Origin of the sequence: Micromonospora sp. NPDC048170 (assembly GCF_040652795.1) — a bacterium.
In the GTDB taxonomy this organism is placed as follows: Bacteria; Actinomycetota; Actinomycetes; order Mycobacteriales; family Micromonosporaceae; genus Micromonospora.
In genome coordinates this window covers 56,835-113,926 of sequence record NZ_JBEZMR010000015.1, presented here as the reverse complement: position 1 = coordinate 113,926, position 57,092 = coordinate 56,835, and the positions used below count along the sequence as shown (strand labels likewise).

Here is a 57,092-nt window from a genome sequence, read left to right as displayed (position 1 = left end):
GTCGACATCGACATACCGGGCGTCCAGCGGGCGGCCGTCGGCGCTCACGCTGACCGGTGGCACACCCAGCAGGTACTGGCTGGCCGTGTGGAAGGTGCCGGTGGTGGCCTTCGCGGTGGGCAACGACCACAGCCGACCGCCGTAGGGCAGCGTTGCGGTGATGGTGCCCATCGCCCGCCCGTCGACCGAGGTCCGTTGCTGCCCGCCCCGCACCTGGTATGCGTCGGTCGGCTTCGGGGTGCGCACCGCCAGTGCGGTGGCCGGGCGCAGGTCGAGGGTGACGGTGGTGTCACCGTCGACGGCCACCTCGGGCGCGCTGACCGGCAGCGCGTTCCAGTTGCCGTCCGGGGTGTACCAGCCGACGGTGCCCTGCACGCTGAACCGGCCGGACATCACGTCCAGGGTGACCTCGGGCGCCCCGTTGAACTGGTATGCCCGGTCGAGGTCGGCGCGATCGTCGACGCGCAGTGCGCCGAAGACACCGAAGGTCAGGTTGGTCATCTGCGGGGCGGCGATCGTCCGGATGGTCAGCTTGCCCCGCTTCGGCTCCTTGAAGGCGCCCACCGCCGTGCGCACGCTGATGCCGTCGGCCCCGGTCGCGGTGATGATCCCGCTGTACCAGGTGTCCGGCCCGTTCCGGAAGTCCAACGTGATGCCCACCGTGGCCGAGCCGCGAGCGGGCACTCGCACGCTGGAGCGGTCCAGCCGCAGCACGCCGGCCGGGGCCGGCCCGACGCGGGAGTCGAACGAGGCGGCCAGGTCCAGGGTGACCGGGGCGTCGCCGTCATTGGTGTAGGTCAGCGTGCGGCTCACCGCCGTGCCGTGCGGGTAGGCGACCCGGCCGAAGTCGATGTTGCCGCTGCCGGACACGCGCTGGCTGACCGCGCGGGCGACGTCCACCCGCCCGGCGCCCTCCTCCAGCACGGCGGCCGGGGTGTCCACGGTGGTTCCGGTGAGCACGGCCTTCAGCCGTGCGCCGGTCCAGTCCGGGTGCTGTTGCGCCAGGATCGCCGCCGCGCCGGCCACCTGCGGTGCCGCCATCGAGGTGCCGCTGGCCGAGGTGTACCGGTCGTTGACCGGGGTGCCCAGCGCCGTACCGGCCGCCCGGCCGGCGACGATGTCCACGCCCGGCGCGGCGATGTCCGGCTTGAATCCGTAGTCCACGGTCGGGCCGCGTGAGGAGAAGGAAGCCATCTTGTCCCGCTTGTCCACTGCGGCGACGGTCAGCGCCTCGGGCGCCGTACCGGGGGTGCCGATGGTCCGGTCGGGGCCCCCGAGGTTGCCGGCGGAGATGACGAAGAGCGTGCCGTAGCGGGCGGACAGGTCGGCCACCGCCTGCTCCAGCGGGTCCAGCCCCGGGGTGTCTCTGTCGCCGAGGCTCATGTTGACGATGTCCGCCCCGCCGGCCGCGGCCCACTCCATCCCGGCCAGCACCCAGGAGGTGGCACCCGAGCCGTTGGCACCCAGCACCTTGCCGATCATCAACTCGGCGCCTGGGGCGACCCCCTTGTATTTGCCGCCGGAGGCGACGCCGGTGCCGGCAATCGTGGTCGCCACGTGCGTGCCATGACCGTGGCGGTCCTGCGCGTCCGGCTCCCAGGGCGAGAAGCTCTGCGCCGCGACGATCTTGCCGGCCAGGTCGGGGTGGTCGAGGTCGGCGCCGCTGTCCAGCACCGCGACCTTCACGCCGGTGCCGTCGAGTCCGGCCTGCCAGGCCGCCGGCGCCCCGATCTGCGGCACACTCACATCCAGGTCGCCTGACACCTTGGCGTCCAGCCACACCCGGGACATGCCCCTGTCGATCGCCCGGCCCCCGGTCGAGCCAACCAGAGCGTTCCAGAACTCGCCGGCCTTCTTCCGTTCCACCTTGGTGGCCGCGGCGTTGATGCTGCGCAACGCCCGCGGGCGTGCCGTGCCCGGCAACGCGTCCACCTCGGCGGCCACGTCCCGCACCGTCCGCCTGGCGTCGCGGGTCGCCTCGTTCGGCTCACGGTACTGGAGAATCAGTGGCACGTCGGAGCTCGTCGGGTCGTCGTATCCGTTGGACGCCAGATAGTTGACGTCGAACAGCCTCGCATCCAACTTTCCGGCCTTGACCAGCCCGATCGCATCCGACGGATACACGTGGAACGCGTCACCGTCGGACACCTGGAGGAACGACGGCGGCGGCTGACCCGGCCGGTAAGCCGCCTCGGAGACGCTCGCGGTCACCTTCCGGTCGGCACCGATCCCGACGGTGACCACGTCACCGGTGATCAGCGTGACCTGCGTGCGGGCGATCGGCAGGCCGGTGCCGCTGCCAGGCGCCCCGGCCTGGCTGGACGAGGGGGCGGGCGGACTCGTGGCCGGCGCCGCCGCGCCGGGCACACTGACCGAAGCCACCATGCCCAGCGACAGCAGGCCCGCCGCGGAGGCGCGCAGGCGCCATCGGCGAGAGAACATCTCGTTCCTTCCCAAAAAGGGTGATTGGCGGGGCACCCTGCCCACGGATGGTGGCGGGGCACCCCTCCCAGGGGGTGATGGGAAGGCGCCGATCCCGGGGGTGATGAGGTGGGCGCCCGCTGGGACGGTCTCAGGCAGACACGTCTCGAGGGAATATCCGCGCCTCGCCCTAAACTCGCCATGACGCGTTTAGGGCGGGATCCACCAGGGCCACGTTGAGTCAGGCGACCTCGGTCAGCTCACGCGGGTGGGACAGCCAATACCCGACGGGCAGGTCACCGACCCACAGGCGCGTGTCCACGGATCCGACAAAATGCGACAGCGCCCGCTCCGGCAATACGGACATTGCCGCCAGTCGAACCGCAAGACGACACGACACGCCGAAAGGCGAGTGGCCCTCGTACCGGCGGGTCCGTGGCACCATGCCCCTGTCGTCTGTCGCATCGACGCCGCTCGTCGGGCGGCTGGTGGCCGACTTGGACGCCGTCAGCCGACACCTGGAGGGATCAGATGGGTTCAGGTCGATCGACTGCCGGGCCGTGGCTGCCGTACACCGTGGCCATCGTGGCCGGATTCGCGGTCATAGCGGCGGCCTACCTGATCGTACGGCCGGCGACCGACGTCGGGTGTACGCCACTGGAGGTCAGCTCGTCGATCGAGAAGGACGTGCTGCTCGGCGATTTGGCAGAACGCTACAACAAGAGCGATCGGCGGTTCGGCGACCGGTGCGCCGTGGTGACCGTACACGGCCTCAGCTCCGGTGCGTCGACGGAAGCGCTGGCCGGCGACTGGGCGGCCAAGCAGCCCAGCCTGCCACGGCCGCAGGTGTGGTTGCCGACGTCGACCCTGTGGACCGGACAACTGAAGTTGCTGGACGAGGCCGCCGGGCGCCCGGCGCAGACCCCCGGCCGGTACCCCTCGATCGCGAACAGCCCGCTGGTCATCGCCATGCCGCAACCGAAGGGAAAGCTGCTCCAACAGCATGCTCCACTCGGCTGGGGTGAGATCCTGGGCTCCTCCGGGCGCACGGGCTGGTCCACCTTCGGTCGCCCCGAGTGGGGGCGGTTCACCTTCGGCAAGGTCAACCCGAACCTGTCCACCTCTGGGCTGGCGGCCACGATCGCGAGCTACTACGCGGCCATCAACCGGGCCAGCGACCTGACCGAGAGCGACGTCGCGAATCCGAGGGTGACCCAGTTCGTCCGCCGCATCGAGGCCAACGTGTCCCATTACAGCGACGACATCGTGGATCTGCTGAAGGACCGCGCCGAGGCGGACCTGTCCGGCGCTGGCACGGCGGCCCCGACAGACATGAGCGCCGTGGTGACGCAGGAGGAGTTGGTCTACCAGTACAACGAGGGAGAGCTGAGTCCGAACCGGGGCGAGAAGCCGAGGGTCCCGCTGGTCGCCATATATCCGAAGGAGGGCACGTTCAACCTCGACCACCCGTACGTGGTGCTTCCCTCGGCCAGCCCGGAGCAACGTGACGCCGCCGACGACTTCCTGAAGTTCCTCCAGGAGCCGCCGCAACAGCAGAGCTTCGGTCGACACGGGTTTCGCGACCACCAGCGGAAGGCGTCCGGCCCACTGACCGCCTCCGTCGGCGGGGGCGGGGACGGGGAACTCACCTACTTCGACCCGCCGGATCCCGCCGTGGTCAAGGCGATCCTCACCGGCTGGGGCACGCTGCGCAAGAAGGCGAACATCCTCGTGGCCGTCGACACGTCCGGTTCGATGAACGCGAAGATCGGTGACCGGACCAGGTTCCAGGTGGCGACCAGGGCTGCCATCAAGGGCTTCGGCCTCCTGAACTTCGAGGACCAGGTGGCACTCTGGTCGTTCTCGTCCGAGACCGGACAGCGGCCGAAGTCGCCGTACAGCGAGGAGGTCCGGCTGTCGGCGTTCAAGCCGAAGGTGCTTACCGATGAGATCAACAATCTCCACGTCGAGGGCGGCACCGCGCTGTACGCCACCGTGCGAGCGGCACACCGTCACATGCTCGATCGCTACGACCCCTCGCGGATCAACGCGGTGGTCGTCCTGACCGACGGCACGAACGAGTACAACAAGGACAACAACCTCGCACGGCTGCTCCAAGATGTCGCGTTGGATCCGGAACGACCGATCAAGATCTTCTGCATCGCCTTTGATGAGAAGTCTGATTTCGGGACGCTGGACCGGATCGCCAAGGCGTCCGCGGGCAAGGCGTTCGACGCCCGCGACCCGGCGAAGATCGACGACGCCTTCGTCAAGCTGGTCAGTAGCTTCTAACTTGATCTTCAACCTGCTGGGCTTCGATGGAGAGAGGTGCGGGGTAGCCAGCGGAGTGCTGTGAGGCCGAGTACGAGGTGCAACAGACTGGCTGCGACTGCGGCCACGTGCATGCTGGTGAGGAAGGCTGACTTGGCGTCGGTGATCAACGCGTCCGTCAGGCCGGTGAGTTGAAGCGTTTCGTCCAGGGTCGGCGCGAGGTCGGGCCCTTGGAGCCGGAACAGCAGTGCTGCCAGAGAGCCGAGCAGTGCGATGCCCAGGGCGTTACCGATCTCGTTGCTGGTCTCGGCGATCGCGCCTGCTGAGCCTGCCCGCTCGGACGGGACGGCGCCGACGGCGGTGTCAGCGACGACTGCGAAGGAGATGCCGTAGCCGATGCCAGCGATCGCAGTGGAAGCGACGTACCAGCCGATCCCGCCAGTGATGGTGGTGGGCAGGAGCAGGAGCAGCCCGGTGGCGATGGAGAAGTGGCAGACAAGCAGCGCGGAGCGTTTCCCGACGCGATCGACCACCACAGGGGTGACGATGCAGGTCGTGATGAGCACAACGGCTCCCGGTAGCGCCAGCAGGGCAGCCTGCAGGACCGGAATGTCAAGGACGGACTGCAAGTAGATGCCAGCCAGGTAGGCGGCTGCTGACCATGCGGCCAGCGGTAGGAGCCCGGTGATCACCGCGATGGTGAAGACTCGATCCCGGAAGAGAGAGAAGTCGATGAGTGGATGGTCCAGGCGTCGTTGACGGACGCCGAACCATGCCAGCACGGCGACCCCCATGAGCCCGGCGAGCGCCGCCGACACGGAGAGGCCCTCGGCGGCAGCGTGCTTGAGCCCATAGATCGCTAGCAGCAGACCGACCGCCGAGGTCACGACACTCGTCGGATCGACCCGTCCGGGGCGGGTGGTTCTTACCTCGCTGAGCAACATGGGTGCGAAACACAGGAACAGCGCGATCAAGGGAAGGTTGATCAAGAACACCGATCCCCACCAGAAGCGTTCCAGCAGCACGCCACCGATGACCGGTCCGATTGCGAATCCCGCGGCGAAGGCCGCAGCGAAGATGCCGATGGCCTGGGCCCGACGCTTCGGGTCGGTGAACAGCTCACTGAGCACCGCCAGGGCGGACGGAAGCAGGGTGGCGCCGGCGATCCCCATCACGGCACGGGCGGCGATGAGTAGCGCCGGTGTGGGCGCGAACGCGGCGGCGGCCGACCCGATGCCGAAGAAGATCGCGCCGATCATGAGCAGCTTGAGTCGCCCGTAGCGGTCGCCGATATTTCCGAATGCGATAAGCAGGGAGCCGACCGAGAAGCCGTAGACGTCCAGGATCCACAGCGCTTGGTCAGCGCTGGGATTGAGAGACTGGCTGACTCGTGGCATTGCGAGGAACAAGATGGACCCGTCCATCGAGACCAGGAGCACCGGGCCGAGGACGACCAGCAGCCCGAGCCACGCTCGGACGTTGGTCGTGCGTGAGGTGTGTTGCGTCATGCCGGCAACGCTCCAGCGCAGAGCCGGGAGCATCCAGACACCTGGTGTGGGTACACCCAGCAGGTACACCCAGCCACGCGCGACGAGCGCATAGTCTCGATGTCGTGGAAAGCCTCGGAGCATTCTTGAAGAGCCGCCGCGACCGGGTCACCCCAGACGAGATCGGGCTACGAACCTACGGGAGCGCCCGCCGGGTTCCGGGGCTGCGCCGCGAGGAGCTCGCCCACTTGGCAGGGGTCAGCGCCGGCTACTACACACGGCTGGAGCAGGGCCAGGCCGAGACTGCCTCCGGACAGGTTCTCGACGCCCTCGCACGAGTTCTGGAACTGGACGACGTGGAGGTCGTACACCTGCACAATCTCGCCCGCCAGTCCTCCCGGTCCGGCCTCGCCGAACCACCAGTCGAGCAGCCCCACCGGCGCGTCCTCACGCTGCTCGAATCACTGGCCGAGGCGACGCCAGCGATCGTGCTGGGCCGACGCGGCGACGTCCTCGCCTGGAACCGCACCGGACACGCGCTGTTCGCCGAGCACGTCGACTTCGAGGCGCCCCGTGACCCGGGCTGTCGTCCCTCGATCCCGCGGATGTTCTTCCTCGACGCTCTCACCAGGGATCTGCACCGCAATTGGGACGAGCTCGCCCGGGTCCACGTCGCCTACCTGCGTCTCACCGCCGGACGGTTCCCGACCGACGCGCGCCTGGCGAACCTCATCGGTGAACTCACCATGCGCAGCGACCGGTTCGCCTCCCTGTGGGCAACCGGCGAAGTCGCCGACTGCACTACCGGTGACATGCATCTCCAACACCCCACGGTCGGCGCGGCGAGCATCGCCTACCAAGTCTGGCTACAGCCCGACAGCCCCGATCACCGCCTCGAGATCTACACCCCAAACGATGCCTCCTCGGCAGACGCACTACGGATCCTCACCCAACGCGCTCCCCGAGAAGACGATCCGAGCGTCAGGGCGCCCGATGGGCCTGCGGCTGGCCGCGATCGATCCGTCAACAACCTCCTGCCCCGCAACAACTAGGTGGCGGATCCTGACATGCCCGTGGCGTGCCCGACGTAGGCGGTCAACAAGGGTCTAGGGCGGCGAGGCATGGCCCCGGCAAAGTCGTGAGGTCTCCGGCTCGGGGTGGTTGGTGGAGAGATGCCCGGACCACCCGGCGTGTGGGACGGCCACGACCAGAAGCGCCAGCTCCGACGCCACGACTGGCCGCACGGAAGATCTTGGTACGGAAATGCCCCTCCAGGGGCCGATTCGTACCAAGATCTTCCACTATCCTAAGGGGCGGAACAGAGTTCCCGGAAGGTGGGCGAAAGTCAGGCGGGGTGAAGGTTCAGGGGCGACCAGCGCGGCGGGGCGGGGGCGGGGAGGGGCTTCCGTGGGCGGAGCGGTTGGCTGGCTGGTTACGCGGTGACCGTGTGTCGCAGGTTCGACTCTGCCGGCGGCACCATGTCAGGCCCCTTGATCAAAGATCATTTCCTTCCTCTCGACAATCCCGTGCCCGTTGCGTACTCCGACCGAGGTTGTCGAGGCGAACGGCCGCCTCGGCGTCGCGAGCGTCGAGAGGGCGCGGGCGTGGTGTCTGGTGGTGACGCTGGCGCTGGCACGCCCGAACCGCCGGGCATCGACGAGCACGCCGTCAGAGTCAGCCACCCAGCTTGCGTGGGTGGCGCGTAGGTCGTGCGGAGTCATGTCGACGAGCCCGGCGGCTGCAAGAGATGCGTGGTGAACGTGATCGCCCGCCACGTGTCCGCGTCGCTTTCCGGGGTTCAGATGCCGTCCCAGAAGGTCAGCCGGTGCGCGGCGCTCCGGTCGAAGTAGCCCACCCTGTCGAGGTCCAGGCCCTGAACGTACGGGTGCTGCCGCCACGCCGGTAGGCCGTGGCCGTTCGGGTTACCCGTGGCGGCGAACCGCGCCCAGTAGCCGATCATCAGGTCGCCGAGTCGACGCTGCTTGTCGGTGAGCGGGGCGGAATCCCACGACGGGTCGAAGAGGAACGGCAGTTCCGAGCCGTGCGATGCCATGGGCTCCACCTGGTCGTCGGGGAACGGGAACAGCTGCGGTGCCGTCCGGTCGAGGAACTCGTAGGAATAGACCGGGACGTGCCTGGCCAGCAACCGATCGGTGTCCCGCGCCGACCTCGCCCAGTCGAGGTCGCTCAACACGGCGGCAGCGCTCTGGGTGGGCACGTCGCCGGGCGGATAGGCGGCCAGGACAGCCGGTGCCCGCTCCCCGAAGATCTGGGTGAGGCCATCGACGTACTGTGCGGCGGTGAGCTTGGGAAACACCATCGATGCGAACATGGTGCCCTCGTCCCGGGTGATGCCGGACAGGATCGGCACCCGGTGGAAGCGTCCCTCGGCGAACACCTCCGCCGGGTCCTCCGGCAGCACGGCGTTGCCGTATCCGGGGAGAGGCAGTGCGGGCTGCGCGAGAAGTTCCAGAGTCGACTTACCCCTCAGGCAGGCGACGTCGGGGCAGGAGACCTGCTCGGCGATGAACTGCCCGTGTCCCTCATGAGCCGAGGTGGGAACCCAGAGTGGCACGCCCAGGACCGCCGGCAGGTCGTCCTGGCTCCAACATGGGGAACTCTGCGTGATCGCGCGGTGGAACAGGCCGGCCGAGGCCGGAGCGGCGAGTTGGGCGCATACCGAGTGCGAGCCCGCTGACTCACCGGCGAGCGTGACGTTGCCGGGATCACCGCCGAACGCGGTCGCGTTGCGCCGCACCCACCCCAGCGCCGCCTGCTGGTCCTGCACGCCGAACGCACCGCTGTCGGGCAGCCCGGGGTGGCCGAAGAAGCCGAAGATTCCCAGCCGGTAGTTGACGGTCACCACGACGATGTCGCCGCGCGTAGCGAGGCGGACGGCGTCGTAGTCGCTGCCGGCGCCTTTCGTCAGGCTGCCGCCGTGCAGCCAGACCAGCACCGGTTTGAGATTGCGGGGTGAGGCGCCACGCGGCGCGGTCACGTTGAGGTAGAGGCAGTCCTCGCTGTCGCTGGCGGGCAGGCCCCAACTGTCAGCTGTCTGAGCGCACCGGTTGCCGGGTCGCCTCGCGTCGCGGATGCCTGCCCACGGCTCGACAGGTTGCGGGGAGCGCCAGCGCAGCTCGCTGACGGGTGCGGCGGCGTAGGGAATGCCCTGGAAGAGCCGGTGGTCACCGCGCACGGTGCCGGCCACCCAGCCGGCGTCGGTGCGCACCTTGCCGGGAGCGGCGGCCGCAGGCGCAGGCAGCACCAGCAACGCGGCGGCGATCAAGATGGTCGTCAGGATTCGCATGCGACCACGCTGTCATCCGGCAGCCGTGATCGGGATGAGGTTCTCCGCCCAACGGGGGTGGAGCTACCTACACCTGGCGGGCAGCCACGGTTTCGTGCTCGAGGCCACCCCGCCCCTGGTCACAATGGGGAGTCAGGGCGTGGGCATGAGACCGAAGGCGGCCAGCAGAGCTGGGATGGCCAGCAGGATCACGCCCAGCACCACGGGTGCCCCGAGCACGCCGAGGACGGCGACGCCTTTCCGAAGCCCGAAGCGCCGCGAGTAAGAGATCGTCAGGGCGCCGTAACCAGTTGCAAGCACCAGGAAGAAGAGCACGTAACCGACTCCGGTGATGTCGATCTGGTCGGCGGTACCCGCCAGGCCCGAGACCATGCCGACCGCTTGCGCCACGCTGCCGACGGCGTACACGCCCAGCATCGCAAACGCTCCCCACAACAACACGCCCAGAAGTGCCGGAGAAAGAACCCTCGGGCGTTCGGCGACCGACAACAGTGCCACAGCCGCTCCCACCGTCTTCAGCCCGACGACAAGCCAGTTCATCACGGTGATCGCGGAAGCGTACTCGGCATAGGGGCCGTCGGCGAAGCGGTCGGTCATCTCGAAGGCGACGTTGAACACCGCAAACCCGATGCAGCAAAGGGCCATCAGCCGAGCTGTGACGACGACACCGGTGCCGGGCCGTGCAGGGGTTAGAGGACGATCGCTGGCGAACGCCGTGGAAGTCATGCCGCCACTCAACACGAATCCTGCAACCGACTCCTCCCTCCCGCGAGGGAGATCGACATCGCGGGTTAGCGCTGGAGAGGGAGTCTCGGGAACGGGCGAAACGTGAGCGCGCTCCGCCTTCGCCGCACGCTTCACCGAACTGGTCGGCGAACCCGAGATCAGCTGGCTACCGCTCCGAGGCCGCGTTCGCCCGAGCGGCCAAGCTCGTGGTGGGCTCTCCACCCGGAGCGGTACGACGGACACTCCCCGCCCCCAGCCAGCAGACGGGGAGTATCTCGACCACCTACTCGTCGACGAGTGCGGCGACTGGTTGACGTCACCATTTTGCCCATCTCCCACAATGGGGGCTGGGCACAGTTTTTTGAGGAATTTCCGCCGCACCGGAGGGGATCGACGCTGCCGAGCACGGAACCGAAACCTGAAGCAATCGAGGTGTACGCCCAAGCGTCGAGGGTTGACTGCCTCTCACACTCGGCCGGCATTATCAACAAACGATCTCCGACAGTTTGGGATGCCCATCACCCCCGCCGAGCCGCCAATATCCGGCCCGTGATACGGGCGGGCACGTGATCAGATTTCGGTTGCAGCAGATTCAGGTCCGTGCGGTCGTGCCGCCATTGCCGCTGATGGTCCGTCACGGACTAATCTCTACCGCCGGCCCGAGGCGCGATTGAACCGCCACCGGGTCGCGGTCATCCCGTCCGCGCCATAGCCGAAGGCCTGGACCGGGCAGATCTGGTAGAAGGCGTACTGGGGCGATCCGGGCAGGATCCCGTCGTAGGCTCGGCCGTCCCGGATGTCGAACGACCAGCGGTACTTCGTCTCGAAGGCGGCGGCCACCCGGCGCAGCATGGTGTCGCCGGAAACCTGGTGAGCTTCGCCCTTCACCACCAGGTCGAGCTCCTCGTTGCCGACCATGATGACACTGTGCGGGTTCCGGGCCAGGTTTCGGCCCTTGCGGGTGTTCGGACGGCTCGCCACGCACGGCACCCCGTCCACCAGCACCAGCATCACTGGCGCGGCGTGCGGATGGCCGTCGGGTCGTACCGTCGACAGCCAACATCTGGGGGCCGACTGTAGGCACGCCAGTGCCTGACTCCAGGGCTTCAAGGTCGCCACGTCGGTGCTGAACGGCGTCGCATCCTCCGGCTGGAAGAGCAGCTCGGCGATCGGCGTGTCGGCTGCGATGACGGATCCCTGGGCATGTCGTACGCGTCGCGTGGGCGCCACCACTGGTAGGGCTGGGCCTGCGGCCAGCCCTCTGGCGAGTTCTTCCAGGTCTCCTGCCACGCGCAAGGTGTTCAGCGCGGCTTGCCAGTCCTCGGTCGGCACGATCAACGGATGGTTCACGCCGTCCTCCTTTTCGGCTTTGCGGCTGGAGTGGGGAGGGAGCAACAGCCATGTTCCTTAATGACATTGGCCAATGTGAAGCTAACACGCACCCACGCTGCTCGCATGGCGAGCGGAACCTTCAGCCGCTTCTTGACCATGATGCGGAGCCGGGATTCGCAGGCATTGGAGAACTGGTTCGCGCTACTGCCGGACATGATTCAACAGATGTCGAGTTGCTTGACGAGTGCGGTCAGGAGATCGACTACTCTGCGCGGTTCCTGCTCTTGGAGCCCGTCGGAGAGGACCGGTCCGCGCAGGCATTCAAGGTCTATCCGCGGAACTGCTGAACGACGACGAGGTGTTCGACGCAAGGGCGGAACGTACGTCATCGAGGTGGCCCGGCACAGGTCGACCCGTGGTCAGCGGCAAGGCCAGTCCCCGACATCGGCCTCGCCAGACGCGCGCACCGGTCGCGTCAGGTGCCGCCGCAGGAGCGGCCCTCCGAGAATACGGCTGGGAGGCACCCAACCAGCGGCGGTGGTAGGTCCCGGCAGGGCGGTCGCGTGCGGCATCCCGACCTGATCCAGGTAGGCGTACGCGATCGCACTGGCCAGCACCCCCACCGGCACACCCCCCAACCGGCACAGCCCCCGACCGGGACAGCCCCGTGACAGCGGCGTTCTGTGCGTCTTCAAGGCAGCCCTGAACGGGCCGCACGCGCCGCCTCCGGCGGGGCGCTCCGGCTTCGGATGGCCGGGCTCCGTCGGCGGGACCCGGTCCGTGGGTGGTCGGGGAAGGCAGCCATCCCATCCGGCTTATGCTGACCGCGTCATGGACTGCTTCGCGTCTGATCAGTTCGCGAGATATACGGATCTCGCAAGGTCCGCCGTGGCGCTGGCCAACGAACAAGCGCGGCTGTCACCTGCCGGCCAAGTGGATACGCGGCACCTGCTTTTGGGGCTCATCGGAGTGCGCGGCGTAGCCGCAGGACTGCTGGAGAGCCTTGGTGTGTCGTTCACGATGCTGCGTCGACAGCTTGCAGACCTTGGCCCCGTGACACCAGCATCAGATCCCGGTCCACACAGCACAGGGTTACGTGAGGTGTTCACCCTGTCGTGGCAAGAGGCGGTCGCAGTCGGCGACAACTCCGTCGCTACCCAGCACCTGCTGTTGGGCCTGCTGCGCCAGAACGGTGCGGTCGCCGATATCCTGACCATGCTCGGTGCGGACTACGAGTGCATCTTCAACAACGCCTACCGCCACTGCACCGTCTTCGCCCATCATGGGCGACCGCAGGCCGGACGGGAGCCGACGGTGGAGGAGCTGGTTCGTCCTCCTGTGCAGCAGGGCCGGCTCGCGCTGCCTTCCCAGACCGAGGACTTTCGCCAGCGCCTCGCCGCCGTGCGCGCACGTAAGGAGGCGGCAATCGACGCGCAGGACTACGAAGCCGCTGCCGCCATCCGGGACGACGAGAAGCGCCTGCTGAAGCAGCGGCAAGAGTTGTTCACCGCATGGGCAGCCGACATCGAGGTGAGCAGGCTGGTCGAGGAGATCGAGCAACTGTACCAGCAGGTCGACCGGCTGGAGGCCGAGCGTCGCCATCACCGTGATCAGGAATGAACACGACTATCAGACAGTCGTGCTGCAAGATGGCCGTGTGGACCCTTGGCAGCTGATCGACGACCTGATGTGCAACGGCGGATCATCCTGGCGATGCAGGCAATCCGCGGGTCCGAGGAGTGCAGCCTCGAGCAAGCGATTGACATCTTTGTGAAGCGGTACGAGCTTCTGCGACGGACCAGGCCCGGTGACTTCGAAGCCTCCCGCGATGAGTACTGGCGCGGTGTCTACACCTGAATGGGTGGGTGACGAACTGGCGACAATCGCGGCGGTGCCGTGCCGGCCGATGCCTCGACGCCGCTAATCCCCGGCGAGTTGTTTTCGGTCCGGAAACTACGGGTCGGTCTGATGTTGGTCTTCCGCTTTAGTCCTTGCTCAAGTTGACGATCACACCCTGGTCGGCGCACGCCGTCTGCAACCCCGACATGTGCGTGCCCAGCGGCCCCATGAACGCCAGCGCACCTATCTCCTCGCCCTTCGGCAGTTGGTTGACCTGCCAAGCGATGTCCATGAGCGCGGTGCCGTGTTCGCGGATCTTCTCGTGCCGGGAGTCCTCGAACACTTCCCGCGCTTCCCGATACTCAGCCTCGGTGATCTTCGCGTCGTCGCCCTTGTCCTCGCCACCGCTGGGCGTCTTCCCGTCCCGCATCGCCTTGCAGGCGGCCACCCCCGAGTCTTCCTTGATGTATCCGTCGTACACGGCGTAGGCGGCGGTGAGCATCATCAGCGTGCCGACCGCGGCAGCAGCGGCGACGATGAGCGTCCTACGGTTCTTGCCGGCCGGGGCGGTAGCGAATCCGACGGGCTGTTGTGGCGGCTGCTGGCCGAACCCGTCGCCGGGCTGGTACTGGTGCGGCGGCCCGTCGGGCTGCTGGGGGCTGCTGTAGGCGTCGCCGGGCTGCGGCTGCTGGTAGGGCGGCTGAGGCTGGTACGGCTCGGTCATGGTTCTCCCCCACGTGGCTGCTGGCTTGTCGATGCTGGTCGGTGTTGTTGGCCGATGGCACGAAGTGTCGGGTAGGTGACTGCGGTTGCGTCTGGTCGGTTGGTGCGCGGATGCCGAGTCGGTGGATCGGGCGACCGTCAGCCGTGGTTGCGGTAGGTGATGTCGTCGGCGGCGCGGCGGGTGGCCGGGGGCTCGCCGTCGCTGCCGCCTGCCCAGGCACGACGAAGCCCGCCACCACCAGGCGACAGGCTTCCCCAGCAGGTCACGGCGGCCGGCCCGGTGATGAGTTGTCGCGCCCGCGCCCGTCACATCTACGACGGGACACGACAGAGGCGGAAGGATGACGTGATGAGTGCGGACACGCGGCTGGAGGAGCAGGGCGTGAGCGGTCTTGGCGAGGTCGACGAGCCGGCGTTCTCGGGGTTGGCGCAGCGGCACCGGCGGGAGCTGCACGTGCACTGCTACCGGATGCTCGGGTCGTTCGAGGATGCCGAGGACACGGTACAGGAGACGTTCCTGCGTGCCTGGCGACGGCGGGAGACCTTCGAGGGGCGGTCGACGTTCCGGGCCTGGCTGTACCGGATCGCCACCAACGCCTGCCTGGACCTGCTCGCCAAGTGCCGCCCGGAGCCCGCGACCGGCGGCGAGGTGCGGTGGCTTCAGCCCTACCCGGACCGGCTGCTCGACGAGCTGCCCGCGGGCGACGCGGACGAGCCGGAGGCCGTCGCCGTCGCGCGGGAGACGATCGAGCTGGCGTACCTGGTCGCGGTCCAGCACCTCGCGCCGCGCCCGCGGGCCGTGCTGATCCTGCGGGACGTGCTCGGCTGGCCGGCGAAGGACGTCGCGGAACTCCTCGGGGACTCCGTCAACTCCGTCAACAGCGCGCTACAGCGGGCCCGCGCCGGCATGCGGGAGCACCTGCCCGCCGAGCGGCAGGACTGGACCGGCGGCGAGGAGGACGCCGGGACGCGCGAGCTGGTACGCCGCTTCACCGACGCCAGCGTGGCCACGGACATCGACCGGCTCACCGCGATGCTGCGCGAGGACGTCCGCTGCTCGATGCCACCGACGCCGGGCCTGTACGTCGGCCGCGACTCGGTCGTGAACAACTGGATCGACGACGGCTTCGCGGGCATGACGGGTCTGCGGGGCGTCCCCACCTTCGTGAACCGGCAGCCCGCCGTCGCCTTCTACCACTGGCGGAAGCGGGAGGGCGCGTACCTGCCGCTGACGATCGACGTCCTGCGCGTCACCGGCGGGGCGATCACCGAAATCACCACCTTCCACGACGACCAGTTTCCACGGCTCGGGCTGCCCGAGCGCCTGCCGGCAGACGGCACGGAGTAGCCCCGGTGCAAACGCTCGCGCTGCGCGGCGGCGCGCGCGTCGCGGTGGTCGCGGCCGAGTGGCGCGACGCGTTCGGCGTCGTCACCCGCGGGCGGGTGCAACTGGAGCTACGCGACGGCGTGCCCGGGCCGGTCCTCGGACGCGACGCCGGGTTCTGGCTCCGCGGCACCGGCGTCCGCGCCCTGCGCAACCCTGGCCGCCGCACCGCGCGGGTACGCATCGTCACGCCCGGGGCCAGGACCGCCACATGCCAGGCAACACACCCCTACGCCAGTTGCCGAAGGAACGAGATGAACAGCATGAATGACACCGGGGCCGTCGCAGGCCCCGCATCGGGCCGGACCAGCCGCGCCCACCGGTTCCGCCGGCTCGCCGGCACCGGCTTCATCGCCACGCTCGCAGCGATGGTGACCACCGCCCTCGCCGCTGCCCTTGCCCGGGCCGTCGGCGTCGACTTCCGGGTCGATGGTGGCGAGTCGATCCCGTTGCCCGGGTTCGCCGTGGTGACGGGCTTCTTCTCGGTCGTCGGCATCGTCATTGCCGGCGCTCTTCTTCGTTGGAGCGCTCGCCCCGCCGACCGATTCGTGTGGACGGCAGTGTCGCTGACCACGATCTCGATGATTCCCCCCGTCCTCTTCGCGGCAAACACCGCCACCACCATCGCCCTCATCGGACTTCACCTCATCCCTGCCACGGTGATGATCCCCACCCTGACACGAAGCCTCCCCACCCGGACCGACTGACCATCCGGCAACGGAACAACGCGCGGCGAAGGCGCGCGAGCGCACGGAGGCCCCCCTGTGCTGCCACCCTCCCCAGCGACGCAACGGTGATCAGGACGCGATGGACGTTACCCGGACCGTTTCAGGTCCATGGCGTCCTGATCACCGTCGCTGGAGCGGTGACGGTGTTCTTCGTGGCTCGGTGGATGGCCGGGGGCCGGGGGTCGAGAAGGGCAGAGCTTCTGCTCGTACAAGGCACCAGCCACTTGACGTTGACACTGTGGCAAGGTGCTCACTTGGGAGCAGGAGGTGATCCCCGGCTCCATCAACCCGGCTAAGACGAATCGCGCCCGGGTGAGCACCGCCTGCGCGGGTCGCGCAGGATCGCTTGCTCCGCTACTAGGGCGTCAAGCAGTTCGTCGACTCGTTCCCGTCTCGTGATCGATCGGGGATGCGGCACCACTCTCGGTCAGTAGCGGGGTGTGGAGTGTGCTCACAGGGCGTGCCCGCCGGCGACCTGCAACACCTGACCTGTGATCCAGCGAGCCTGGTGGGACGCCAGGTAGACCACCGCGTCCGCGATGTCGTCGGGCTCACCGACCCTTCCCATCGGCACGATCGCCGTCACCTGGTCGATGAGGTCCGCCCCGATCCAGCCGATCTGGACGGGCCCTGGAGCGACGGCGTTCACCCGGATGCCGCCGGCCGCCAGGTCCAACGCTGTGGCGCGGGTGAGCGCCTCGAGCGCGGCCTTCGACGTTGACCCGCAAGACGTTTATCGATCATCATGCCTCCGCGTCCACTCAGCCAGCGACATGGCGTACGAGACCAATAACAGCACGAACGACAGATACGTGAATCGCCCAGCTCGCCAACTGCTGCACCACATGACAATCCCGTCGCCGCCCGATGCGGGGACACAGGAATACCCGTCGGGTCGTAACAGATAGTGACCATTGCGCTTCAGAAAACGCGGAGATACTCTACGCATCCGATTGCACACTCCGGGTGAAACTCCCGGACGTCCACCGACGGGAGCCATTACGTGCTCAGACGTACTGCGATTGCCGGAATCGCCCTGCTGGCCTCACTCGCCGGCACCGGCGCGGTCGCCACGCCGGCGCACGCCTGGGATGTCATCTGCCCTATCGGCGATGAGTGCGGTGGTGGTGGCGACCCGGGCACCGGGCCCGTCACGCCTCCGCCCGCCCCCGCGTACACCCTCCAGGGGGTCATCCAGCACGAGGGCGAGGAGCACCAGGGCTCCTGGCCGCTCCGACAGGGCCGTATCAAGATCCGCGGATACTCCCGGTTCGCCAACTCGAACAACGACCGGGTCGACGCCAACTACATCAACGTCCGGTGCTCGGCCACGGTACTCGGCTACACCAACAACGACTACGACGCCGAGAACAACGGGGCGCTCGTCGACGTGCACTTCAAGTCTCCGATGGTCCCGGTCACTGGCGTTCCCGTCCCGTCCCGGACCGTCACGGTGACCTGCGTCCACTATGCCGAGAAGAACGGCGTCTCCTACGACGCCACCAGCACCGCCCAGTTCGTCATTTCCGAGTGATCCCCGGCGGGGCGGTCCGGACCGGACCGCCCCGCCGAGCCCCGTCCCACATCAGCGAACCGTGAGCCCCGTCGGTCGCCCGGGAACCGCTGGCGGGGCCCGGACGTCCAATGGCCGATCGGCCCACCGTAGGCGCCACAGACGAGAGAGGGCCCACACCACAGCCCGACTACAGACAGCAACCGACCCTTGACGGAGAGATACTGCCTCAATAAGGTATCGGCATGTATCGATCAAACTTGATCAGAGCATTGGCCGCCACCTTCGCGGCCACCCTAGTCGCTGCCGCTGGGTCAATCAGCGCCTCACCCGCCTCTGCCTCCAACTTCGGGTCCACTGGGACAACGGGCATCACCGGAACCACCAACGGCGTGTGGCTGACGACTAACGCGAGTTTCGTCGTCGGCAGGATTTCGCTGACGAGCGCCTACAGCAACGCGGTGACCACTGTCATGAACGGCCAGTACGACCCGACCGACCTGACCGTCTCCATTGCGTCTCCGACCTTCTGCGACTCCAGCATCGACACCTGCATCTATGATTCCGACTACGGAGACAACGGCCTGAACGGTTGGAACGCCTGCGATGGACCGACGAGCGGCAGCCACCCGAACATGCGCTGCACGACCCAGTGGGTCCGGATCAACCAGCAGTACAACCCGCCAGCGAACCGGATCGTCTGCCACGAGGTCGCCCACAGCGTCGGCCTGCGCCACACGTCGGAACAGGCTTCATGCGTAAAACGCACCGCTGATGGCGGAAACTCATCAACCCTGAGCGCCCACGACCAAGGACACCTCAATGCGACCTACTGAGAAGGCCAACGAACCACGCCGGGCACGAGGAGCAGCCACTGTCGCGGCGCTGCTCCTCGGTGTGTCGATATCTCTGTCAGCGTGCGCCGAGCCGCGTTCGGAGAGCGACCCGACGGCGGGATCGGCCGAGGCGCAGAATTCTGACGAGCGCTTCTGGCAGACGTTCCGGATCTCCGGTGACGAGGTGGAGCCGTACGTCTCCCTGGACTCCATGGCACAGACCGCTGACGCAACCGTGCTGGCCCGCTTCGGCAAGGTAGGAAAGGTTCGCACGATCACCGCCGAGGGTAACGACACGGTCCACTACGTCTCCGTCGAGCTGACCGTCACCCGTGAACTCGCCGGCAAGGGCGGCCTTCCCTCGGTGGTCCCGCTCGAATTCATGGTCATTCCCGGACGAGGACAATCGATCGACGAGGTCACCGGGAAACTGTCTGCGTCGCTCCCGAAGGACGACATGATCCTCTTCCTGCGCGCGAAGAAGGGAACCGGTGAGACCGGGCTGTACCGCGTGGTCAACTCTCGCGGACTCTGGGCATCCACCTCGCGTGACACCCTCGACACACCTCTGGCCGAGGAGCCGGTGAAGGACGAGGCGCAGTACAAGAGCGACCTCGCCAAGGTGTCGACGATTCCAGAGCTCGCCAACCTCGTCGACAACCTGCGGTAACGCCCACTTCCTGAGCGTGGTGGCGGCCTCGGCGCAGGAGACGTGCAGGTCGCTGGCCGCGTACGGCGAGGGGCTCACGCGCGTACCGATGGGTCGAGGCCACCGCGGTCCTGAGCTGACACCATTCCCATCCCCCGTCTGGCGGTATCCATTACCGGTTCATGACACGTCGTCCTGTGGCACGTCGTCGTCAGGGACTACCTGCGGATCGACTGGCACATCGGCGTACCCGTGCCGGGCCTGCGGGGGGGGCGATGGGCGAGCAGCTCCTCCCGCTGCGGATGCGGCTGTTCTTCACCATCTCCGGCGACCGCAGATCGAGCGATGGTCGGCCACCGCCACCCGCTGTGAGCCTGGCGATCCACCGCGGGCTGCTGGCGGTCGGCGCACGCTGGCTGTTCGCTCTCGCCGGGCCGTCGCCTGCTAGCCGCCGGAACCCGCCACATCCAGGTACGACTTCGACGCGGCGCCGTGAGCGGGGCGGCGGGTCAGGACCTGGGGGCCGGAAGCCGTGATGGCGACCGTGTGTTCGGAGTGGGCCGTGCGGGAGCCGTCGGCGGAGCGGATCGTCCAGCCGTCCCTGTCGAACTTGATCTTGTCAGTGGAGCGGCAGAACCAGGGCTCGATGGCGATGGTGAGACCGGGGTCGAGCTTCACGCCGCGGCGGGCGCGGCCGCTGTTGGCGACGTGTGGGGCCTCATGCATCGTACGACCGATGCCGTGGCCGCCGAACTCGGCGTTGACGCGGTAGCCGTAGGAGTGTGCGACCTCGCCGATCGCGGCGGAGATGTCGCCGAGACGCCCGCCGGGCTGGGCGGCAGCGATGCCGGCCTCCAATGCGACCTCGGTGGCCTCGATCAGCTTCACGTCGGCCGGGTCGGGGGTGCCGACGATGACGGAGAGCGCGGAGTCGGCGACCCAGCCGTCGATGCCGGCCGCCATGTCGATGCTGAGCAGGTCACCGTCGCGCAGCGCGTAGTCGTGCGGCAGGCCGTGCAGCACCGCGTCGTTGACCGACAGGCACAGCACGTTACGGAATGGGCCCTGGCCGAACGAGGGGGCGTAGTCCCAGTAGCAGGATTCGGCGCCCCGCTCCTTGATCCGGCGGCGGGCGTGGTGTTCGAGGTCCATCAGGTTTACGCCGACTGCGGCGACACCTCTAAGCTCGGCGAGCAGCTCGCCGACGAACTGGCCGGCCACCGCCATCAGGCCGATCTTCTCGGCGGACTTGAGCTCGATCACGACAGTCTCCCCTCCCCGGAAGCGGTATTCTTATACCGGCGGTATTTTTATACCACACAGGTCGGGACTCGCCGGAGGGATATCCTGCTGCAATGGTTCGCCAACCACTCACCGCCGAACAGATCGCCGCGGGCCAGCGCCTCGGAGCAGCCCTGCGGGCCGCGCGGGCCAGCCGCAGCCTCGTCGAGGTGGCCCTGACCGCCGGCATCTCCCCCGAGACGCTGCGCAAGATCGAGGCGGGCCGCCTTCCCGCACCGGCGTTCGGCACCGTGGTCCGCCTCAGCCAGGCCCTCGGCGTCCCTCTCAGCGACCTGGCCGACGTCTGGCTGGCCGATATGCCCGTCCGCCAGGCGTCCTAGAGACCGGCCGGAGATCCTTTTCGGGGCTCGTGAGGGCTTGCCGGAGGTGACGGCTGGTCCCGGCTGCGGCGCAGGAACGTGAAGATCGCCCCCGTAGCGGCCAGGGGCTGCGGCGCGCCTTCGAACCGGTGAACGCCGACAGCGAATCGCAGGTCGTCCGGAGCATGGAACGCCACCTCCACGAAACCGGCGTCCCGAAGCCACCCCGCACGGCCGGCGTCAGGTCCGGCGCCCGTCGCGTCCTGGTCCAGATCACCGTGGCGCCCGCCGCGCACAACTGGGGCAGGGCAGCAATCGTCCGCTGCACGTCGGCGTCCGAGATGTGGGCCTGGATCACCACCGCCACCACCCTGGGTGAGCATCGGTGGCTGCTCATCCGTCGCAACCGGACCACCGGCGAGTTGGCCTTCTACCTGTGCTGGTCACCCCGACCGGTGCCGCTACACACCCTCGTGACCGTCGCCGGCTCCCGCTGGAGCATCGAAGAACTGTTCCAGACCGGGAAAGGGCAGGTCGGCCTGGACCACTACCAAATCCGCAGTTGGACCGGCTGGCACCGGTTCATCACCCTGGCCATGCTCGCCCTGGCCGTCCTGACCATCCTCGCCGCCAAAGCGCAGCAGCCCGACGCCGACCCGGAGATCATCGCGCTGACCGTCGCCGAGATCCGCCGACTTCTCAACGCCTTCGTCCTCGCCGTGGGACCGCCAGCGCACACCCTGCACTGGTCGATCTGGCGACGAACATCCCAAGCCAGAGCCCGACGATCCCACTACCAGCGCAGACAGGCGAAGTGACGTTGGAGTATTAAATCGCGCGTTTCATCAGCACGGTCGGGTCTTACCGAGCGTAGCGGCCAGGAAGGCCGCTCCGACCAGGCTACGAAGCATGACGGCGAGGTGTTCCAGCACACCCAACAGGGGTATCAACCTACGCTGACCTCCACGTTTACGCTTCGCAAAGAATTCTTAATGTTGGATTTAATGGCACGACCTGTCATCAGGCAGACAGCTAAACAAGTAGAGTAAGGCGCCACTTCGTCACTCAAAGTAGTCAGATCTTGGGCAGTTGGATGCCGGTAGCCAGAGATACGATGTCCGGCGATCCGGCCACCGCCGGACCGGGCGACAACGAAGCGTCGACCAGGGCCGAGACGGAGGCCCTGGTCGACACAGTGGAGTCAGATGCAGATCGACAGATCTACTTGTTGTAGTTCACCGGACTGCTGCACGACTGACCAGCGGAATCGGTGAAGCACACCGTGATTTTAATCCTGTTGATACCACCGACCAGGTCGGTGTCCCCGATGGTGAAATTGAATCCCCGAGGACTCCCTAGGCTCGTTTCGTCGTCTGCAGTCCGCGTTTGACTGTCGATCTTCGTGCTTCCAGCAAACGCCTCAAAAAATGCGGTGGTGGAACCCGGTCCCACGTCGACGACCGACCCAGTAACGCCGGCCGTCCGGTTGTGCCATGTGATAGCGCCCTGGGTGTACGACCAGCTGCAGTAGCCCGGCACGCACACGTCGAAGCTCTGCGCTGCCTGTGCGGGCGCGGCAGCAATACCGACCGATCCCGCCGTCGCCAAGGCGGCAGCGGAAAGCACCCTGGCGATCTTTTTGTAACTCTTCAAACCGGCCTCCCCAGGAAACGGTTCGATGTCAAATCGACACCGAGCGGGGCCAGGAATCCGTCTCAATCGAGGGAAAATCGAGTCACGCCAAAGCATGCACTCGATCCACTGCCCCCGCAATCCAAGCCCTCGCAGAACCCAACGTAGCCGAGGGGTGACGAGGCGTCAAGCGATCATCGATGTGACGCGCTTAAATAAGTCAATGTGGTTAGGTTCCGGTCAGGAGTGCCGCCATGGAAAAATAGCCAGGCTTGACAACGAGCCATTCCGCGCAACGGCTTGATTACCAATGATGATCATGTGGTGCGGTCGTGTTCAGTGCGGGGCTGGCAGTGCGGGTGAGTCACCGCGGACGAGGCATACGGGCAGGACTCCAAGTTTCGGACCTGGCTGCAGCAACAGCGCATCGCCTACGTCCTTGCCGTGCCCCGCAACCAGCGGATTCCCACCATGGTCGGCAACTCCCGTCCCGACGTCCTCGCCGCAACGCGCCGGCCCTGGTGTGGAAGCCGCAGCTGCGGCGACGGCGCCAAAGGACCGCGATTCTACGACTGGCAGTAGCCTCCCCGCCCGGCGCCGACGACAGCTACGGCCACTGGCTGCTGATCCGCCGCAGCATCACCTACCCCACCGGCCTGGCCTACTGCCTGCGCTTCGGCCCCACCGCGCGGTCGGTCCGCAGCAGGTGAGACCCGTAGATCTCGGTGACCACCAGGGCGACGCCGCCGCGAATGTGGTCGACCTGCAACGGGCCTGATTCCAGCTTGCTGGGCGGCATGGCGGATCTTGACATCTGCGCCCGGTAAGCACGCCACTGACGCATCAGCTCGTTACGGCGGTCGGCGGCAAGCACTCGACGCAGCCCGCCATCGTCCCCGTTACTCAGCCGCACTCTAGTGATCTTGAGGTGCCTTGATTATGTTCGATGCCCAATCATGATCATCGGGCACAGATCCGGCACAACAGAGCCCGGAAACGCCTGCAAAACGTCGAGAGGCGCTGAGGACTCCAGCCCTGATCAGGGGCCAGATGTGCCCGATTGCGGACGATCTTTACCTGGCCCACGGCATTAGGGATTCAAATCCTCTCGGTTCCACCAGTAAACCCTCTTGATCATCGAAGCGGCACCCCAAAGCAGTTGGCCCCGTCCACCCACCAGGCCCCGTAGCACCAAGATCAGACCGTCTCTAGGCCGTCAGGCCGTCGCCAGGCCGTCAGATGCTGGCCGATATCGACCAACAACGACCATAGGCAACCAAATATAAGACCAGCTCAGAGCCTTGATCACGCCTCTGAGCTGGTGGGCGACGGACGAGTCGACCTGTACGCCGGATTCTGTGACCGGCACGCGCCCCGAGGGGCTCGCGCCGGCGGCGGCCATCCATCTAGGCCTGCCGTCGCCGGCAGGCTCAAGCGGCCTACCCGCAGACATCGGGCGGGCAGCCCTCAAGCGTCTGCGCGGGTCGTCATCGTGCTGGTGACGGCCCTTTCTTGGCCTTGCTCCGGGTGGGGTTTACCGAGCCACCCCGGTCACCCGGGGTGCTGGTGGGCTCTTACCCCACCGTTTCACCCTTACCGTCCCCGATGGGGTCGGCGGTCTGTTTTCTGTGGCACTGTCCCGCGGGTCACCCCGGGTTGCCGTTAGCAACCACCCTGCCCTGTGGAGTCCGGACGTTCCTCGGCGACGGGCCGAAGCCCGCCGACGCGACCGCCCGGTCGACTCGTCCGTCGCGCACCCATCCTAACGACGCCACGGACGCGTCTATTGCCACCCCGGGCCGGGCCGGCAACCAGCCGCGCCCAGGCAGGCACCGCACCCGGCGTGCCCGGCACACCGCACCCGGCAGCCGCCGGGACCGCGTACTAGCCTCTGGGAACCATGGATCCCTCCGACGCCGCGCTGCTGGTCGCCGCCGGGCTCGCCGCGGGCACGGTCAACGCGGTGGCCGGCGGGGGCTCGCTCATCACCTTCCCGGCGATGATCGCGGTGGGCCTGCCGCCGGTGCCGGCCAACGTGAGCAACTCGGTGGCGGTCTTCCCGGGGTACGTGGCCAGCGTGGCGGGCAGCCGGCAGGATCTGCCGCCCCGCCGGGCGCTGGCCACGCTGATACCCACCACGTTGGTCGGTACGATCGCCGGCGCCCTGCTGCTGTTGGCCACCCCGGCGCGGGCGTTCGAGCTGGTGGTGCCCTTCCTGGTGCTCGGGGCGACGGCGGTGCTGGCGTTCCAGGATCCGCTGCGCCGGCTGGTCGGGCATCCGCGCGACCTGTCGCCGCGCCGCCGTACGGTCACGGTGCAGGTGATGGTCGCGGTCGGCGCCGTGTACGGCGGCTATTTCGGCGCGGCGCTCGGGGTGATGCTGGTCGCCGGCCTGGCCCTGGTGCTGGACGCGACGCTGGCCCGGGTGAGCGCGATCAAGAACCTGCTCTCCGCCCTGGTCGGGTTGACCACGCTCGTGGTGTTCGCGTTGTTCGGGCCGGTGAACTGGGCGGCTGTCGCGGTGGTCGCGCCGGCCACGCTCGTCGGCGGGTACGCCGGGGCGCGGCTGGTCCGCCGGCTGCCGCCGGTGGTGCTCAAGGTGATGATCGTGGTCTTCGGCGCGGCGATCGGTCTCTACCTGCTCTGGCGCGCGCTGCGCTGAGCCGTCCCACACGCCGGAAAGGTGTCAGGAAGGGTCCCCTGCACATCAGAATGCGATAGCAGGGGGCCCTTCCTTTCAGGCGACCGGTTCCGGGGTGGTGTCGGCGTCGCGGCGCGGGCCGGGCACCACGCGCGGGTCGCCCTCGTCGGCGAAGTAGTCGTCGGACGTGGTGCCGTCGCCGCCGTCGCGCACCTTCGCCGCCCGCAGCAGCACCGTCAGCAGTGCCGCGACGGCCAGGTTGACCAGCACCGCCACGATCCCGACGTAGATCGTCTTCGCGGTGTCGAAGCCGAAGTCGGCCAGCGGGAAGGCAGAGCCGCCGAAGTGCTTGCGGCCGGTCGCGGCGTTCGGGATCTGGTAGAGCATCCACATGCCCAGCCCCATGCCCGCGACCCAGCCGCCGATCAGGGCGCCACGGTGGAACCAGCGGGTGTAGAGGCCGAGCGCCACCGCCGGCAGCGTCTGGAGGATGATCACGCCGCCGATGAGCTGGAGGTCGATGGAGAACTGCGGGTCGAGGAAGACGATGCAGGCCACCGCGCCGACCTTCACCACCAGTGACGTGATCTTGGAGACGTTCGCCTCCTGCGCCGGGCTGGCGTCCCGCTTCAGGTACTCCTTGTAGATGTTGCGGGTGAACAGGTTCGCCGCCGCGATCGACATGATCGCCGCCGGCACCAGCGCGCCGATGCCGATGGCCGCGTACGCGACGCCCGCGAACCAGTCGGGGAACTGCTGGTCGAACAGGACCGGCACCACCGTGTTGCTGTCCACGCTGCCCTCCTTCGACCCGGGCAGCGGCTTCACCCCCGCCGCGATGGCCATGAAGCCGAGCAGCGCGATCAGGCCGAGCAGCAGGCTGTACGCGGGCAGCGCCGACATGTTCCGCTTGATCACGTCACGGTTCCGGCTGGCCAGCACGCCGGTGATGCTGTGCGGGTAGAGGAACAGCGCCAGCGCCGAGCCGAACGCCAGCGTGACGTACTGGAGCTGGTTGTCGACGTTGAGCAGCACCCCGTCGTTGGGGTTCGGCGACGCGGCGAACTTCGCGTCCGCGGCGTCGAAGATCTCGCCCCAGCCGCCCAGCTTGTACGGCAGGTACAGCACCGCCACCAGGATCACGATGTAGATCAGCGTGTCCTTGACGAACGCGATCAGTGCCGGCGCGCGCAGCCCCGACTGGTAGGTGTACGCGGCCAGGATCGCGAACGCGACGATGATCGGCAGGTGCCGGGCCAGGGTGCTCTCGCCGGTCACCCCCATGGTCTTGAGCACCGCCTCGATGCCGACGAGTTGCAGCGCGATGTACGGCATCGTGGCCACGATGCCGGTGATCGCCACGAGCAGCGCCAGCACCGGCGAGTCGAACCGCTTGCGGACGAAGTCCGCCGGGGTGACGAAGCCGTGCCGGTGTGAGACCGACCAGAGCCGGCACAGCACCAGGAACACCAGCGGATAGATCACGATGGTGTACGGAACGGCGAAGAAGCCGGCCGCGCCGGCCCCGAACATCAGCGCCGGCACCGCCACGAAGGTGTACGCGGTGTAGAGGTCACCGCCGACCAGAAACCAGGTGATCCAGCCGCCGAAGTTGCGCCCGCCCAGCCCCCACTCGTCGAGGTGGGCCATGTCCTTCGGGGCGCGCCACCGGGCCGCCACGAACCCCATGGCGCTGACCAGCAGGAAGAGCACCGAGAAGACGATGATCTCGGTGAGGTGGTCGCGCCACATCACTGCACCACCTTCGTTCGCGACTGCGGGGTTCGCGAACCCGGCTCACTCCTCGCGCTCACCGGCCACCCCGCTTCTTCGTCATCTGGTACACGAGCGTGGTGGTGGCGACGCCGAGCAGGATGTAGGCGAGTTGCAGCCAGTAGAAGCGTGGGAAGCCGAGGAACCGGGGCGAGTCGGCGTTGAAGAACACCGGGATCAGGGGCACCACGATGGGAATGAAGAGCAACCAGTTCCAGGGACTGTGATCCTTCGCCCTGGACCGCGCCGCTGTCGGCGCCTCCGGGTCGGGTGCGGCCATTGCGACAACCTCCGCGGGTCGTGGATCGACACTGATGACGGCCGGAGGTTACGGCCATGTGACGGCCGTCACGCCCAATGGTCGGAGGCTGCTGCGCCGAACGGCCGGCGGGCTGCGCCGAACGGCCGATACGCGAAGACGGTGACGGGCCCGGGCGCCACACTCGGCGCCCGGGCCCGTCACGGCCGGTCCTCGGCTAGTCGATCGCGTCGAGGTGCGCGGTGTCGTTGACCGTACGGACGGCGACACCGCCGTCGGGCCACGTGTCCAGCACCGAGATGCCGGCCGCGTCCAGGAACATCCGGTGCAGGAAGCCGTCGCCGGCCGCGAGCGCGTCACGCAGCACCAGCTTGATCGGCGAGACGTGCGAGACCACCACCACGGTCTCCCCGGGGTACGCCCGACACAGCCCCTCGACCGCGCGGCGGCAACGCTCGGCGACGTCGACGAACGACTCACCGCCCGGCGGAGCCACCCGGGCCGAGGCGAGCCACGCGTCCATCTCCCCCGGCCACTCCTCGCGGACCTCGGCGAAGGTGCGCCCCTCCCACTCCCCGAAGTCGCACTCGACGAAGGCGTCCTCGCGGCGCACCGGCACGCCGCCGAGCGCCCCGGCGATCGCCTCTGCGGTCGCCGTACACCGGGACAGGGGTGAGCTGACCACGGCCGCGACGGTCGGGGCCAGCCCAGCCACCCGCGTGGCCGTGGCCCGGGCCTGCGCCCGGCCTCGCTCCGACAGGGGCACATCGCCGCGGCCGGAGTAGCGGCCCTGTTCGGTGTACGCGGTCTCGCCGTGCCGGACCAGGATCAGCCGGGTGGCGGTGAAGCTCGGCCGCGGCTCCCAGGAGGCGGGCGCGGTGGCCGGGTCGGTGCCGGTGGTCGTCGCCGAGGCAGCGCGGGCAGCCACCTCGCGGGCCCTCGCGCGGGCCGGCGAATCGGGGCCAGCGACCTCACGCGGCGGCTCCACGACACGCGGCGGCGCCACGGCGGCCCGGGCCGGGGCCCGGCTGGCGGCGGCGTCCATGGCGGCGTTGGCGAGGGCGTCGGCGTGCCGGTTGCGTTCCCGGGGAATCCAGTGGAACCGGACGGCGGCGAACCGGTTCACCAGCCCGGCAGCCTGCGCGGCGAGTGGACGCAGCCCCGGATGCTTGATCTGCCAGCGGCCGGACATCTGCTCGACCACCAGCTTCGAGTCCATCCTGGCGTCGACCTCGGCGGCGCCCAGCTCGGCGGCGGCCTCCAGACCGGCGATCAGCCCCCGGTACTCGGCGACGTTGTTGGTGGCGACGCCGATCGACTCGCTCCGCTCGGCCAGCACCTCACCGGAGTCCGAGTCGCGGACCACCGCGCCGTAGCCGGCCGGGCCGGGATTGCCCCGGGACCCGCCGTCGGCCTCGACGACGACCACGCGCGGCGCCACGGTCTACAGGCCGGACTCGTTGGTGCGGACCATGATCCGCCGGCAGTCCTCGCAGCGGACGACCTCGTCCGGGTCGGTCCTGCGGATCCGGGCCACGTCGGCACCCGACAACTCCAGACGGCAGCCACCGCACCGGCCAGCGGTCAGCAGCGCCGCGCCGAGCCCGGTGTCCTCGCGGATCTTGTCGTACAGCTGCACCAGGTCGGCCGGGAGGTCGCCCGCGAGCGGCTGGCGGGCGCCGCGCTTGAACTCCTCCTCCTTGGCGATCTCGGCCAGGCTCTCGTCACGGCGCCGCTCGACGGCGTCGCGCTTCTCCCGCACCTCGGCGAGCCGCTTCTCGACGCCGTCCAGCACCCCCTGGGCCGTCTCCCGCTGCTCCATCAGCTCCAGCTCGGCGTCCTCCAGGTCGCCCTGGCGGCGGTTGAGCGAGACCAGCTCGTGCTGGAGGGCCTCCAGCTCCCGGGCGGGGCCGGTGCCGGCGGTGAGCCGGGCCTCGTTCTTGGACTTGCGGGCCCGCACCTGGTCGACGTCCTTCTCCATGCGGGCGATGTCCCGGTCCAGGTCGTCGACCGCCACCTGGGCACGGACCCGCTCGTCCTCCAGCGCGGACAACTCGCGGGCCAGCGCGTCCAGCTCGGCCCGCTCGGGCAACGAGCGGCGGCGGTGGGCGAGCTGGGCGAGGGTGGTGTCGATCGCCTGAAGGTCGAGCAGGCGGCGCTGGACCTGGGGGTCAGCCTTCACGGTCGGGGCTCCTTGTCGTCCACCGCGGGTGGGGCGGCGTGTACGGTCCACGGGTCGGTGTCCAGGTCGGACACCAGCGTCTCGACACCCGTCGCCTCCCGCAGGAGGGCGGCCAGGTCGTCCAACCACGGTCGTTCCGTCGCCCAGTGGGCGGCGTCGATCAGGGCCGGGCCGTCGGCGGCCAGGTGCTCGCCGGCCGGATGGTGGCGCAGGTCGGCGGTGAGGAACGCGTCCGCCCCGGCCGCCGTCGCGTCGGCGAGGAAGCCGTCCCCCGCGCCGCCACTGACCGCGAGGGTACGAACCATACGCCCGGGATCCCCGGCGGCGCGAACTCCCCACACGGTGGCGGGCAGCACGGCGGCGGCGTACCGGGTCAGCTCCGCCAGGGTCATCGGCTCCGGCAACTCGCCGACCCGGCCGATCCCCCGGCCACCGCCGTGCGCGGGCGTTCCGGGTGCGGGCCGGTGCAGCGGGCGCAGCCCGGTCAGCCCGAACCGGGCGGCGAGGGCGTCGGAAACCCCCGGATCGGCCACGTCGGCGTTGGTGTGCGCGACGTACAGCGCCACGTCGGACTTGATGAGCCGGTGGACGATCCGGCCCTTGAAGGTCGTGGGAGCCACCGAGGAGACGCCGCGCAGCAGCAGCGGGTGATGGGCGACGATCATGTCGACGCCGGCGTCGAGCGCCTCGGCGACCGTCTCGGGCACCACGTCGACCACGCAGAGCACCCGGCGCACCGGGGCGTACGGCTCACCGAGCACCAGCCCGACCCGGTCCCAGTCCTCCGCCCAGGCCGGCGGATAGCGCCGCTCCAGCTCGGCGACCACGTCGGCGACGGTCGGCAGGACCGCATCGGTGCTCACGGCGGGCCAGCTTACCGGCGCGGGCCCCGCCCGGGGGCGTCGCCCACCGACGCAACGGCGTGTCCCCGCCGCTCCCGGGCACGCCGGCGTGAAAGGAAGGGTCCCTTGCCAACGCTATGCGTCAGCAAGGGACCCTTCCCTACACCTTCAGGCGGCGGGGCAGAGGCGGTCCCGCACGGCGGCCAGGCCCACGTCCCACGGGAAGGCGTGCAGGTGCCGTTCGCCGGTGCCGGGCGGGTGCAACGGGACGTCGTCGCCGAAGATCACCGTGACCCCCCACTCGGCGAGCCGGGCGACGCCGGCCCGGAACGCCGGGTGCGCCGCCATCGCCGTGTTCGTGTACGGCACCGCCACCACCGGCACCCCCAGACCCTGCGCCTCCACGAGCAGCCCGAGGGCCAGCGTGTCGGTGATCCCGGCCGCCCACTTGTTGACGGTGTTGACCGTCGCCGGGCAGACGATCATCGCGTCGGCCGGCGGCAGCACGTCGAGGTCGCCCGGGTTCTTGTAGTGGGTACGGACCGGATAGCCGGTCTGCCGGGCCAGCGCGGCCCGGTCGACGAACTTGGCACCGTCCGGCGTGGTGACCACGCAGACGTCCCAGCCGTCCTGATGTGCCAGCTCCACGAGCCGGCCGACGTGGCGGGCCAGCGGCGAACCGCAGGCGATGACGTAGAGCACCTCGCGGCGCTCGCTGCTCGGGCGCGGGCCGGTCATCAGGCCGGCACCGCGCTCATACCCCTACTCCCATGTGCCCAGCCAACTCCGCAATCGGAGAAGGCGGCGCACCACGTGTGCGACGCAGGATCTCGGCCATCACCTCGTGGCCGATCGGGCGGCAGCGGATCTCCGACGGGGCGAGGCGGTCGCCGCGCAGCAGCATCTCGCCCGCGTTGGCCACATCGCCGATCTGGGCGAAGCCCCGGGCGATGTCGAGCAGGTGGTGGGCCCGGCGCTCGGGCAGCAGCGCGCTGAACGCCGGCTCCTGGATCCGCTGCCGGTGCACCTCCACCGCCCGGCCGCCGTCGCCCAACTCGACCGCCGCCGCCGCGCGGTGCAGCTCCAGGTTCGTCGGCCCGAACGACGTCCAGTAGTGGTTGTGGTCGCCGCCCAGCAGGGTGGCCGCCTCCTGCGCACCGTTGATCAGGTCGTCGACCGTGGCGGAGTCGCCGATCCGGGCGGCGGCCATCGCGCCCTGGAGCAGCAGCAGCCCGTAGACCGACAGTCGGGCCGGGGACACCTCGTTGCCGCCGCCAGGGGCGAGCCGGTTGGCGATCGTGACGTTGAGTTCGAGGGCGGGCCGGGGCCGGCCCATCGCCACCAGCGCGTTGCACACCCGGGTGGTGGCGATGCCGGCCAACAGCGGGTCGTCGGCGCGCTGGGCGACCGCCATCGAGCGGTCGGCGGCCAGCCAGGCCAGCTCGGACTCGCCCAGTTTGCGCAGCACCGACGAGGCGATCTGGTAGACCTGCCCGAGCAGGTGGGCCGCCTCGCGGGCGTGGTCGCCACGATAGCCCGCGTCGGCGGCCTGGGCGTCACGCAGCAACTTCGGCAGCGCCCGGGTGAGCATCCCGTAGCGGCCGTACTGGTAGGTGAGCCAGGCGTGGTTGACCGCCTTGCGCATGTCGGCCAGCGGCGGCGGGTACGGCGCGGCGTCGAAGTACGCGCTCATCGAGTCGTACCGCTCCAGGGCCGCCCGGATCTCCTGCACCTCGACCTGGTCGATGCAGTTCAGCGCGTCCGTACGCCGCTCCGGGTCCTTGCCGAACAGTAACTGCACGTCGACCTGGAGGATGTCGGCGATCTCGTAGAGGACGGAGAACTTGTCCAGCCGGCGCACCCCGCGCTCGACCTTGTCGACCCAGCTCTTCGACTTGCCCAGCCGGTCGGCGAAGACCTGCTGCGACATCTTGCGCCGCCCTCGCCAGTACGCCACCCGCCGCCCGATGGGCAACTCGTCCATCTACCCGTCCCTCCCCTGTACCCGCTTCGTCCGGCCTGCCGACCGGTCCTCCCGGGTGCGGTGATCCGTACGTCTCAGGTTTTCGCTGGTCGCACAGCGTGTACGTCAGCCATACAGCCAGTTCTCGTAGATTTCGTGCAAGTTGCATCAGCCGTTCGTCAGCTCAACGATCACGGGTTACGGCAGTGACGGCGCTCGACATGCGACCTGGGCACCGGCCGGGATCCGGCGAGGGGAGATGGCACATGTGGGGGAATGTCGCACCGCGCGTCGTTCAACTGTCCCCGTTGGAGCGGGTGCGGCTGCGCCGGGTGGCCGTACGGTACGCCCAGCACGGCTGGGACGTCACCCCCGGCGCCTGCCTCGCCCGCAGCCGCTTCGTCTGCGGCCGAGCCGGCTGCCCCACGGTCGGCTGCCACCCCGCCCTGGAAAACTGGGAGCACGCGGCGAGCGCCGACCCGGCCCGGGTCGCGACCTGGTGGTGTACCCGGCCGCACGGCGTACTGCTGCCGACCGGCAGGGCGTTCGACGTGCTGGAGGTCCCCACACACCTCGGCCGGCACGTGCTGGACGCCGTCCGGACGCACCCGGCCGGCGTCGGCGTACGCGGCCCGGCGCTGGTGACCCCGACCGGCCGCTGGATGTTCCTGGTCCGCCCCGGCGACCCGCTACGCCCCGAACTGGACCACTGCTTCCACGTGGTCCGGCACGGCCCCGGCTCCTGGATCCCGGCCCCGCCCACCCGGCTGCCGGAGGGCGCCGTCCGGTGGGCGGTCGCACCCGAACAGGCCCGCTGGCAACTGCCCGACTCCTACCTGGTGCAGAACGCGCTGATCGAGGCCCTGCGAGCCACCGGCGTCACGGTCACCTCCGACCTGCTCCCCGGACACCTCCCACTCCCCCGCCGCGGCAGGTGACGGCACCTGCCGCGCCCCGAGCCCAGCAGGTCACGGCGGCTACTGCCGGGACGGTCGCGATGGCGGCTGCCGGGGCAGGTCGCGGTGACTGGGGGGCAGGTCGCGGTGGCTGCCGGGGCAGGTCACGGTGGCTGCCGGGGCAGGTCACGGTGGCTGCCGGGGCAAATCACGGTGGCTGCCGGGGCAGGTCGCGGTGGCTGCTGCGCCCCGAGCGGAGCAGGTGGGGGCGGTTCGGCAGCGACGCCGGAGGGCCGGCGCTCGTTGAGTACGGTGACGGCGCACCCGCGCCGGGAGCGGGGGTTACATGTCCACCGACGACACCGCGCGCCAGCCGGACGGCGCCGAACCGCCACCCCGGCACCACCGGCCACGCCGCCGCTGGCCGGTCACCCGCCCCTTCGGCTCCCGCCCGGGCCGCCCCCGCCCCCCAGGCTCCCGCCCCGCCACCACCCGCCCCTTCCGCTAAAGGCCTTCTCCCTTCCCCCTCCCGCCTTCCTGCCGCGCTCTGCCCTCACCCCGCCCGCCCTGCCCGCCCGCCCAGCCCCGTCGATCTTGCAGTTTCTGCCCGGAAATATCGGGCGATCAGGACATCCCGAGGGCCGAAACTGCAAGATCGCGGGTGAGGGGGGCGGGGAGGCGAGAGCGGCACGGCCGGTGGCGTGTGGGCTTGCCGGGGAAGTCCTGCGGGGCGCCTCCAGGCCGGTGAAAGACGCCGTCCTCGCCCTGGTCAGGTAGTTCAGCCGCTCGGTGCAGCGGACCGCCGATGCCGGTGCGGCATGGACCTCCCAAACAGGCGTTACGCGGCATGGGCGGGCGGGACCTTACGATTCCGGCCCAGCCGACGCGGGAACGCCGGTTTCGTCGGCACAGCCAGAATTCAAAGCTCGGCCAAGTCCCGCTGAGGCCTTCCCAGCGCTCCCCGCGGGCGGCCCGAGCGGGGCCTGAGCTCGTGTGCAGCGCGGCCCGGCCCGAGAACGTGCCTAGACGGCCCGAGCACGGCTTGAGCGTGCATAGCAACGCCCGAGCACGGCTTAAGCATGCGTAGCAACGGCCCGAGCACGTGCGTAGCACGTCTGAGCACGTGCGTAGACGCCCCGCACGGTCTGAGCCACGTGCGACGTAGCAACGGACCGAGCGCGGCCCGAGCACGGCCCAAGCGCGGCCCAAGCGTGGCCGGCCGTGGCCGGACAGGCGCTGCCTGACCGGCCCCGCAAAGTAGCAGCAGTGCGAGAGCGTGAGCCGCCGTCGCAGCGGGTATGCCGCCGAACCGCTGAACACGTGAGGGGAAGGCACATGCTCAGCAAAGAGGATCAGCGCAGGTTCGAGCAGATCACCCGTCAGCTCCGGGAGAGCGATCCGGCGTTCTTCGCCCGGCTCGACAACCGGGCCCGGGCCCGTCGCGGCCGGTGGCTGATGCTGTTGACGATCGTGCTGTGGGCCTCGCTGCCGGCGACGACCGTGCTGGCCGGGCGGCTGGCCGGGGCCGTGTGCGCGGTGCTCCTGGTGGCCAACGCCGCGTTGATGTGGCGGTTCCGCCGTCGCTGGCTGTGACCGGCGTTTCGTGCCGTTCCGCCGGCCGTGTCAGCCGCCGAGGAGCCGGTACGCCCGCCGCAGCCGTTCGAGAAGGCCGGGCCCGCCGATGGCGGGGGCCGGTGCGCCGAGCTGCCGCAACAGCAGGTCCGGTCCGGTCGACAGGCTGGGCGGCCGGTCGGGCAACGGGACCGGCGGCAGCCAGAACCGGTCGACCGCCTCGGCCAGCGGCGCCGTCGGCAGGCCGGCGAGCGCCCGCGCCGCCCCGACCGGCGGGACGTCCACGATGTCCCGCCCGGCACCCGACCCGGCACCCGGCCCGGCCCGCTCCGGCCCACCGTGACTGGCCCCGGCCCGCTCCGGCCCACCGTGGCCGACCCCGGCCCAGCCCGGTCCATCGTGGCTGGCACTCGAACCGGCCCGCTCCGGCCCACCCTGGCTGGCACCCGTTTCGGCCGGCTTCCCGGCGTCCCGCCGGTCACGTGGCGCACCACGGTCCGTCGTGGACGGCGCGGTCGGCGGTACGGCACCGGTCGCGCCCGGCCGGTCGCCGACGGGTCCGGCGGCGGCCCGCAGGACGCGCAGCCGGTCGAGCAGCTCCGTCCGGCCCCGGCCCCGCCAGTGCAGCAACTGGAACGGGTCGGCGTCGAACGCCTCGGCGAGCAGGTAGAACGTGGCCGCGAGATGTTTACAGGGGACGGCGTGGTCGGGGCAGCTGCACCACTGGCGCAGCTCCGCCACGTCGGCGGGGAAGAGCGGGGCGCCGGCGGCGGCGAACAGCTCCTCCAGTTCCGGGGGCAGGTCGCCGGCGAGCAGCCGGGCGCTGAAGAACGCCTGGGCGGCCAGCTCCGCCTCGATGCGGGCCCAGAGCGCCGCCGGGAACGGGGGCAGGGCGATGCTCACCTCGTACGGCCGCGCGCGGGAGCCCTGCACCAGGGCCTCGACCGTGCCGGGGGTGACCTCCAGGCGGACCACCTGGCCGGCCCGCGCGTACGACCGGCCTCGGGTCAGCCGGGTGCCCAGGGCGAAGGACTCCAGCACCTCCACGAAGCGCCGGGACCACCAGGACTGGCCGATGGCGCCCCGGGTGCTGCGAGCCTTCAGCCCGCCGTCGACCCGGCGTGGCGGGCCGTAGTCGGCGAACCGGCCGTTCGACCCGCCGCCGCGTTCCGGCTGCCCGCTCACTCGACCACCGCCCCGGCCTCCAGGGTGAACAGCTCGCGCAGCTGCGTCGTGGACAGCTCGGTGACCCACTGTTCGCCCGTGCCGACGACCGAGGCGGCGAGGCTGCGTTTGTCGGCGATCAGCGCCGCCACCTTCTCCTCCACCGTCCCGGCGCAGACGAACTTGCGGACCTGCACCCGGCGCCGCTGGCCGATCCGGAACGCCCGGTCGGTGGCCTGGTCCTCCACGGCCGGGTTCCACCACCGGTCGACGTGCACCACGTGGTTGGCCTCGGTGAGGGTGAGCCCGGTGCCGCCGGCCTTGAGCGACAGGACGAAGATCGCCGGGCCCTGCGGGGACTGGAACCGGGTGACCATCTCGTCCCGGTCGGCCTTTCCGACACCGCCGTGCAGGAAGAGCACCTCCCTGCCGAAGCGCGCCGACAGGTGGCCGCGCAGCATGCCGCCGAACTCGGCGTACTGGGTGAACAGCAGGGCCCGCTCCCCCGCCGCGAGGACCTCGTCCAGGATCTCCTCCAGGCGGGCCAGCTTGCCGGAGCGGCCGTCCAGCGCCGAGCCGTCGCGCAGCAGTTGCGCGGGATGGTTGCAGACCTGCTTGAGCCGGGTCATGGCGGCGAGCACCAGCCCCCGCCGCTCGATGCCGTCGCTGGACTCGATCCGCGCCAGCATGTCGTCGACGATCGCCCGGTAGAGCGACGCCTGCTCGGCGGTGAGGTTGCAGAGCACCTCCATCTCCAGCTTCTCCGGCAGGTCGGAGATGATCGAGGAGTCGGTCTTGAGCCGGCGCAGCACGAACGGGCCGGTGATCCGGCGCAGCCGCTCGGCCGCCTCGGCGTCGCCGTGCCGTTCGATCGGCTCGGCGTACTTCTTCCTGAAGGTCGCTGCCGGGCCCAGCAGGCCCGGATTGGCGAACTGCATGATCGACCAGAGGTCCGCCAGCCGGTTCTCCACCGGCGTGCCGGTGACGGCGATGCGGTGCCGGGCGGGCAGCGCGCGGACCGCCTCGGCCTGCCGGGTGGCCGCGTTCTTGATCGCCTGGGCCTCGTCGACCACCACCCGACGCCAGTCGATCCCGGCCAGGTCGACCGCGTCCCGGGCCGCGACCGAATAGGTGGTGAGAACCAGGTCCGCGTCGCGCACGGCCGCGTCGAACGCCGCGCCCCGCGCCCGCTCCGCGCCATGGTGCACGTGTACGCGCAGCCCCGGCGTGAACCGCGCCGCCTCGCGCTGCCAGTTGCCCACCAGCGACATCGGGCAGACCAGCAGGGTCGGGCCGGCGTCCGGCGGGTCCCCGGCGAGCAGGGCGAGCAGCTGCACCGTCTTGCCCAGCCCCATGTCGTCGGCGAGCACCCCGCCGAGCCCGAGGGACTGGAGGAACGCCAGCCAGGCCAACCCCCGACGCTGGTACGGCCGCAGCGTCCCGTGGAAGGCCGGCGGCGGGTCCAGCGGGGCGAGCCGCCGCTCGACCGCCCCGGCGAGCAGGTCACCCAGCGCGCCGTCGGCGCTGACCTCCAGCACCGGCAGGGCGTCCGGCTGCTCGGCGTCGGCCAGGCCGAGCCGGAGCAGGTCGGCGACGGTCAGCTCGCCGGAGGAGCGCAGCAGTCGCAGGCCGGCGGCGAGCCGCTTCGGGTCCAGTTCCACCCACTGGCCGCGTAGCCGTACCAGCGGGGTCTTCAGCGCGGCCAGCGACGCCAACTCGTCGGCCGTGAGCGGCTGGTCGCCGAGGGACACCTCCCAGCGGTAGTCGACGAGGGCGTCCAGCCCGATGCCGCCGTCGGTGGCGGTGACGGTGCCCGGGGCGGTCCGGCTGCGGGCCTGCAACCGGGCGCCGAGCCGGGACGACGGGCGCCGCCACCAGGAGGGCAGCAGCACGGCGAACCCGGCGGCGTACAGCACCGGTGCGCCCTCGCGGAGGAACAGGTGCGCCCCCTCGACGTCCAGCTCCAGTGCCTCCGGCGTGGCCGTACGCAGGGCGGTGTCCAGCTCGGGCCAGAGCCGGCTGGCGCGGCCCAGCTCGGCGAGCAGCGTCTCCTGCGGGTCGTCGCCGCGACCGGCCAGCCCGACGATGCTCTCCGGCGCCCGCCAGACCTGCCCGGCGTCCACGTGCAGGCTCGGCTCGTCGGCCGCCTGGAGACCGAACTCGACCCGCCACCGCCCGGCCGCCCCCAGCGTCGCCGCCGGGTCGGCGGGCACCACGACGACCGGCTCGGCGACGTCGTCGGCCGGCGGCTCGACCAGGCGGAAGCTCGCCCGCACCGCGCCGCCGGCCGCGTCACGCTGCCAGGCGTCCAGCTCGGCGCGGAGGGTGTCCAGCGCGGCCGGGTCGGCGGCGAACTCCCGCACCGGTCCGGTGAGCGCGGCCAGCCAGGCCGGCACCGCGCCGTTCGGGCGTACGCCCCGGGCCAGCGCGGTCTCCGCCAGGGCCGCCCGGACGGCGGCGTCGGTGAGCGCGTCGAGCGCGTCGGCGACCAGCGCGCCCGGCGCGTCGTCGGCATCCGGCGCGGACCGGTCGCGCCCGGCGGGCGGGCCGGGCCGCACGGGGCGGCGTCGACCGGCGCCCGAGCCGGACGGGGTGCCCGATCCGGCGGTGGCACCGAGGTCGCCCGGTTCATTCGGCCCTGCGGCGGCGCGGGCAGCCGGGGGCAGGGCCAGCGCCAGCGCCCGGGCCCAGGCGGCGTCCGTGCCGGTCAGCAGCGGCTGCCACACCGCCCGGGCGGTGGCCTCCACCCCGCCCCCGCCCACCGGAGACCGGCCGGCGGCCCACCCTCCGGCCACGGCGTCCCGGGCCGATCCCGCAGCGCCGGCCCGGGCCGATCCCGCAGTGCCGGCCCCGGCCGGTCGCGGTGGCACCGGGGTACCGGCCCGGGCCGGTCGGGTCGGCACCGGGGGCGGCTCGGCGAGGCCGGGCAGGACCCGGCCCCGGGCGGCCAGGTCGACCGCGAAGTCGGCCAGCCCGGCGAGGTGGCGCAGGGTGGCGCCCGGCACGGCAGCCACCGCGTCGATGCCCCGCAGCAGGGGCAGGGCGGCGGCGGGGGCGTACCAGAGAACGGGGACCCGCCAACCGGCGAGGGTGACCGGCCCGCGGACCGTCCCGTCGACGTCGGTGCGGACGAGCTCCGGGGAGTCCAGGGGCGTGCCGGCCCGGGTGGGGAGGGTGAGCAGCGCCGTGCCGAGGTCGGCCGGCTCGGCCGCCTCGGCCAGCACGGCGGCGAGCGCGGCGTGGTCGGCGGCGAACGGGTGCGGCCGTTCCCGGGGCGCCCGGCCCGGGCGGCGCGGCGCGCGGGCCGGCAGCGTGCTGTCCTCGGCCCAGACGGCGAGCCCGACTCCTGAGCGCCAGACCCCGTGGACGACCAGCACCCGTTCCCCTCCTCGCGACGACCCCGGCGAGGATATCGGGCCCGGCCCGGCAACCCCGACCAGCACGCCGCCGCCCGCCCGCCGGACGGGACGCCGGCAAGCGGCAAGTGGCGGCGCGGCAAGCCCGAGCGGCGGCATCGACGGCCGGTGGGTGGCGGCACGACGGACGGCGAGCGCGGGCGGCGGCACGACAGGTGGCGGCACCACAGGTGGCAAGCGGCGGGCGGCGATCAGGGCTTCGGCGGTGGACGTTCACAGACGAGGCACTAGGGTCGGGCGCGTGTACGACCTTCTCGTGGTCGGCGGTCTCGGTGTCGATGTGCGGGTCCGGGTGCCCGCGATCCCGTTGCCGGCCGCCGACTCCGTCACCGTCGACCCGATCGACCTGCGGATCGGCAACACCGGTGCCGGGATGGCGCTCGCCGGCCACGCGCTCGGGCTGCGGGTGGCGGTGGTCGACGTCCTCGGCACCGACCCGGCCGGCGACGTGGTCCGGGCCGCCCTGGCCCGTACCCGGGTGCACGCCGTGCTGGGCGACGCCCCCGCCGGCACCCGGCGATCGGTGAACCTGGTCGACCCGGCAGGCCGGCGGATGTCGCTGTACGACCCGCGTCCCTGGCACGGCCCGGCCCCGTTCCCGGCGGCCGAGGTGACCGCGCTGGCCAGGGAGGCGGCGCACGTACACCTGTCGATCATGGATTGGACGCTCCCCCTGCTGCCCGCCCTGCGCGCCGGGCTCGCCGACGGGGCCGTCCTCTCCACCGACCTGCACGACTGGGATGGCGCCAACGCCTACCACCGGCCCTTCGCCGAGGTCGCCGATCTGGTCTTCGTCAGCGGCGTCCGGCTGGGCGTGGGAACCGGTGCGCTCGCCGCCGCGCTGGCGCCCCGCACGGTGCTGGTGACCCGGGGCGCGGACGGCGCCGAACTGCACGCCGGTAGAGGCGACCCGATGCTGGTGCCCGCCGCCGCGCCACCCGCACCGGTCGTCGACACCAACGGCGCGGGAGACGCCTTCGCGGCGGGCGTGATCGCCGGCCGGCTCCGTGGTGCGTCGCTGTCGGATGCGGCGGCGTACGCGGCCCGGGTCGCCGCGGCGGCCTGCACCCACGACGGCATGGAGTATCCGCCCGGCCTGCTGCCGCGTCGCTGATGCCGCCGGGCGACGCTCAGACGGCGCCGGTGGTGCCGTCGGTCAGCTCGCGGAGGATGTCGGCGTGCCCGACGTGCCGGGCGGTCTCCTCGGTCATGTGCACCAGGATCCAGCGCAGGGAGACCTCACCGAGCTGCGGGTGCGGCACGACGTGGTCGAGGTCGAACCGCCCGGCGACCTCCCGGGAACGGGCGCAGGCCCGCTCGTACGCGGCGGCGAGGTGTTCGACGGTGTCCTCGTCGGTGAGCGCGAAGCTGGCCGCCGCGTCCTCCTCGGAGGTGAGGTAGACGTCGCCCGGGCCGGGTGCGAGCAGGCACGGAAACCAGTTCCGCTCCACCAGCGTCAGGTGTTTGACGAGGCCGGCGACGGTGGTGGCCGAGGGCACCAGCCGGCGGGCCGCGTCGGCGTCGGAGAGCCCGCGCAGCTTGCGCAGCAGCACGCCCCGGTGGAAGTCGAGGAAGGATTCGAGCACGGCCCGCTCGTCACCGGTGCGGGCCAGCACCGGGCCGAGCGTGCGATCGATCGCCATCTCCGCCATCCACCGACCCTAGTGCCGCAGCGCCGCGACCCGCTGCCCCGCATCCGCTGCGGGGCCGGGCCAGGCCGGGCAGGATGGGGCGCATGGCATCAACGGCAGAAATCCCTCTGGTCGGTGGCGTGGCCGACGGCGAGACCGTCACCGTGGAACTGGATCCGAACGGCCGCCCGCCGCTGACCCACCACCACCTCGGTGCGAAGGGGCTGGCCGAGGCGGAGATCTACGAGCTGGAGTCCGTGGATGCCGGCGCCGACGGATGGTGCTACCGCTGGCGTGGGCCGGCGGTCTGAGGCGGGTCAGCCCACCCGGGTCAGGCTGCGGGCGCGCAGGCTCTCCAGCACCGCCCGGGTGACGTGGGAGGTCCCCCGTGCCTCGTCGCACACCTGGGCCACCCGGCGGGCGGTGGCCTCGGCCCGCTGGTCCCGCTCGTCCCAGAGCCGGTCGACCTCGGCCAGCAGCGGGCCCTCGACCTCCCGTTCCACGCCACGCAGCGCCGGCACCCCGAGCCGCTGGGCCAGGTCGAAGACCTTGCCGGCGTACGGCAGTGGCAGGAACGGCGTGCCGACCATCGCGGCGAAGATCAGGAAGTGCAGCCGCATGCCCACGGCCAGGTCGAAGTGGCGCATCAGCCCGAGCACCTGCTGGGGCGAGTAGGTGCCGTGCAGGATCCGGCCCCGCTCGGCGGCCACCATGTGCGACAGCACGCCGTGCGAGTGCCGGATGTCGTCACGCTCCATCGGGACGAAGAGCACGTACGCGTCGATCCGGTGCACCAGGAAGTCGCCGATCTGGGCGAGCAGCCGGTGGTAGCCGTCGACGTCGAGCCGCTCGGCGGCCCGGCCCGGCTCCCGCACGCTCATCCCGACCAGTCGTGCCCCCGCCGGTACGCCCTCCTCGCGGAGCAGTTCCGCCGGGAAGTCCTCGGGCTCGATCAGGAACGCCGGGTCGGCGGTCACGGTGATCGGGTTGAGCAGCCCCGCCTCCTCCAGCACCATCCGGGACTCCTGGTCCCGCACGGTCACCTGGGTCGCGCCGGCCAGGGTCTCCCGCACCATGCCCGTGTCCACGCTCTCGCTGAGCGGCCCGACCCCCACCGCGTACGTCAGCAGTGGCAGGCCCCGCTCCTGGGCGACCCGGACCACCCGCAGGTAGCGGCGGGCCTCCCGGTCGTAGAGGATGCCGCCGCCGCCGAGGATCAGCACGTCGAGCTGGGCCAGGACCAGCGCCGAGTCGGTCCGGCTGATCCCCTCCCAGGGCACCGCCTCCACGTCGGGGTGGGCGATCCGGGTGTGCTCCGGATTGCGGGAGAAGACGATGATCCGCCCGTTCGGCTCCTGCTCCCGCAGATCGGCCAGGAGACCGGTCAGGATCGCCTCGTCACCGAGGTTGCGACCGCCGTACGAGCCGAGCACACCGATGGTCAGTCCACCACCATGCGTCATCCGTAGCTCCTCCCCGGGTGCGTCCGGGGCGGGTTCCCGCTGCGCGGGGGAACACTCCTGGATCAGGTCACCGGTCGGCGGCGCCGACCAGACGGGACACGAACGCCACGACGACGTCGTCGGGGTCGAAACCGGCGTCGATGGACGTACCGAGCAGGTCGAGCAGCAGCCCGTCCAGGGCGTAGTGCAGCAGGGCGACCTCGAACGCGCCACCCGGCAGCCCGGAGGCGAGGTGGAACGCGACGTCGTCGCGGTAGCCCCGCCGCAGCGTGTCGCCGAGGATCCGGGCCAGGTCGGGGCGGCGGGCCGCCTCCAGCCGCAGCTCGATCAGGGCCCGGGTGAGGTCCGGTTGCCGGGTGGTCCGCTCGACGATGTACCGCAGGTAGTCGGTGAACAGTTCCAGCGACGGCTCGCGGGCGGCCAACTCGGCCACGACCCGCTCGTCCGGCGCGAACCGCTCCATGATCCGCTCGCCGAGCGCGCCGAGCAGTGCGTCGCGGGAGCGGAAGTAGTTGGAGGCGGTGCCCGTCGGCACCCCCGCCTCGGCGTCGACCGCCCGGTGGGTCAGGCCGCGCGCCCCGGTCGCCGCCAGCACCCGCAGCCCCGCGTCGGCCAGGGCCGCCCGTCGTTCCACGTTTCTCGCCACGGGGAACACCCTAGCAACAACCACTACGCATGTAGTAACTTGATCCACGACACCAGTAGTGATTGGGGAACCCCGTGCGAAAGCTCGTGTACTACGTCGCCAGCACCCTCGACGGCTTCATCGCCGCCCCCGACGGGGCGTACGACTTCTTCGGGTTGGCCCCCGACCTGGCCGCCCACCTGGCGACGAACTGGTCGCAGACATTCGCCACGGCCGCCCACCCGCAGTTCGGCATCGACGAGCCGGCGGGCCGCTTCGACGCGGTGGTGATGGGCCGCGCCACCTACGACCCGGCGCTCAGCATCGGCATCACCAGCCCGTACGCCCACCTCAAGCAGTACGTCTTCTCCCGCACCCTGCCACCGGCCAGCGAGCCGGAGGTGGAGATCCTCGCCACGGACCCGGTGGAGTTCGTGCGGGAGCTGAAGCGTCAACCCGGCCGCGACATCTGGCTCTGCGGCGGCGGTCAGCTCGCCGGCCAACTCCTGCCCGAGGTCGACGAACTGGTCATCAAGCTCAACCCGTACGTGGTCGGCAGCGGCATCCCGCTCGCCGACCGCGGCTTCGACCCGCGCCGGTTCGACCTGGTCGACACCCGTCCGTTCGACAGCGGTGTGGTCATCCTCCACTACGCCCGCCCCGGCGAAGCCGGGTAAGCCCGGGCCTCCGGCATGACACACCTCGCCGGCCCCGAGGCCCGGCACCGCGTCGGCGTCAGCCGGGCGGCGACACCGGGTGGGTGAGGAACGGCAGGACGACGGCGGGCAACGCCGGCGAGGTGACGATGTCGTAGTGGGTGAGCCCCGGCAGCACGGCGAGCCGGGCGGCCGGCCGGTCGGTCCCGTCCCAACCGGCGTCCCGGTGACCGCCGCCGAGCAGGCCGAAGAACTCCACCATGTGCGCCGCGCTGACCGAGTCGGCGTCGGCGAAGACCAGCAGGGTGGGCACGACGAGGGCGGCCACCTCCGCCGACCAGTCGTAGTCGCGCCGCAGCAACTCGCCCGTCTTCGCCCAGAGCCGCGGCCAGTCCCCCGGCCTGGGCGCGACGCGTGTGTAGAGCTCGTGCGGCGGGGAGCCGCGCAACTGCTCGCTCGCCGCCTCGTCGGGCTCGGGCATGCCCGCCAGCACCTCCGGATACCAGCCCTGCCGCCGGCACGGCGCGGAGACGACGACCAGCCTGCGGACCAGCGCCGGATGCTGGATCGCGGTACGCAGCGCCACGCCACCGCCGAGCGAATAGCCCATCACGTCGGCCTCGGTCAGGCCGAGGTGGTCGATCAGCGCCGCGACGTCGTCGGCCATCGACTCGTAGCGCAGCGGACGGTCGACGTCGGCAGTGCGCCCGTGGCCCTGGAGGTCGACCGCGATCACCCGGCGGCGCGCGGCCAGGGCCGGCAGGATCGCCGCGAACATCTCCACCGAGCCGAAGCCGCCGTGCAGCAACAGCAGCGGACGGCCGGTGCCGTGCTCCTCGTGCCACAGGCGCAGCCCGTCCACCTCCGCGTAGCTCATCGGCCCATTCAACCCCGGCCGTACGACGTTCGCGGGCTGCCGGCCGTCCCGGCTACCCCGGCCGTAGGCAAGGGTCGGTGACCGGGTAGGTCGGGCTCTGCGCCGTACGGCCGTCCACCGCCGTCGCCCGCACCGACCACGTCAGCGCCGTCGCGCGCAACTGCCCGACGGTCGCCCGCGCGGTCGACCCGTCCACCGTCATGGCCCGGGCCGACGTCCTGCCCCCGGCGGGTGTCCAGCGAACCTCGGCGCCGCCCAGTGCGGCACTGCCGGTGGCCCGCACCACGAGGCTGTACGTGTCCGAGCCGCACCGCACGTGAGCGGTGGCGGAGACCGTGAACGGCGCGGCGACCTGCGTCGCGCCCGTCGGCCGGGGCGCGGTCGGCGGCCTGGTCGGCGCCACGGACGGTGCCGGTGCGACGCTGGGCGCGGCCTCGGGCGCATCGGTCCGGGTGGCCCCGTCGCCGTCCGCCGACACGACTCCGCTCCCGGGCGTCGGACCGGCGGCGCCGGCCGGCGGCGGGTCGGCAGCCAGCGTGCCGGCCCCCGTGGCCGGCACGGACGGCGGTGCGGAGGCGGGTGCCACCGGCTCACCGGCCGGTGAGCCGAGCGTCTCGGACACCGGCTGGCCGGAGCCGTCCCGCGCGGCGGTCGGGCGTCCTGGCGCCAGCGCCCAGGTGCCGAATGCGGCGAGAAGGACCAGCAGCGCTGCCGCCCCCGCCAGCCGCCGACGCCGCCGGTCGCGTTTCGCCGGCGAGGTCGCCCGCACGGCGTGCGCCCCACCACGCGGCACCGCCGCACCGTTCCGGGCCACCGCCCCGCCGTCCGAGGCCACCGCCGCACCTTCCGGCACGACCGCCGCCCCTTCCGGGGCCACCGCCACGCCGTCCGTCGGCGTGGGGCCATCGCCCGAACCGGCCGCCGGCCCGGCGTCTCCCGTCCCGGATGGTGCGTCGGCTGCGGGCTCGGTCGCTGGACCGGCGCTCCCCGATCCGGGTGGTACGTCGGCTGCCGGCGTCTGCTCGGTCACCGGGCCGGCGTCTCCCGACCCGGACGGCTCGCCGGCTGGCGGCGCCTGGTCGGTTGCCGGGCCGGTGGTGACGGCAGCCGCCGGATCGACCGCCGGGTCGGCCAGGACGCCGGTCGCGTAGACGTCGGCCAGTCTCGGCCACACCGTGTCGGCCACGACCAGGAAGGCCGGCGCCGTGTACGCCGACAGCAGGGCAGCCGGGCTGAGGTGTTCCCGCCGGAGCAGCCCGCACACCGCACAGCTCTCGATGTGCCGCGAGACCCGCTTGCGCAGGGTCGGGGTGAGCCGGCCCTGCCAGCCGTCGATCAGGCCGGCGAGGGTCGGGCAGTCCCGGGCTCCGGTGCGGGCCACCAACAGCGCCCCCAGCGCCCGTTCGAGCTGCGAACGGGCCCGCGACAGGCGGGCGTGGGCGTGGTTCGCGGGCACCCCGAGAGCCGTGCCGATGTCGGCGGACGACAGGTCGTGTCGGATGGCCAGGTGGACCACCTCGCGGTCGCCCGGGTTCAGCGCGGCGACCGCGGTGTGCACCAGGGCGCGTACCTGCTCGGCGTTGACGCCCGTGGCCGGGTCGACGGTGTCGGCCACCTGCTCGCCGGCCTCCTCGATCGGCAGCGAGCGGGACCGTTCCCGGAGCTGCCGGAGACATTCGTTGCGCACGATCGCGTACAACCAGGAGCGCAGCCGGTCCGGCTCCCGAAGCTGGCCGATGCGCTGGCTGGCGGTGAGGAACGCGTCGTGGACGGCGTCCGCGGCGGCCTCGGGCTCGCGCAACATCGTCCGGGCGTACGTGTACAGCCGGTCGGCGTACCGCCGGTACATGCCCTCCAGCCCGGCCCGCTCGCCGCGGCGCACCGCCTCGACCAGTGCGGTGTCGTCCCGTGCCGCCGTGTCCATCCAGGTCTCCCGCTGATCGTCGACCGGTCAATTAGAACCGCGGAATTTTTTTCTTGGAGCTTTCTGTTGGCATCCCGACCCGACCGCGCTCCTACCGGTGTCATCGCAACCGAACAGCCCCAGATAGGGAAGACATCATGCGAGAAGGATCGAACCTGAACCCGTGGTCGCGTCGGACGGCCGCCGTCGGCGGTGCCGCGCTGAGCGCGCTCGTGCTCGGCCAGCTGGCCCTCGCCGGACCGGTGGCGGCGGTGCCCGGCCTGAGCATCAAGACGACGACCGGCCCGAGCAGCAGCGCCGCGAAGTCGCAGAACGCGACCTGCCCGGCCGGCACCAAGGTCATCGGCGGTGGTGGCGCGATCACCGGCTTCGGCCTCGGGCAGGTCGGCATGGACATCATGCGACCACTGATCGGCGGGGACGCGTACTCGGTGACCGGCCGGGAGGACGAGAACGGCGTGAGCGGCAGTTGGGCGGTCACGGCGAGCGCGGTGTGCGCCACGCCGCCCCCGGGCCTGGTGACCGTGTCCGGCAGTTCGGCGCCCAGCTTCGGCACGTCGAACTGGTTCGAGAAGTCCTGCCCGGCCGGCAAGCACGCCATCGGGGTCGGCGGCGCGGTCGTCGGGGCGTCGAACAGCGAGGTCGTCCTCGAGGATCTGCGCATCAACCAGAACAGCGTCGTGGTGGCGGGTGCCGAGGACGAGACGGGCTTCGCCGACACCTGGTGGCTGGATGCCACCGCGATCTGCGCCGACCCGCTGCCCGGCGAGCAGCGCGTGATCGACGACAGCGTCTACAGCTCCGCCTCCGTCCAGTCGGTCACCGCCGAGTGCCCTTCCGGCACGCGCGTGCACGGGGTGGGCGGCGAGATCCTCGGCGGCGACGGGCAGGTGCGCCTGACCGAGATGCGGGCCACGAGCTCGACCGTCGTCACCGTCCGCGCCATGGAGGACGAGAACGGCTTCAGCGACAACTGGAAGGTGCGCGCGTACGCCGTCTGCGCGAACTGACCCGTCGGCACCCGTGGTCCCGCGCCGGCTGCCCGGCGCGGGACCGGCAGGTCGCCGGACGTCACGATCGACGAACCGGTACGGGCCGCCGGTCATCCGGCGGCCCGTCCGCGTGCCGTCAGCTTGGGGCGAGGAGGCAGAACTCGTTGCCTTCCGGGTCGGCGAGGACCGTCCACGGGACATCGCTTTGACCAAGGTCGATGAGGGTGGCGCCGAGAGTCCCCAGTCTGGCCGTCTCGGCCTCCACGTCGTCACCTGGGTATGGGCGGATGTCGAGATGGACGCGGTTCCACACGGTCTTCACGTCGGGTGTGCGGAGGAACTGCAGGTATGGGCCGATGCCCTTGGCAGAGCGCAGCACCGCGTTGTGGTCGGTCACTTCGTGCAGGGTCCAGTCCGTGGCCCTGCTCCAGAAGCGGGCCATCGCTCGCGGGTTCGCGCAGTCGACCACTACCGCGGCGATCGGTCCGGTGTCCTGGTAGAGCGGTCGGGGGTCCAGCACACAGAACTCGTTGCCCTCCGGGTCGGCCATGACCGTCCATGGGACGTCGCCCTGGCCCACGTCGGCGGGTGTTGCGCCGAGATCCTTCAGGCGCGCGACGACCTCCGCCTGATGGGCCGCCGAGGTGGTGGCGAGGTCGACGTGCACCCGGTTCTTCACCGTCTTGGGTTCCGGGGAGACGATGAGGTCGACGCAGACAGCGACGGGGTCGGGGTAGACGAAGCCCTCGGGTTCGAGGTTGGTCACGCCGGGTTCCTCGCTGGAGACCCCCCAGCCGAGCACCGCAGCCCAGAAACCGCCGAGCGCGGCGTCGTCCCGAGCCTTCATGTTGATTTGAACGAGCCGCGTTGCCATGTCGGCGATGCTAGGGCCTGTGTCGAGTCGGCGGTGGCGCCCGACCGTTCGGCGTGTCGAAGATCGACATGTGGCGAGGTCCCGTCGAGTAAATGAATCGGCAAGCGGTACCGAGACTCGTAGCGTCGCCAGGATGGGCAGCAACGACGAACGCGACCTGGTCCGACGCGGGTACGACGCACTCTCCTACCACTACCGGTCCGACGACGCGGGTGACGGTCAGTACGCTCCCTGGCTCGCCGGCCTACACCGGCGCCTACCGGGCCCGGCAGCCGTCCTCGACCTCGGATGCGGCTGTGGTGTGCCGACCGCTCGTTACCTCGCCACCGCCGGGCACCACGTCACCGGCATCGACATCAGCGATGTCCAGCTCGAGCGGGCACGCCGCCTGGTGCCCACCGGCACCTTCCTGCGCGCTGACGCCACCCGACTCGACCTGCCACCGGCCTCGTTCGACGCCGTGGTCTGCCTCTACGCCCTCATCCACATGCCCCTGGCCGACCAGCCGCGGCTGATCAGGAACATCGCCACCTGGCTACGCCCCGGGGGCTGGCTGCTGACCACCGTCGGCAGCAGCGCCTGGACCGGCACCGAGGACAACTGGCTCGACGGCCCCGCCACCATGTGGTGGAGCCACGCCGATGCCTCCACCTACCGCTCATGGCTGCAACAGGCGGGACTGACAGTCACCACCGAGGACTTCGTCCCGGAAGGCACCAGCGGTCACGCCCTCTTCTGGGCACAGCGCCCACAGGGCTGACACGGTCCCTGGACACTCCGCGGCTGGGGAGCTCCGCCGAGCTCAGCCACTTCCGGGTCGCGCAGAGTCTGGAACAACAGCCAGCTGAGCACCGGCATGAGGATGAGCGGCGCCAGCGCGGTTCGCAACGACGTCGCGTCTGCTACCGCGCCGATGACAGGGCTGGCGAGGCCGCCGATGCTGACGGTCAGGCCGAGGGTGATGCCACTGGCGGTGCCGACCTTCGTGGGTAGGTAGTCCTGCCCGAGGGTGACCTGGAGCGAGAAGGGAACATAGAGGCCGACCGAGGTCAGGGCCACGAACAGGTAGATGGCGGGTCCAGGCACCCACACCACGCCCGTGATCACGACGACGGTGAGCGCGTACGACCAGCGGGAGACCGCCACCCGGCCCCATCGTGCTGCCGCGGACCCGCCCAGCATCGAGCCGATCACACCGCCGAGGTAGAGCACGAACAGGGCGGCAGTGCCCGCCGCAGAGCTGCCGTTCATACGCTGCTGGGCGTACAGGGAGATGAACGTGCTCAGGCCGACGAAGGAGATCGACCGGAACACCACGGCCAGCATCAGCCGCACGAACGAGGGGATGTCGTCGTGCCCGACCGGTGCTGATGCTCCGCTTTCGGCGCTCCTGCGCTTGGCCAGAGTGCGCAGGACGGGCAAAGCCATCGCAGTGCCGACGAGAGCCGGTACCACCATCAACGGCGTCCAGCCCAGGCCACCGATGGCCGCGACGGCGGCGACCATCAGCGGCGCCAGCGCGAAGCCGACGTTGCCGCCGGTGGAGAAGTACGCCATGGCGGTGTGGCTGCCCTCGCTGGCTTCGCGAGCGATCCGCGCGGATTCGGGATGGTAGGCGGCCACGCCGATGCCGGAGACCGCCACGAAGAAGAGAGTGAGTGTGTAGTTACCGCTCAGTCCGCTCAGTGCGATACCCACCCCGCCCAGCATGGTGCTGACGGGCAGCAGCCAGGGCATTGCCCACCGGTCGGTGAGCGCGCCGAACACCGGCTGCGCCACCGAAGACAGCAGTGACGCAGCGAGCACGAAGCCAGATGCCGCCGCGTAGGTGTAAGCCCGTTCCGCGACGAACAACGGCACCAGAGCCGCGACGGTGCCCTGGTAGATGTCGACGCAGGCATGGCCAACGGAGAGCAGGGTGATTGAGGTTCTCCTTCGCACTCAGCGATGGTTCCAACTCGCCACCCTGTCGGGCTTCCGATAATCTGCCAACCAATGACGGAAATACGCCACGCCCCGGTGGCCCCCACGCGTACTCAACGGCTCGCGTCCGGGGGCCAGATCGACGCGCACCGTCATGACGATCACCAGATCGTCTACGCCACCCGCGGGGTGCTGTCCGTCACGACCGACGAAGGTTCCTGGGTCGCGCCGGGCACGCGCGCCATCTGGGTGCCGGCCGGAACGGTGCACGCCCACCGGGCATACGGCGAACTGGACCTGCACCTGGTCGGGTTGCCGGCATCGGACAACCCGCTCGGCCTGGACACTCCGACCGTGCTGACCGTCGGCCCGCTGCTATGCGAACTGATCATCGCCTATGCGGGCGACGGAAGCGGAGACAGCCCAGAACGGGCCCGGCTGCGCGCCGTGCTGCTCGACCAACTCCGGGCCTCTCCCCAGCAACCGCTGCACGTGCCAACCCCCACCGAGCCCGTGCTGCGCACCGTGTGCGCCATCTTGCAGGCCGACCCGGGCGACAACCGTACGCTCGCGGAACTCGGCCGTGAGGTGGGGGCCAGCGACCGCACCCTGTCCCGGATGTTCCGCCGCGACCTCGCTATGACCTTTCCACAGTGGCGCACCCAGCTACGCCTACACCACGCACTGATTCTGCTGGCCGACAGGACGCCGGTCACCGTCGTGGCCCACCGATGCGGCTGGTCGTCGGCCAGCGCCTTCATCGACGTGTTCCGCCGCACCTTCGGCCAAACCCCAGGCGCTTCGTCGTATGACTCATCGACTGGTTGGTGCAAGGCATGACGCAGGCGTCGGCCAAGCGCTCGTTGACCGGAACGCCGATAGCATGCGGGCATGTGCCGGTACGCCGAGACTCCTTACAAGGTCCACTACGTGTGCGTGTCGTGCCGTCGTAGTCACAAGTACGCCTGGGACAACGCAAAGCACCTGTGTACGTCGTGTCGGCAGCCGATGGTCCTTGCTGGGCACGACTTCGCGGCCCCCCGGCGGGGGAATGACTCCGGGTGGGCCGCGGTTGCGGCAGTTCTCGGGGCCGGACTGCGCTACGAGGGTTTCGAGGTCTGCGGGTGTTCGCGGGAGCCGAGGTTCCGGCCGCGAACGCGTGCCCAAGTCCGGATGCGGCGGCGGGCCGCCAGCCGCCTTGGGCTGTCGGAGGCTGAGGCGCTGGCTGCGCGGGATCCCTACGACCTTGGTTGACTACGGGACCGCGCTGCACTTCGCTGCGCTGGACGTTCTGGCTGACCAGCTCGGCTGCCACGTCGGCGCGCATCCGGTTTTGGTGCTGGTGGTGATGGTGGGCGCGGCAGGTTTCGAACCTGCGACCCCTCGCTTGTAAGGCGAGTGCTCTCCCACTGAGCTACGCGCCCGGTACGCCCCTACGGCGGGCCGGAGGGTGGCAAGCTTACCCTGCCCTCCACCGGCCCGGTCGTACGGCGTGCCCGGTTGGTCAGGCCGCGACGGCGTCGGCGAGCGCCTTGCGCCAGCCCTGCTGGTCGCGCGCCTCACCCGGCATGTTCATCTCGGCGAAGCGGACCACGCCGGCCTTGTCGATCACGAAGGTGCCCCGGTTGGCGATGCCCGCGACGTCGTTGAAGACGCCGTACGCCTGGGCGGTCGCGCCGTGCGGCCAGAAGTCGGCCAGCAGCGGGAACTGGTAGCCCTCCTTGTCGGCCCAGATCTTGTGGGCGTAGACCGAGTCGACGCTGACGGTCAGGACCTGGACGTCGTCGTTGACGTATTCGTTGAGGTTGTCCCGCACCTCGCACAGCTCACCCTGGCAGATCCCGGTGAAGGCGAGTGGGTAGAAGACCAGCAGCACGGTGCGCTTGCCACGGAAGTCCGAGAGCCGGACCTCCTGGTTGTTCTGGTCCTTGAGCACGAAGTCCGGCGCCTCGGCGCCAACCTCGATCGGCATGCGAGCTCCTCAGAGATGGGATCGGATGGCAACAGCCTGCCACACCCGGCAGCGGGCGCTGCCGGGTGATCACTGGCGGCGGCCTACTTCTTGCCCTTGGCCCCGCGGCGCAGGACGAGGCGGGCCCCGCTCCAGTCCCGGCCGGCGTTGATGGTGGAGGTCTGTTGGAGGCCGGCGGTGGGCGCGGACTCGGCGATCTCGCTCGGCTCGACGTGCCCCTCGCGCCCGGCCTTGGGCGTGAGCAGCCACACGACACCGTTGTCGGCCAGCGGGCCGAGGGCGTCGACTAGGAGTTCGAAGAGATCACCGTCACCGTCGCGGTACCAGACCAGCACCGCGTCGACCACCTCGTCGGTGTCCTCGTCGACCAGATCTCCACAGCGGTCGGTCAGTGCGTCCCGGAGATCCTGGTCGACGTCGTCGTCGTACCCCATCTCCATGACGACCATCCCCGGCTCGATCCCGAACCGGTCCGCCAGGCTGCGTACCCCGTCGGCGGCCTGACCAGCGGTCGCGCTCACTGTCGCGTGCCTCCTCATCTCATCCCTACCCGCGGCGTCACGTCGACGCCGTCAGGCAAAGTCCACACAGTTGTGGCTCCCCGCGCAAGTGGCGCACCGGGTGGAACGGAATTTACCGTGCCAAGAGAGCGCGGGCACCCTGGGTAATGGCTTCCTCGGAGACCAGAACCTGACGGGCCGCCGGCCCTAATGGTACAAACGAGTCAACTCCGGCGACTCGCCGCGCCGCTCCGACATACCCGCCGTCCACCAGGGCCGCGATGACCCCCTCGCCGACCCCGCCGGAGCGGCGGGTCTCGTCCACGACCAGCACCCGGCCGGTCGCCGCCGCCTCCCGGACGATGTCGGCCACCGGCAGCGGGGCCAGCCAGCGCAGGTCCACCACCCGGATCCCGATCCCCTCGTCGGCGAGGGCCGCCGCCGCACGCAACGACATCGGGACCCCGTTACCGAACGTGATGATCGTGACGTCCTCGGCGGAGCCGACGCCGTAGACGCGGGCCCTGCCGATGGGCAGGTGCCCGCCGGTCCACGCGCCGGGCTCGGCGTAGTGTGACAGCCACTCGCCGTCACCGTCGGCGTACAGGTCACGGGTGTGGTAAAGCGCGATCGGCTCCAGGAAGACGCAGACGCTGCCGTCCACCGCCGCGCTGGCCAGGCAGGTGCGCAGCATGGGCGCGGCGTCGTCCGGCCGCGACGGCACCGCGATCACCAGGCCCGGCACGTCCCGGAGTACGGCCACCGAGTTGTCGTTGTGGAAGTGCCCCCCGAACCCCTCCTGGTAGGCCAGGCCGGCCACCCGCACCACCATGGGGTTGCGGAACGCCCCCTGGGAAAAGAACTGCATCGTGGCGGCCTCGCCGCGCACCTGGTCCTCGGCGTTGTGCAGGTACGCCAGGTACTGGATCTCGGGCACGGGCAGCATCCCGGCCAGCCCTGCGCCGAGCCCCAGCCCGAGGATCGAGGTCTCGTCGAGCAGGGTGTCGAAGACCCGGGCCGCGCCGAAGCGGTCCCGCAGCCCCTTGGTCACCCCGTAGACGCCGCCCCTGGCGCCGACGTCCTCGCCGAACACGGCCATCTGCGGGTGGTCGAGCATCCCGTCGGCGAGCGCGGCGTTGATGCTCTGCGCCAGCGTCAGCGGGCCGGTCAGCTCCGGCGGCTTCCCGCCGAACGCCTCCGCGCGGGCCCCGGCCCCGGGCCCGGCGGCGCGGGCCGCCGCGTCGGCCACCGCCCGGGCGACCCGGGCCGGCCGGCGCGGGGCCAGCGGGGCCACCACCTCGGCGGGTGCGGTCAGCTTCGGCTCGTCCAGCACCTCCTCGGCGATCCGGCGCACCTGCCAGCCGATCTCGTCGTAGCGGGCCAGCAGTTCCTCGCCGGTGGCGACCCCGGCCCCGACCAGCAGCCGCGCGGTGCCGGTCAGCGGGTCCCGGTCGAGGTCGGCGGCGATCTCCCCGGCGCTCCGGTACGCGGTCTCGGCGTCCGCGCCGGCGTGCCCCATCAGCCGTACGGTCGACAGGTGGAGCACGGCGGGGCGGCGGTGCCGGCGCACCCAGGCCGCCGCCTCGGCCGCCACCTCGTACGCCCGCACCAGGTCGTCGCCGTCCGCGGCGAAGTACCGGATCCCCGGCTTGGCCCGCAGCGTGGTCTCCACCCACCCCTTCGGGGAGCGGACGCTGATGCCGAGGCCGTTGTCCTCGCAGACGAAGAGCACCGGGATGCGCAGGCCGGTGTGGTCGTACCAGCCGGCGGTGTTGAACGCGGCGGTGGCGCTGGCGTGGTTGACCGAGGCGTCGCCGAACGAGCAGACCACGACGGCGTCCGGCGGCCAGGGTGTGTACGCGTCGTCCCCGCCGCTGCCGGTCCGCACCCCGTCGCGCCGGCCGGCGGTGTCCAGCCGGCGGAGCCGTTCCACCGCCAGCCCCATCCCGACGGCGCGGGGCAGGTGCGAGGCGATGGTGGAGGTGGTCGGGATGACGGCCAGGTCGGCCCGGCCGAAGACCTTGTGCCGCCCGCCGGCGAGGGGCTCCCGGCTGGAGGCGACCATGCCCCGCAGCACGTCACGGGCCGCCTCGGCGTACTCCGGGGAGAACGGCCGGTCCACGAGGGGCCCGCCGGTCGGATCGTCCGGGTCGGGGGCGTCCGGCCGGGAACCCTCGGCGGGGCCGGCCGGGGCGTCCTCGGCGGGCCCGTCGGCCGCACCACCCGGCTGGTCGGCCCCGCCCTGCGCGGCCTCCGGCTGGTCGGCCGAGGCCGCTCGGGCGGCCTGGGCGGCGCGGACGCAGTAGAAGGCGCCCGAGCGGTAGTGCAACAGGGCCGGGTCGGAGGCGCGCAGGGCGGCGGCGACCGCGGCGTTTCCCTCGTGGCCGGCGGAGCCGATCGTGTAGAACCCCTCGTCGAAGCTGCGCAGCCATCGGCCGGCCAGGTCGAGCTGACGGCTGGTCGCCTGGGCGTCGAAGAGTTCCAGCGCCCGCGCGCCGGTGAGCGTCGTGTCGTCGGTGACCGGCCGTGCCGGGTCACGCCGCTGCGGCGGGGCGGCCAGCTCGGCCAGCGCCTCCCGGAAGCGGTCGTCGAGATCTTGCGGGGTGGTCACGTCGGACAGCATTACCGACAAGCGGCCCGCGCGCCCACCCGGACACGAACGACGCGGGGTGCGTCAGTCGTCGCCGCACCGCTCGGGGCAGCCGCCGTCGGAGACCTTCCAGACCAGCTCACGCAGGGTCGACAGCTCCTCCACGGTGAGCCCGGCGAGCAGTCGGGAGTCCGACATGACCTGCCGCACCCGGGCCCGGACCTGCCGCCCCCGCCCGGTGACCACAAGCGTCTTCTGCCGCCGGTCGGTGGGGTCGGTGCGCCGTTCGACCAGCCCGGACCGCTCCAGCCTGTCGACCAGGGCGGTCACGTTGGAGCGGTCGCAGCCCAGCCCCTCGGCGAGGTCCCGGGCCGGCAGCGGCCGGTCGGGGTCCAGTTCGTGCAGCGCCCGCGCGGTCGCGGGGGTCAGCCCCAGCTCGGCGATCTCCACGTCCTGGTGGTGGCGCAGCGCGGAGGCGAGGTGCGTGATGCGGCGCACCACCTCGCCGGCCAGCACCGCGCGGTCGGCGGAGTCCGGCGGGGTGGAGGGGACGGTGTGCTGCGCCATGTCCCACAGCCTACTTACCGTCAACAGTTGAGCACCTCTACCGTTTGCCGGCTCACGCGCATCGCGCCTTGGTCCGGGACGGGAGGCGGCGTCAGCCGGGGAGGAACGAGAAACGGACGCTGCGGGTGGGGTTGTCCCCGTTGGGATCGACCAGGCAGACCGACTGCCAGGTGCCCAGCGCCAGCCGCCCGTCGACCACGGGCAGCGTCGCGTACGGGGGGACGAACGCCGGCAGCACGTGGTCGCGCCCGTGCCCGGGCGAGCCGTGCCGGTGCCGCCAGCGGTTGTCGGCGGGAAGCAGGTCGTCGAGTGCGGCGAGCAGGTCGTCGTCGGATCCCGAGCCGGTCTCGATGATCGCCAGTCCGGCGGTGGCGTGCGGCACGAAGACGTGCAGCAGCCCGTCGCCGTGCCCGGAGACGAACCGCTCGGCCTCGGCCGTGATGTCCCGGACGGCCGGCCGGGACCCGGTCTGGACCGTGATCACCTCACTACGCATACGACGCATTCTGCCCGAGGGGGTCAGCTGTCGCCGCCGGAGTTCCCGGCACCGGACCGCCCGCCGCCGGAGCCTTCGCCGACCAGGCGGGTTGCCCGCCTCACACCGGGCCGCCCGGTTGCGCAAAGTTACCGACGGGTACCTGTGTCGCGCGTCGCCTCTGCGGGCGGTGGACGTGACGGCGGGTGCCACCAGGGGGCAGGATGGCGCTAGAGACCTATCCCACACAGAACCGAGGGAACGCCTGTGGCTACGGAACGCAAGCGCCCGGTGATCACCGCTGGTCTGCCGAGCCAGCTTCCGGACATCGACCCTGAAGAGACCAGCGAATGGGTCGAGTCGCTCGACGGTGTCATCGACGAGCGCGGGACAAAGCGCGCCCGCTACGTCATGCTGAGCCTGCTGGAGCGGGCCCGCGAGCGCCAGGTCGGGGTGCCGTCCCTGACCACCACCGACTACATCAACACCATCCCGCCGGAGCGCGAACCCTGGTTCCCGGGTGACGAGAACGTGGAGCGGCGGATCCGGGCGTACGTCCGGTGGAACGCGGCCATGCTGGTGCACCGGGCGCAGCGTCCCGAGATCGGCGTCGGCGGGCACATCTCCACCTTCGCCAGCTCGGCCTCGCTCTACGAGGTGGGCTTCAACCACTTCTTCCGCGGCAAGAACCACCCTGGTGGCGGCGACCACATCTACTACCAGGGCCACGCCTCCCCCGGCATGTACGCGCGGGCGTACCTGGAGGGGCGGCTCACCGAGCACCAGCTCGACGGGTTCCGCCAGGAGCTGTCGCACCCGGGCGGCGGCCTGCCGTCCTACCCGCACCCCCGGCTCATGCCGGACTT

50 protein-coding genes, 1 tRNA gene, 1 other RNA gene and 1 pseudogene (2 of these 53 cut by a window edge) are annotated in these 57,092 nt (G+C 70.8%); 20 read left to right on the top strand and 33 right to left on the bottom strand.

What is annotated here, in order from left to right:
- A protein-coding gene (locus tag AB0D32_RS20025) for a S8 family serine peptidase (protein ID WP_357091947.1) crosses the window boundary here: on the bottom strand, positions 1-2,442 show its 5' portion. Its footprint begins 1,530 nt before the window's first position; the window shows 2,442 of its 3,972 coding nt (coding positions 1-2,442); its start codon is at positions 2,440-2,442; the stop codon falls past the left edge of the window.
- A 510-nt stretch (positions 2,443-2,952) separates the two neighbouring features.
- Here AB0D32_RS20025 and AB0D32_RS20020 point away from each other — a divergent pair.
- Entirely contained in the window at positions 2,953-4,713 is a 1,761-nt protein-coding gene (locus AB0D32_RS20020) for an extracellular solute-binding protein (protein WP_357091944.1), read from the top strand.
- A gap of 8 nt (positions 4,714-4,721) precedes the next feature.
- Here the strand turns inward: AB0D32_RS20020 and AB0D32_RS20015 are convergent, their stop codons facing one another.
- Positions 4,722-6,200, bottom strand: coding sequence for an MFS transporter (locus tag AB0D32_RS20015; protein WP_357091941.1), 1,479 nt, complete (start codon positions 6,198-6,200; stop codon positions 4,722-4,724).
- Positions 6,201-6,304: 104 nt separating this feature from the next.
- On the opposite strand from AB0D32_RS20015, the gene AB0D32_RS20010 reads away from it, so the two are divergent.
- Positions 6,305-7,231 carry a helix-turn-helix transcriptional regulator gene (locus AB0D32_RS20010; protein WP_357091938.1) on the top strand — a complete coding sequence of 309 codons (927 nt, stop codon included), beginning with the start codon at positions 6,305-6,307 and terminating at the stop codon, positions 7,229-7,231.
- Between the two features lie 746 nt (positions 7,232-7,977).
- Here AB0D32_RS20010 and AB0D32_RS20005 read toward each other — a convergent pair.
- The 3 genes from AB0D32_RS20005 to AB0D32_RS19995 form a co-directional block, all read right to left on the bottom strand.
- On the bottom strand, positions 7,978-9,486 hold the full coding sequence (locus AB0D32_RS20005) for a carboxylesterase family protein (RefSeq protein WP_357091935.1): 1,509 nt from the start codon (positions 9,484-9,486) through the stop codon (positions 7,978-7,980).
- 132 nt (positions 9,487-9,618) lie between these two features.
- A complete protein-coding gene (locus AB0D32_RS20000; protein ID WP_357091932.1) occupies positions 9,619-10,212 on the bottom strand; it encodes a hypothetical protein in 594 nt (197 codons plus the stop codon).
- Between the two features lie 648 nt (positions 10,213-10,860).
- Complete coding sequence (locus tag AB0D32_RS19995; protein ID WP_357091929.1) at positions 10,861-11,607, bottom strand: pyridoxamine 5'-phosphate oxidase family protein; 747 nt, start codon at positions 11,605-11,607, stop codon at positions 10,861-10,863.
- 825 nt (positions 11,608-12,432) lie between these two features.
- Here AB0D32_RS19995 and AB0D32_RS19990 point away from each other — a divergent pair.
- Entirely contained in the window at positions 12,433-13,164 is a 732-nt protein-coding gene (locus tag AB0D32_RS19990; protein WP_357091926.1) for a Clp protease N-terminal domain-containing protein, read from the top strand.
- A gap of 364 nt (positions 13,165-13,528) precedes the next feature.
- On the opposite strand, the gene AB0D32_RS19985 is transcribed toward AB0D32_RS19990, so the two are convergent.
- Complete coding sequence (locus tag AB0D32_RS19985) at positions 13,529-14,107, bottom strand: hypothetical protein (protein ID WP_357091923.1); 579 nt, start codon at positions 14,105-14,107, stop codon at positions 13,529-13,531.
- Positions 14,108-14,455: 348 nt separating this feature from the next.
- Here AB0D32_RS19985 and AB0D32_RS19980 point away from each other — a divergent pair, with 348 nt between their 5' ends.
- Together AB0D32_RS19980 and AB0D32_RS19975 are read left to right on the top strand one after the other, a co-directional pair.
- A complete protein-coding gene (locus AB0D32_RS19980; protein WP_357091920.1) occupies positions 14,456-15,454 on the top strand; it encodes an RNA polymerase subunit sigma-70 in 999 nt (332 codons plus the stop codon).
- A 44-nt stretch (positions 15,455-15,498) separates the two neighbouring features.
- Positions 15,499-16,197 carry a DUF6069 family protein gene (locus tag AB0D32_RS19975; protein ID WP_357091917.1) on the top strand — a complete coding sequence of 233 codons (699 nt, stop codon included), beginning with the start codon at positions 15,499-15,501 and terminating at the stop codon, positions 16,195-16,197.
- A 472-nt stretch (positions 16,198-16,669) separates the two neighbouring features.
- On the opposite strand, the pseudogene AB0D32_RS19970 reads toward AB0D32_RS19975, so the two are convergent.
- A pseudogene (locus AB0D32_RS19970) lies at positions 16,670-16,927 on the bottom strand (SDR family oxidoreductase); the annotation flags it as partial.
- Between the two features lie 294 nt (positions 16,928-17,221).
- On the opposite strand from AB0D32_RS19970, the gene AB0D32_RS19965 reads away from it, so the two are divergent.
- The 3 genes from AB0D32_RS19965 to AB0D32_RS19955 all read left to right on the top strand — a co-directional run bounded on the left by AB0D32_RS19965 (position 17,222) and on the right by AB0D32_RS19955 (position 19,237).
- On the top strand, positions 17,222-17,752 hold the full coding sequence (locus tag AB0D32_RS19965; protein ID WP_357091914.1) for a hypothetical protein: 531 nt from the start codon (positions 17,222-17,224) through the stop codon (positions 17,750-17,752).
- Between the two features lie 224 nt (positions 17,753-17,976).
- On the top strand, positions 17,977-18,567 hold the full coding sequence (locus AB0D32_RS19960) for a hypothetical protein (RefSeq protein WP_357091912.1): 591 nt from the start codon (positions 17,977-17,979) through the stop codon (positions 18,565-18,567).
- Positions 18,554-19,237 (top strand): hypothetical protein, encoded by a 684-nt coding sequence (locus tag AB0D32_RS19955; protein WP_357091909.1) that lies wholly within the window; start codon positions 18,554-18,556, stop codon positions 19,235-19,237. The genes AB0D32_RS19960 and AB0D32_RS19955 overlap by 14 nt, the downstream gene beginning before the upstream one ends.
- Positions 19,238-19,660: 423 nt before the next feature.
- Here AB0D32_RS19955 and map read toward each other — a convergent pair whose 3' ends face one another.
- Positions 19,661-20,479 carry a type I methionyl aminopeptidase gene (gene map, locus AB0D32_RS19950; protein ID WP_357091906.1) on the bottom strand — a complete coding sequence of 273 codons (819 nt, stop codon included), beginning with the start codon at positions 20,477-20,479 and terminating at the stop codon, positions 19,661-19,663.
- A 92-nt stretch (positions 20,480-20,571) separates the two neighbouring features.
- Between map and AB0D32_RS19945 the strand changes: the two genes are divergently transcribed.
- Positions 20,572-20,838 (top strand): helix-turn-helix transcriptional regulator, encoded by a 267-nt coding sequence (locus tag AB0D32_RS19945; protein ID WP_357091903.1) that lies wholly within the window; start codon positions 20,572-20,574, stop codon positions 20,836-20,838.
- A gap of 164 nt (positions 20,839-21,002) precedes the next feature.
- Entirely contained in the window at positions 21,003-21,635 is a 633-nt protein-coding gene (locus AB0D32_RS19940) for a hypothetical protein (protein ID WP_357091900.1), read from the top strand.
- Between the two features lie 403 nt (positions 21,636-22,038).
- On the opposite strand, the gene AB0D32_RS19935 is transcribed toward AB0D32_RS19940, so the two are convergent.
- From AB0D32_RS19935 to rnpB, 3 genes are all read right to left on the bottom strand, one after another.
- A complete protein-coding gene (locus tag AB0D32_RS19935) occupies positions 22,039-22,470 on the bottom strand; it encodes a hypothetical protein (RefSeq protein WP_357091897.1) in 432 nt (143 codons plus the stop codon).
- A 640-nt stretch (positions 22,471-23,110) separates the two neighbouring features.
- Positions 23,111-23,362 (bottom strand): hypothetical protein, encoded by a 252-nt coding sequence (locus AB0D32_RS19930; protein WP_357091894.1) that lies wholly within the window; start codon positions 23,360-23,362, stop codon positions 23,111-23,113.
- 416 nt (positions 23,363-23,778) lie between these two features.
- An RNA gene (gene rnpB / locus AB0D32_RS19925) (RNase P RNA component class A) lies at positions 23,779-24,194 on the bottom strand.
- 155 nt (positions 24,195-24,349) lie between these two features.
- Between rnpB and AB0D32_RS19920 the strand changes: the two genes are divergently transcribed.
- Positions 24,350-25,111 (top strand): sulfite exporter TauE/SafE family protein, encoded by a 762-nt coding sequence (locus AB0D32_RS19920; RefSeq protein WP_357091892.1) that lies wholly within the window; start codon positions 24,350-24,352, stop codon positions 25,109-25,111.
- Positions 25,112-25,186: 75 nt separating this feature from the next.
- Here the strand turns inward: AB0D32_RS19920 and mctP are convergent, their stop codons facing one another.
- The 7 genes from mctP to AB0D32_RS19885 all read right to left on the bottom strand — a co-directional run bounded on the left by mctP (position 25,187) and on the right by AB0D32_RS19885 (position 32,130).
- On the bottom strand, positions 25,187-26,842 hold the full coding sequence (mctP, locus tag AB0D32_RS19915; protein ID WP_357091890.1) for a monocarboxylate uptake permease MctP: 1,656 nt from the start codon (positions 26,840-26,842) through the stop codon (positions 25,187-25,189).
- Positions 26,843-26,900: 58 nt separating this feature from the next.
- Positions 26,901-27,143, bottom strand: a complete 243-nt coding sequence (locus AB0D32_RS19910; protein ID WP_357091887.1) for a DUF3311 domain-containing protein — start codon at positions 27,141-27,143, stop codon at positions 26,901-26,903.
- Between the two features lie 196 nt (positions 27,144-27,339).
- On the bottom strand, positions 27,340-28,563 hold the full coding sequence (locus tag AB0D32_RS19905) for a bifunctional RNase H/acid phosphatase (protein WP_357091884.1): 1,224 nt from the start codon (positions 28,561-28,563) through the stop codon (positions 27,340-27,342).
- A gap of 3 nt (positions 28,564-28,566) precedes the next feature.
- On the bottom strand, positions 28,567-29,304 hold the full coding sequence (locus tag AB0D32_RS19900) for a C4-type zinc ribbon domain-containing protein (protein ID WP_357091881.1): 738 nt from the start codon (positions 29,302-29,304) through the stop codon (positions 28,567-28,569).
- Positions 29,301-30,131 (bottom strand): Nif3-like dinuclear metal center hexameric protein, encoded by an 831-nt coding sequence (locus AB0D32_RS19895; RefSeq protein ID WP_357092054.1) that lies wholly within the window; start codon positions 30,129-30,131, stop codon positions 29,301-29,303. The genes AB0D32_RS19900 and AB0D32_RS19895 overlap by 4 nt, the downstream gene beginning before the upstream one ends.
- A gap of 183 nt (positions 30,132-30,314) precedes the next feature.
- Positions 30,315-30,884 carry a flavoprotein gene (locus AB0D32_RS19890; RefSeq protein WP_357091878.1) on the bottom strand — a complete coding sequence of 190 codons (570 nt, stop codon included), beginning with the start codon at positions 30,882-30,884 and terminating at the stop codon, positions 30,315-30,317.
- 16 nt (positions 30,885-30,900) lie between these two features.
- Positions 30,901-32,130, bottom strand: a complete 1,230-nt coding sequence (locus AB0D32_RS19885; RefSeq protein ID WP_357091875.1) for a helix-turn-helix domain-containing protein — start codon at positions 32,128-32,130, stop codon at positions 30,901-30,903.
- Positions 32,131-32,375: 245 nt separating this feature from the next.
- Here AB0D32_RS19885 and AB0D32_RS19880 point away from each other — a divergent pair, with 245 nt between their 5' ends.
- Both AB0D32_RS19880 and AB0D32_RS19875 read left to right on the top strand, forming a co-directional pair.
- Positions 32,376-33,047: a bifunctional DNA primase/polymerase gene (locus tag AB0D32_RS19880; protein ID WP_357091872.1), complete on the top strand. Its 672-nt coding sequence runs from the start codon at positions 32,376-32,378 to the stop codon at positions 33,045-33,047.
- A 1,293-nt stretch (positions 33,048-34,340) separates the two neighbouring features.
- The gene (locus AB0D32_RS19875; protein WP_357091869.1) at positions 34,341-34,598 is read left to right on the top strand and encodes a DUF3040 domain-containing protein; all 258 of its coding nucleotides are present in this window, start codon (positions 34,341-34,343) and stop codon (positions 34,596-34,598) included.
- A gap of 30 nt (positions 34,599-34,628) precedes the next feature.
- Here the strand turns inward: AB0D32_RS19875 and AB0D32_RS19870 are convergent, their stop codons facing one another.
- Together AB0D32_RS19870 and AB0D32_RS19865 are read right to left on the bottom strand one after the other, a co-directional pair.
- Positions 34,629-35,762, bottom strand: coding sequence for an SWIM zinc finger family protein (locus AB0D32_RS19870; protein ID WP_357091866.1), 1,134 nt, complete (start codon positions 35,760-35,762; stop codon positions 34,629-34,631).
- Positions 35,759-39,118, bottom strand: a complete 3,360-nt coding sequence (locus tag AB0D32_RS19865) for a DEAD/DEAH box helicase (RefSeq protein WP_357091863.1) — start codon at positions 39,116-39,118, stop codon at positions 35,759-35,761. Before AB0D32_RS19865 ends, AB0D32_RS19870 begins: the two co-directional genes overlap by 4 nt.
- A 280-nt stretch (positions 39,119-39,398) precedes the next feature.
- On the opposite strand from AB0D32_RS19865, the gene AB0D32_RS19860 reads away from it, so the two are divergent.
- Positions 39,399-40,271 carry a PfkB family carbohydrate kinase gene (locus AB0D32_RS19860; protein WP_357091861.1) on the top strand — a complete coding sequence of 291 codons (873 nt, stop codon included), beginning with the start codon at positions 39,399-39,401 and terminating at the stop codon, positions 40,269-40,271.
- Positions 40,272-40,287: 16 nt separating this feature from the next.
- Here the strand turns inward: AB0D32_RS19860 and AB0D32_RS19855 are convergent, their stop codons facing one another.
- Positions 40,288-40,809: a DinB family protein gene (locus AB0D32_RS19855; protein WP_357091858.1), complete on the bottom strand. Its 522-nt coding sequence runs from the start codon at positions 40,807-40,809 to the stop codon at positions 40,288-40,290.
- An 83-nt stretch (positions 40,810-40,892) separates the two neighbouring features.
- Between AB0D32_RS19855 and AB0D32_RS19850 the strand changes: the two genes are divergently transcribed.
- Positions 40,893-41,099 carry a hypothetical protein gene (locus AB0D32_RS19850; protein ID WP_357091855.1) on the top strand — a complete coding sequence of 69 codons (207 nt, stop codon included), beginning with the start codon at positions 40,893-40,895 and terminating at the stop codon, positions 41,097-41,099.
- A gap of 6 nt (positions 41,100-41,105) precedes the next feature.
- On the opposite strand, the gene AB0D32_RS19845 is transcribed toward AB0D32_RS19850, so the two are convergent.
- Together AB0D32_RS19845 and AB0D32_RS19840 are read right to left on the bottom strand one after the other, a co-directional pair.
- Entirely contained in the window at positions 41,106-42,251 is a 1,146-nt protein-coding gene (locus tag AB0D32_RS19845) for a polysaccharide pyruvyl transferase family protein (protein WP_357091852.1), read from the bottom strand.
- A 67-nt stretch (positions 42,252-42,318) separates the two neighbouring features.
- Complete coding sequence (locus tag AB0D32_RS19840; RefSeq protein WP_357091849.1) at positions 42,319-42,897, bottom strand: TetR family transcriptional regulator; 579 nt, start codon at positions 42,895-42,897, stop codon at positions 42,319-42,321.
- Between the two features lie 74 nt (positions 42,898-42,971).
- Here AB0D32_RS19840 and AB0D32_RS19835 point away from each other — a divergent pair, with 74 nt between their 5' ends.
- Entirely contained in the window at positions 42,972-43,553 is a 582-nt protein-coding gene (locus AB0D32_RS19835; protein ID WP_357091846.1) for a dihydrofolate reductase family protein, read from the top strand.
- Positions 43,554-43,611: 58 nt separating this feature from the next.
- On the opposite strand, the gene AB0D32_RS19830 is transcribed toward AB0D32_RS19835, so the two are convergent.
- On the bottom strand, positions 43,612-44,409 hold the full coding sequence (locus AB0D32_RS19830; RefSeq protein WP_357091843.1) for an alpha/beta fold hydrolase: 798 nt from the start codon (positions 44,407-44,409) through the stop codon (positions 43,612-43,614).
- A 52-nt stretch (positions 44,410-44,461) separates the two neighbouring features.
- Positions 44,462-46,333 carry a sigma-70 family RNA polymerase sigma factor gene (locus AB0D32_RS19825; RefSeq protein ID WP_357091841.1) on the bottom strand — a complete coding sequence of 624 codons (1,872 nt, stop codon included), beginning with the start codon at positions 46,331-46,333 and terminating at the stop codon, positions 44,462-44,464.
- Positions 46,334-46,470: 137 nt separating this feature from the next.
- Here AB0D32_RS19825 and AB0D32_RS19820 point away from each other — a divergent pair, with 137 nt between their 5' ends.
- The gene (locus AB0D32_RS19820) at positions 46,471-47,343 is read left to right on the top strand and encodes a hypothetical protein (protein WP_357091838.1); all 873 of its coding nucleotides are present in this window, start codon (positions 46,471-46,473) and stop codon (positions 47,341-47,343) included.
- A 118-nt stretch (positions 47,344-47,461) separates the two neighbouring features.
- Here the strand turns inward: AB0D32_RS19820 and AB0D32_RS19815 are convergent, their stop codons facing one another.
- Positions 47,462-48,199, bottom strand: a complete 738-nt coding sequence (locus tag AB0D32_RS19815) for a VOC family protein (protein ID WP_357091835.1) — start codon at positions 48,197-48,199, stop codon at positions 47,462-47,464.
- Positions 48,200-48,332: 133 nt separating this feature from the next.
- Between AB0D32_RS19815 and AB0D32_RS19810 the strand changes: the two genes are divergently transcribed.
- Positions 48,333-48,959, top strand: a complete 627-nt coding sequence (locus AB0D32_RS19810; RefSeq protein ID WP_357091832.1) for a class I SAM-dependent methyltransferase — start codon at positions 48,333-48,335, stop codon at positions 48,957-48,959.
- Here the strand turns inward: AB0D32_RS19810 and AB0D32_RS19805 are convergent.
- The gene (locus AB0D32_RS19805; protein ID WP_357091830.1) at positions 48,923-50,140 is read right to left on the bottom strand and encodes an MFS transporter; all 1,218 of its coding nucleotides are present in this window, start codon (positions 50,138-50,140) and stop codon (positions 48,923-48,925) included. The genes AB0D32_RS19810 and AB0D32_RS19805 overlap by 37 nt on opposite strands.
- Positions 50,141-50,218: 78 nt before the next feature.
- Between AB0D32_RS19805 and AB0D32_RS19800 the strand changes: the two genes are divergently transcribed.
- On the top strand, positions 50,219-50,962 hold the full coding sequence (locus AB0D32_RS19800; protein WP_357091827.1) for a helix-turn-helix transcriptional regulator: 744 nt from the start codon (positions 50,219-50,221) through the stop codon (positions 50,960-50,962).
- Positions 50,963-51,471: 509 nt separating this feature from the next.
- On the opposite strand, the gene AB0D32_RS19795 is transcribed toward AB0D32_RS19800, so the two are convergent.
- From AB0D32_RS19795 to AB0D32_RS19770, 6 genes are all read right to left on the bottom strand, one after another.
- Positions 51,472-51,546: transfer RNA gene (locus AB0D32_RS19795), tRNA-Val, on the bottom strand.
- 80 nt (positions 51,547-51,626) lie between these two features.
- A complete protein-coding gene (locus tag AB0D32_RS19790; protein ID WP_357091824.1) occupies positions 51,627-52,094 on the bottom strand; it encodes a peroxiredoxin in 468 nt (155 codons plus the stop codon).
- Between the two features lie 83 nt (positions 52,095-52,177).
- Entirely contained in the window at positions 52,178-52,615 is a 438-nt protein-coding gene (locus AB0D32_RS19785; RefSeq protein ID WP_357091821.1) for a DUF3052 domain-containing protein, read from the bottom strand.
- 112 nt (positions 52,616-52,727) lie between these two features.
- Positions 52,728-55,217: a thiamine pyrophosphate-dependent enzyme gene (locus tag AB0D32_RS19780; protein ID WP_357091818.1), complete on the bottom strand. Its 2,490-nt coding sequence runs from the start codon at positions 55,215-55,217 to the stop codon at positions 52,728-52,730.
- Between the two features lie 51 nt (positions 55,218-55,268).
- A complete protein-coding gene (locus tag AB0D32_RS19775; RefSeq protein WP_357091816.1) occupies positions 55,269-55,751 on the bottom strand; it encodes a MarR family winged helix-turn-helix transcriptional regulator in 483 nt (160 codons plus the stop codon).
- A 91-nt stretch (positions 55,752-55,842) separates the two neighbouring features.
- Positions 55,843-56,247: a YjbQ family protein gene (locus tag AB0D32_RS19770; protein WP_357091814.1), complete on the bottom strand. Its 405-nt coding sequence runs from the start codon at positions 56,245-56,247 to the stop codon at positions 55,843-55,845.
- Positions 56,248-56,493: 246 nt separating this feature from the next.
- Here AB0D32_RS19770 and aceE point away from each other — a divergent pair, with 246 nt between their 5' ends.
- Positions 56,494-57,092, top strand: the 5' portion of a protein-coding gene (gene aceE, locus AB0D32_RS19765; protein WP_357091811.1) for a pyruvate dehydrogenase (acetyl-transferring), homodimeric type. It continues 2,140 nt past the right edge of the window; 599 of the gene's 2,739 nt are visible here — the first part of the coding sequence; it begins with the start codon at positions 56,494-56,496; the stop codon falls past the right edge of the window.

Excerpts from the sequence above, each read along its gene's own strand:
- AB0D32_RS20020 (WP_357091944.1), top strand. The coding sequence starts at position 2,953 with ATGGGTTCAGGTCGATCGACTGCCGGGCCGTGGCTGCCGTACACCGTG.
- AB0D32_RS20015 (WP_357091941.1), bottom strand. The coding sequence starts at position 6,200 with ATGACGCAACACACCTCACGCACGACCAACGTCCGAGCGTGGCTCGGG.
- AB0D32_RS20005 (WP_357091935.1), bottom strand. The coding sequence starts at position 9,486 with ATGCGAATCCTGACGACCATCTTGATCGCCGCCGCGTTGCTGGTGCTG.
- AB0D32_RS20000 (WP_357091932.1), bottom strand. The coding sequence starts at position 10,212 with ATGACTTCCACGGCGTTCGCCAGCGATCGTCCTCTAACCCCTGCACGG.
- AB0D32_RS19985 (WP_357091923.1), bottom strand. The coding sequence starts at position 14,107 with ATGACCGAGCCGTACCAGCCTCAGCCGCCCTACCAGCAGCCGCAGCCC.
- AB0D32_RS19980 (WP_357091920.1), top strand. The coding sequence starts at position 14,456 with ATGAGTGCGGACACGCGGCTGGAGGAGCAGGGCGTGAGCGGTCTTGGC.
- AB0D32_RS19960 (WP_357091912.1), top strand. The coding sequence starts at position 17,977 with ATGTATCGATCAAACTTGATCAGAGCATTGGCCGCCACCTTCGCGGCC.
- AB0D32_RS19955 (WP_357091909.1), top strand. The coding sequence starts at position 18,554 with ATGCGACCTACTGAGAAGGCCAACGAACCACGCCGGGCACGAGGAGCA.
- AB0D32_RS19945 (WP_357091903.1), top strand. The coding sequence starts at position 20,572 with ATGGTTCGCCAACCACTCACCGCCGAACAGATCGCCGCGGGCCAGCGC.
- AB0D32_RS19940 (WP_357091900.1), top strand. The coding sequence starts at position 21,003 with ATGGAACGCCACCTCCACGAAACCGGCGTCCCGAAGCCACCCCGCACG.
- AB0D32_RS19920 (WP_357091892.1), top strand. The coding sequence starts at position 24,350 with ATGGATCCCTCCGACGCCGCGCTGCTGGTCGCCGCCGGGCTCGCCGCG.
- mctP (WP_357091890.1), bottom strand. The coding sequence starts at position 26,842 with ATGTGGCGCGACCACCTCACCGAGATCATCGTCTTCTCGGTGCTCTTC.
- AB0D32_RS19910 (WP_357091887.1), bottom strand. The coding sequence starts at position 27,143 with ATGGCCGCACCCGACCCGGAGGCGCCGACAGCGGCGCGGTCCAGGGCG.
- AB0D32_RS19890 (WP_357091878.1), bottom strand. The coding sequence starts at position 30,884 with ATGACCGGCCCGCGCCCGAGCAGCGAGCGCCGCGAGGTGCTCTACGTC.
- AB0D32_RS19885 (WP_357091875.1), bottom strand. The coding sequence starts at position 32,130 with ATGGACGAGTTGCCCATCGGGCGGCGGGTGGCGTACTGGCGAGGGCGG.
- AB0D32_RS19880 (WP_357091872.1), top strand. The coding sequence starts at position 32,376 with ATGTGGGGGAATGTCGCACCGCGCGTCGTTCAACTGTCCCCGTTGGAG.
- AB0D32_RS19875 (WP_357091869.1), top strand. The coding sequence starts at position 34,341 with ATGCTCAGCAAAGAGGATCAGCGCAGGTTCGAGCAGATCACCCGTCAG.
- AB0D32_RS19855 (WP_357091858.1), bottom strand. The coding sequence starts at position 40,809 with ATGGCGGAGATGGCGATCGATCGCACGCTCGGCCCGGTGCTGGCCCGC.
- AB0D32_RS19850 (WP_357091855.1), top strand. The coding sequence starts at position 40,893 with ATGGCATCAACGGCAGAAATCCCTCTGGTCGGTGGCGTGGCCGACGGC.
- AB0D32_RS19845 (WP_357091852.1), bottom strand. The coding sequence starts at position 42,251 with ATGACGCATGGTGGTGGACTGACCATCGGTGTGCTCGGCTCGTACGGC.
- AB0D32_RS19830 (WP_357091843.1), bottom strand. The coding sequence starts at position 44,409 with ATGAGCTACGCGGAGGTGGACGGGCTGCGCCTGTGGCACGAGGAGCAC.
- AB0D32_RS19825 (WP_357091841.1), bottom strand. The coding sequence starts at position 46,333 with ATGGACACGGCGGCACGGGACGACACCGCACTGGTCGAGGCGGTGCGC.
- AB0D32_RS19820 (WP_357091838.1), top strand. The coding sequence starts at position 46,471 with ATGCGAGAAGGATCGAACCTGAACCCGTGGTCGCGTCGGACGGCCGCC.
- AB0D32_RS19815 (WP_357091835.1), bottom strand. The coding sequence starts at position 48,199 with ATGGCAACGCGGCTCGTTCAAATCAACATGAAGGCTCGGGACGACGCC.
- AB0D32_RS19810 (WP_357091832.1), top strand. The coding sequence starts at position 48,333 with ATGGGCAGCAACGACGAACGCGACCTGGTCCGACGCGGGTACGACGCA.
- AB0D32_RS19790 (WP_357091824.1), bottom strand. The coding sequence starts at position 52,094 with ATGCCGATCGAGGTTGGCGCCGAGGCGCCGGACTTCGTGCTCAAGGAC.
- AB0D32_RS19780 (WP_357091818.1), bottom strand. The coding sequence starts at position 55,217 with ATGCTGTCCGACGTGACCACCCCGCAAGATCTCGACGACCGCTTCCGG.
- AB0D32_RS19775 (WP_357091816.1), bottom strand. The coding sequence starts at position 55,751 with ATGGCGCAGCACACCGTCCCCTCCACCCCGCCGGACTCCGCCGACCGC.
- AB0D32_RS19770 (WP_357091814.1), bottom strand. The coding sequence starts at position 56,247 with ATGCGTAGTGAGGTGATCACGGTCCAGACCGGGTCCCGGCCGGCCGTC.